The organism is Paenibacillus sp. FSL L8-0638 (assembly GCF_038593075.1).
Classification (GTDB): Bacteria; Bacillota; Bacilli; order Paenibacillales; family Paenibacillaceae; genus Paenibacillus; species Paenibacillus polymyxa_D.
Window position 1 is genome coordinate 4269050 of the sequence record NZ_CP151960.1, and the last position, 57671, is coordinate 4326720.

Here is a 57671-nt window from a genome sequence, read left to right on the forward strand (position 1 = left end):
TACCTGCCGCATTAAAGGCTCTGGCATTTTCTCCTGTACCATCATCATAGGCAATGCCTCCTTGGAACCCGATAAAAGGTTTCAACATGACATTCGCTGCCACACTACCATTCGGAGGAGCAGTAACGGATACACTGTTGCTATAATAATTTTCGGCTGCAATGGACAAGGTGTATGTTCCTTCCAGCACGTCCAGCGTAAATTCTCCAGCCTCATTCGTTTCTACCGGAGCAATACGTGCATCCTCCACCACCAACACTTTCGCTTTTTGGATCGGTTCACCCGATTGCTTGTCGGTAATGACCCCGTGAATCGTACCGTGAGGTATGGCCTGAAGACTAAAGTTTGCTCTGATGACTTTGTTATTCTCAATCGTGACTGCTTTTGTTTGAGGCACGTAACCGTAGGCTTCAGCCTTCAGCGTATAGTCGCCGGCTACATGGGTGAAGCTGTATTTGCCCGTGGTCGGGTCCGTTTTCACTGAACGTCCGGTTTCCAATACCGTAACCGTAGCGCTGGCTGGAAGACTGTCGAGACCGACACGTCCACGTTCCACCGTTGTTTCTGCCGGCTTCACTTTCTCCTGGAATTCACTCTTTTCAGTACTTGTAATTTTGTACAGCGGGAACTGTTCTTCCGCTTTTTCCAGCTTGATATTCGACTCAGGTACGATGTCCTTAGTCACTGTCGTAGCTGGAATGCCAAGCACACGGAAATCGTCAATATACCAGCCGTTCTTGTTCACACTGTTATCCGATTTCAAACGGAAGCGAATTTGAATTTCATTTCCGGCGTAGCTATCTAGATTGTAATAAACCGGAGCCCACTTTTTCCCGTTCGTATTGTGAGAGAATTTGCCCAGCTCGCTCCACGTGTCACCATTGTTTTTGGACACTTCCACATAACCGTAATCATAGCCAGCCTCAATTTCAAACCAGTGATTGAAGGTCAGTGTTGCGTTGCGTACAGCTTGCAAATTAATTTTTGGAGAAACCAGCGAAAAGTCGGCTCCGTTCTCATAATTGCTATCAAGATCGGTTGCCCACACATTCGGTTTGGACACCGCACTCTCTGGTCCTACTTCCTTAGGAATGCCGCGTTCCCACTCATCTTTGGTACCGGAATGAGTCCAGCCATTATCCGAGCTGCCATCAAAATGATCGCTATACAGCGTATCCGGCACGTCTACTCTCAGAGAAGCCTCATTCGACTTGATTCCTTCATTGCCACTATAATCCTCGGCCGCCACTGCATAATGGTAGGTCGCTCCACCGACCGTGATGGTATCTGTGAATGTCAGTGCTGAGGTTGTACCGACGGAAGCATAATTTTTACCTGACTGGGTAGAACGATACACCTTGTACTGCTTCACATCTTCATCGGAGGAAGCATTCCAGGCCAGCGTGACGTTGCCCACAGTATCTGCTTCAGCAGTCAAATTGCTCGGCGCAGCAGGTGCAACGGTGTCTGGCTCCTGAATCGACAGATCGTCAATATACCAGCCATCTTTCACAACCGTATTGTCACTAGTAAAGTTGAACAGGAGGTATACCTTTTGACCCGCGAATGCCCGCAAATCAAGATATTGTGTTTTCCAGCCGTTGCTGGCGCCGGTAAACGATAATACCTGCTCAAATGCATTCTGATTGTTTGTGGTTGCTACGTACACTTTGCCGAAATCAGAATTGTTTTCAAGATCGTACCAATGCTTGAAGCTGACCAGTGCCCCTTTTGAGCTCTCGGTCAGATCAATCGGAGGAGCCATAAAATAACTGTTGGAGTTGGTCTGATATTGGCCTTCGAGATTGGTCGCGATGACCTTTGTACCCGAATGTGCGCTTTTAGGGCCGCTTGTCGGAGTTCCCCATTTCCAAACACTGCCCTGTCCACCGATATTAATACCGGCAATGTCTTTTTCAAAGTCTTGTGTGTAGCCTGGTTTTACCCCTTTAGAGATTTTCACCTTATATACTTCAGTTTCAAATCCGTTATTACCGTAATCATTTACACGAATATAGTATTCCAGACCAGCGCTATCCACCAAAAAAGTCGGGATGGATGCTTGATATGTACCATCTTTGCTGTCGCCGGAGGTCCGTTCCAACGGAATATATACATAGTTTGACGTACCCGCTGTTTTGGCAAATGCCTCAACGGCTGTCACGCCGACATCATCCGTTACATGAGCAGTCAGAGGTATATCAATACCCTCGAATGCCGCAGCGGGCGGTGTATGCTCGAGAACAGGTGCTTCCAGATCGTCGCCACCCGTTACAACTTTACCAGACACGGAGCCCAGACCCTGCATGACCGAACCGACCGCATCCAGCGCATTAATGACACCATGTCCGTAGCCATTGTTTGGTGAAGTAGGATATGTGCTGTCCGTTCGTGGTGTAGCCGTATTCATCAAAATTTCCTCAAGTTGATCTACGGTAAGCGAATGATTCGCTTGCAGCAACAGCGCTGCAAGGGCCGCAACATGAGGTCCCGCCATAGAAGTACCGTTATATCCGCCTTTATAGGCGCCACCAGCAACAGATGACCGGATATTAACACCCGGCGCGGAAACTTCGGGCTTCACTTCACCATAGGGTGAGGGTCCTAACAATGAGAAGCTGGCCAGATTATCATTGCTATCCGTGGCTCCAGTAGCGAAGGATTCCGGATAGTTCGCCGGATTGGCTACTGAGGCAGGTCCGCCCGGATTGGAAAGAGAGGTGTTGCCTGCAGAGAATTCGGGGAAAATTTGAGCATCCCGCCATGCCTGAACCACAGGCCGGAACCATTCATCAAGACCCGGTCCGCCCCCCCACGAGTTGTTCACTACGTCTGGAGCAAGCTCGGGATGAAGATTCCCTTGGGCATCTTTTGGCGCAAGCAGCCATTGACCGCCATCCAGTATAATTGCATCCGTCGTTTCCGGATTAAAAATCCGAACCGCAATCCACTTCGCGCCAGGGGCAACGCCCACTCGGTTCGTTCCGTTTTCCTCAGAGCCGACCATGGTACCCATTGTATGTGTACCATGGGAATCGTCTTCCTGATCGACCGGAAGCGTTGCGTGACTATGCGGATCGTACCAGCTCAGCTCGGGATTCACGACATTGCCTGCCGCGTCCAGACCCCGCCATTTGCGATGAAGGGCCGGATGTGTATAATCTACACCTGTATCCAGATTGGCAACCACGATTCCGGTTCCGTCGATTCCTTTTTCCCACACTTGTGGTGCGTTAATATGAGATATGTTCCATTCCACCGTAGATGGGTCTACAGCGTTCTTACCTGCATTGCCAGGCTTAGCCGATGTTTTGCCATCGTCCTTCTCCAGCTCTACAGCTTTCTCTACCGATGCAGACTTCGCCGTTGCTGCTGTCGCTGTTGCAGCTGTTTCAGCCGTTTTGGCATTTGCTCCCTCTGCTTGCTTGTCAACTGTCACCTTTTGCAGATAACGCGTTTCATTCGGTAAGACTTTATCGACCTCAGGTAGTTTCGAAATATGATCCAGCACCTCCTTGGTGCTTGTTACAGCCAATGCATTGACAATAAAATAGCTTTTATATTCCTTCACTCCGCCGCTCTCTGATTGCTTGTCCAAGTAATTTTCAAGCCCATATTGGGTTCTTGAAGCGGTTTCACGCAGAGAGCTGATCACATGGCTGCGTGCAGCCATTTTGGCAGCGGAGGGTGTTATTTTCTCAAGTGAGGCCTTTTGGAGAGCATTTTTGGAAACCTTGTTGGTGTCTACCTGTTCTTTTAATTTGACCAGATAGGTAACATAGTTATTCTCCTCAAACTGTTTGGTCAGTTTCGGAGATACCTTCGCGGTCGTGACCTTGTGAGAGGCTGATTTCAGCTCCAGCTTGGAGCCATCCGGTGTGTTATTCGCCAAAGCAGGTTGAACAAAGGAAAAGGCCATTAGTAAAGATAGTCCGATAGACAGTGGTTTCTTGAATCGTTTAGGTTTAATCAATTACTTTTCCACTCCTTTTACTAGGTTTAATGTTTCTGAAATAACCTGTACAGAGTAAGACCTCATGCCTTGCACATCAAACACACGGGTTGCGCAACATGATGTGGTTGGCGACCACCTCCTTCATAGAATATAGAGGCACAAAAATATTTGGCTGTTCATAGATGGCAGTACTTCATAGGTGAGTTTACAATCCCAATAGAAGAGCGATGAAATTCAGTAGAAACCAAGGAGAAAAAGCAGGAGAACTTCGAAGAAAAACATGTTATATCATTACAGTTTATATTAAAAATTGATATATAATCATATATTATGGAATAGTATAAAGTTATCAAAACAGATATACAAGTCATTTTTTTGCATTTTTCTTGAAATTCTATGACTTTTATATTCTTTTATGTACGAAAACCCCTTTTTAGCAGCTACGTAATTAGTGCATTACACGGTTAGCAGGTGTATGCAATCTCTGTACGAGCCGCTCAAAGGGATTTTCGGGGGCTATCTTAATCCTATCTGTTCATTGGAAATCGCTTTTGGGATTTTTGTGAAATCCTCACTTAAGTACGGAGTTCACCGCAGCAAGCGCGTCGATCAGACCATATCCATAACCATTGTTCGGTGAAGTCCGATACTGGCTGTCTGTCAGCGGAGTTGCTGTTTTTGAAATAACATCCTCCAGTTGGTCCACGGTCAAAGATGGTTTGGCCTGAAGCAGTAATGCTGCTAATCCGGCAGTATGCGGGCCTGCCATGGAGGTACCGTTCCATCCCCCCTCATACACTCCGCCCGGTACAGAAGAACGGATGTTTACACCAGGAGCCGAAATTTCAGGCTTCACTTCGCCATAAGGAGAAGGACCGCGCAGCGAGAAGCTAGCCAGCTTGTTGTTAACGTCCGTGGCTCCTGTCGCATAAGCCTCCGGCAGATTTGCCGGATTGGCTACAGACCCAGGTCCGCCTGGATTGGACCGTGTTGTGTTGCCTGCGGAGAACTCAGGGAAAATCTGAGCCGCTCTCCACGCCTTGGTGACTGGACGATACCATTCATCCAGGCCAGGTCCACCGCCCCAAGAGTTATTCACCACATCCGGTGCAAGCTCAGGGTGTTTTTTACCGTTTTTATCTACAGGAGCAAGAATCCATTGTCCACCGTCCAGCAAGATGGAGTCGGTCGTATCTGGATTGAATACTCGAACCGCAATCCATTTGGCGCCAGGGGCAACTCCGATTTCATTCGTACCGTTGCTGTCCGAGCCAACGCTTGTACCCATCGTATGTGTACCATGTCCATTTGAATCAGTTGGCAGCGATGCTCCATCAACCGCATCATACCAGCTCAGCTCTGGATTAACGACCTGACCGGAAGCATTCAGACCACGCCATTTTCTTTTCAGCGCCGGGTGAGTATATTCAACGCCTGTATCCAGATTGGCGACAACAATGCCTTTGCCGTCAATGCCTTTGGCCCAAACCTGTGGTGCTTTGATTTTAGAGATATTCCACTCGACACGGCTTGGCGTTACCGCATCCTTATACACGGATTCTTCCACCGATTTTTGCGCATTCTCTTCCGTCACAGCCGTATCTACAGCGGCCTGATCTGCAACCACTTGGTCAGCTGTAGACTCCTCAACCACGGGCTGGGCATCCTTATCTATTTCTACCTTTTGCAGTTCCCGCTTTTCATCCGGTAAAATTTTGTCGATCTCAGGAAGTGTGGCCAGATTATCCATGACCTCTTTGGTGCTGGTGACCGCAAAAGCGTTCACGATAAAGTAACTCTTGTACTTTTTGACGCTTCCGTTATTAACTTCTTTCTTTAAGTATTCTTCCACGGATTGTTGCGTTTTTTCTGCTGTATCCATGAGAGAGTTCACAACTGTTGTACGTACAGAAAGCTTAGCAGCAGCGGGTGAAATCTGCTCTGCAGAGGCCTTTTGGAAAGCTTGCTTGGCAACTGACTCCGTATCCACCTGATCCTTCAATTTAACCAGATAGGTGACATACTCACTGGCACTGAATTGTTGGTTCAGCTTGGCTGAAACCTTGGCGGAAATGGTTGATCCTCCTGCTGAGGTGGTTGTGCTGGAATCCCCATATACCGGGGAAATTAGAGAAAAAGCAAGAAGAGCGGTAAAACTGACCGACAGCGTCTTTTTGATATTTTTCGACTTAATCAATACTTTCCATCTCCCTTTACTTGGTTTTTTAATTCTCAAGGACAACCTTCCGGACAGCTACGTCAAAAGCTCACAAAATAGCCTCTGGTACTCACCTCCTTTAAAAAATATAGATTCCGCCGGGGTGAAATCCATAGATCATCATTCTGAGGTGAACAACCCTTGGTGCAGACCGTAAAAAACGAGCATCGGGTAGAAACAGGTGGACAAGTTTGAAAATGATAAGTGAAAAAAATGAAGAGAAAGGTAGGATAAGAAATTTAGAAGTAATCGAGGAGGTTAATGTGCAAGTATTAAAATACAATTTAAAACAAAAAAATGAAACATATGGTATCTTTTGAATCTAGTATAGTGTCATAAAATCAGATATTCAAGCATTTTTTTGAATTTTATTCCTTTTTTTCTTGAAGAAAAGAAAAATCTCTTCCATTTTCGAAGCAAATGCAAGTCTTCATTGTGCACTTGGTTTCGGAGATCAGAAGAGATTTTTCGACATTCAGCAACAAACTTAGAAGAGTGTTATCTGCCGCTATTTACAGGTATGGGAACCGAGACGGCTCCATCTGGAAAGGATGATTTGGTTGGCTGCGGTCTGCGGCACAGACTCGTACATTCTCGGAAAGCCATTTGTCTGCATCCACAGCAATGATCCTGATTCACCAGCGCGAGGGCAGCCGTAAGGGCCTCCCCTGTGTGTTCAAAAAAATGCTTTTGTCCAATCATGTCGTAGCATCCAGTTTTCTGTAGTAATGCCAACGGTTGAGGCTGGAGTCCGGAAACAAGCACTGTCCCGCCAGACTTCCGGTATTTCTGAATTAATGCAGTAAAGTTACCTTCTCCCGTCATATCCATAAAAGGGACCTTCCCCATACGTAACAACAAAATCCCTTGTAGGTGATCCGTCCGGCCTCCCACACCTGAGTTTTCCAATACCGAGGCTGCACCGAAAAATAGAGGGCCTTCCACATTGTAAATAGCCACTTGTGGACAATCATGCTGATCTGTGACCATATGCGCGCCTACTTTTTCATGTTTTACAGAAGGATCAGGAAGTACCTTGTCTACTGAAAGTGTACTGCTCATACGTTTAACAAACAATACAACCGCTAGAATCAGGCCTACCTCCACAGCCGTTGTCAGCGTCGTAAAAACCGTCAGCAAAAAGGTGACAACCAGCACAATAGAATCCGCTGTCCTCGTTTTGAGAATGTGCGCAAAATGCTTGCGCTCACTCATATTCCACGCTACTACCATCAGCACCGGAGCCATACTCGCCAACGGAATGTTAGATGCGTAAGGTGCAAAAAGCACCAGAATGAGGAGCACCACGAACCCATGTACGATGCCTGACATAGGAGAAACAGCACCATTACGGATATTTGTGGCGGTGCGGGCAATTGCACCTGTCGCAGGAATACCGCCGAACAGCGGTGTCAGCAAATTAGCAATCCCTTGTCCAACCAGTTCACGATTGCTGCTATGCCGGGCTCCCGTCATACCGTCAGCTACCACCGCTGAAAGCAGAGATTCAATAGCTCCCAGCATTGCAATAACAAGTGCTGGCGGCAAGAGTTTCACGATCAAATCCCACGTCACCGCAGGAATATGTAGCTCAGGCAAAGATGCTGGAATTGCGCCATACGCAGAGCCAATCGTAGCCACCTGCCCTGGAAAAAGTAAAGCTGCCACCAGCGTTGACAAGAGTAGACCAACCAGTGAGCCGGGTATCTTGGGCCATTTTTTAGGCACCAAAATAAGCGCGGCAAGACAGATACAAGCCGTCAGGATACTATACACATTCAGTGAAGGAAGTCGATGGATGAGCTCTGCCATGGAAGGCAGAAAAGTTTCATGCCTCTCTACCCCGCGCAAGCCGAGAAAGTTAGCAATCTGACCACTGAATATCGTCACGGCAATTCCGGCCGTAAAGCCAATCGTTACTGGCTTGGGAATAAACTTGATCAATGCCCCCAGCCTGAGTACACCCATTAAAATGAGCATAATGCCCGCCATAAAACCGGCTATGAGTAAGTTCTCATAACCGTATTGCATGACAATAGCTAGCAAAATCGGAATAAACGCGCCTGTAGGTCCTCCGATCTGGAATTTGGATCCTCCCAGCAGCGAAACCAAAATTCCCGCAACAATGGTCGTATACAGCCCATACTCCGGCTTTACTCCTGATGCAATGGCAAACGCCATACCGAGTGGAATCGCCACAATCGCTACAATACTTCCGGAAATGAGATCCTTTCGCAAAGCCCCTGCGTTATAGCCTTCGAACCTTCCTATCCACTTCATTCCTGTAACCCTTCTTTTCTGTAATAGCATTACTTCTCGTTACGTATACCTTCCAGCAACGAGATAGCTTCGACCAAATGATTGTCAAAAATCCGCCGCGCCACTGCAAGCAGCTCCGTCAAAAGCGGATCACGTAGTGAATACACAACCGATGTACCTTCCTTGAAGCTGTTCACCAAATTTTTGGCTCGTAAAACGGCCAATTGCTGCGATACGGCAGAACCTTCAGAACCGAGCGCAGTCTGCAGCTCGTTCACATTCCGTTCCCCTTCACTCAGCACCTCCAAAATGCGGATGCGCAGAGGGTGAGCCAATGCTTTGAAAAAGTCGGCCTTAAATTTCTGGAGATCTCCTTCCATGCCTGCTCCGTCCCCCTCACAGAATTGTCCTATAAACGATCAACAATATCTGAATATTTGAATATTTAGTACAATAACAGCTTCGGGCCAATTGAACTATGATGTTACTCACACTTCACCATGAGTAAAGTCACATTTTTCCACACTTCTACCTTTCAGGGGTTGACAGCTTCCACAGGTTTCCATTAACATAGCAATTAACTTTAAGAAAAGGGGGCCGACAGACATGACCGAGCTTTACATGATAACGACAGACAGGCAGCATGATACAACCACATATTTGAGTTTTCGTCTCATCGGCCCCGTTCGGGCAACATGATGGGTGATATCACGCTGTCTGACGGCGTGATTAGCCGGGCTTTTTTATTTTTTTATGCTATTGGAAGAACAGGTTATTTTACGTATTTATGATGTGTTGATCATAAAATGTAATAACACTTTCGGTGCAAGAAGCCGTAGACGACAAGTCTGCGGCTTTTTTTGTTTTTTAAATCTTTTTATGCAAGTATTTATGAATTTACTTGAAGAAGGGAACTACCCATTTATATGAATATACAACATACAACCGACTCGTCTTTGCATGAAGGACCATACAGCCATCTGATGAAGCTTCCGGCAGGTGATCTAACCGTCTATGCTTCTCAGCAACTTTTCTCCTCACTGGATTACAAAGTGTTCGAGATGGCTAATAACAATTTACAAATTCCAGGTATCCGCTATATGGGATACACACCAGATGTACATGTAGGCGTCGGAACCTGCATCGGTACGACTGCTGTATGGGGAATGGAGGACGGCTATGTATCTCCCTCCATCGTCGGCAGTGATATTGGCTGCGGCATGCGCGCACACCTGACCAATCTGCACAAGGATGCTTTAAAGGAAACCAAGCTGCGCCGTAAGCTGGTCAAAACCATCGACAAATATTTGCCCATGGAAGCCCACCAGCGCGGGCATTATTCGGATATCCGACTGGAGCATATTGTACGCAAGGGTCTACACGGCTTACCCAACAAATATATTCCGGACAGCTACACTCCTAAGAAATCCACCTCACTCACCCATGTAGAGCACAGTAAGTTCTCCTTTGACGAGGAGGTGCTGAATCTTGTCGAAGACCGTACATGGCACCGGGCTCACCGACAGCTCGGCACACTGGGTGGAGGCAATCATTTCGTCGAAATTCAGGCGATTGAAATCGCGGAGGAAAACCGTGAAACAGCTGAAGCTTGGGGGATGTTCGACGGTCAGGTGGCTGTGATGATTCATTCTGGATCGCGGGCTTGGGGTGGAGCAGTCAGCCAGGCTAGTTCATCTGCCATTTCCAAGACGATGAGCCGTCTCGGACTCGGTACCTCTGACCCGAGACTGGTATTCGCACCGCTGGACCATCCCGAAGCTGCACATTATGTCGATATGATGTATTCGGCGCTGAATTATGCCGTGGTGAACCGACATCTCATCGCATACTCTGTGCGTGAAGCCTTTCGCGATGTCTTTGGTACAAAGTGCGAGTTGCGTACTTTGTACGATCTAATGCACAATTATGCTTGGGAGGAATCCCATCCGGATCACGGTAGTGTGTTTGTGCATCGTAAAGGTGCTACGCGTGCTCTTCCAGCAGGACACCCCGACAATCCGCGGCCTTATCAGGCGACAGGGCATCCGGCCCTGATTCCCGGCTCTATGGGAACAGCCTCTTATATTATGGTAGGCTTACCGGGCGGTCAGGATAACTTCCACTCCATTTGCCATGGAGCAGGCCGTATTCGTTCGCGTTCTGCGACCAAACGACTCGTCAGTGTGGACGATTTTGCAGGGGCCCTGGGTGTAGGGACAGACGACGAAATTGTGGTCAATCAGGCATCACTGGAAAGCATTATCGACGAATCTCCGCAAGCCTACAAAAATGTAGATGATATTATCGAAAGTGTCACCGGGGCAGGACTCGCAGCAGTTGTAGCCAAATGCAAGCCGCTAGCTGCCCTGAAAGGAGCCAAATAATTTGAGTATAGACATCCCAGCTATTTACGAATTTGATGAACGTACAGATGGACGCATTACCGGTTATGCCGCTTATGCCCGTCTGATCGACGGTATCAGTGAAGCACTCTATAACCGCTATGGCGTAAAATACGTGCTGTATGCCAGCGATGATCCGAATATTGAGTATTGGGATCTGCTGGAGGAGGATATTCGTTCAGGCAGTCCCGACCTAGAGCATGTGGCACGGGTCTTCGATCGTTTGGAGGAACGCACCATCCAGTATGACGATGACGGGCCGACTCCTGAATACGGCGTGCATCTATCGATGCGTAATAATGTATTCGCCTATCCCAAGTGGGGCATCGCGCTGGCGCGAGTTCCCTTTTTCCGTGATAATGGCGTGTACAATGAAGATTACGTATTTGCAATAGGCGACCAGGAGCTGCAAGGCTTCCTCGCAGGAGTACGCGGTCGTGAACGTAAGCAGAATATGAAGCGTGTCACCGTGTTTACCGACACAAGCCGTGGACTTTCTCGGCAGGCAGAGCCGATAACCCGTGCAATTACGCGGGATGACGTGATTTTGAAAGCGGAAATCAAACGGGATATTTTCCGATCCCTCGACCAGTTTTTTGAAGCGGATCGTACCTTCTATCAGACTTATAACATTCCTTACAAGCGCGGCATTCTACTATACGGCCATCCGGGTAACGGTAAAACAACACTTGTAAAATCAATTGCCAGCAGTGTACCGGGTCCGGCAGCCTACTGGCAAATAACGGAGTATACAACCAGTGAATCGGTCAAAGAGGTGTTCGAGGCGGCTACTCGCCTGGCTCCGATGGTGCTGGTTATTGAGGACATTGATTCCATGCCTCAGGAGGTTCGTTCCTTTTTCCTGAATACCCTCGACGGCGCTACCTCCAAGGAGGGCATCTTCCTGATCGGAACGACCAATTATCCCGAAAAAATTGACCCAGGTCTGATGAACCGGGCAGGTCGTTTCGACCGTGCCTATGAAATTAGTTTGCCTGACGAAGCGCTGCGACTGGCATACCTTAAGCTGCGCAACTTCCTTGTTTTTGCAGGGGAAACAGGTACGCAGAAGGCAGCAGCCATGACTGACGGGTTTTCGCTGGCACAGCTCGGAGAACTGTATGTCAGCGCTGCTCTGGAGTGGCATGAGCAAGGAAAAGCCGATATTGAGCTGATTATTAAAGGTATGCGAGGCGAGCTCGATAAGAGCCGCAAGCAGGACTGGTTGAAAAATGTGGCCGAAGGACGAGTTGGATTCTTTTGAGTTATCCACTCATTGCCTTATCAAGAAATTTATGTTACATTGATATACAATAAAGTATCGAAAGGGTGACCTTAAGCCAATGATCTACTAATCCTATTCCACCATAGAAAAAATCGTAATCTTACGAATTTTCTGGATAGGATTAGTGTAGGCTTGGGGCATTAACGGTAAGAGCATTGCTTCTATGACGGGAGCAGTGTATCTTCTTGTTCGTATGTCTACCTCCTATCCAGAAACCAATGGATAAGGAGGTTTTTTGCATGAAAAGAATACTTGGAATTCTAATGATTAATATCTTCATCGTTATGGTGGGCGTTGGTTTGATTACCCCTATTCTGCCGGAACTGATCATTGAATTTGGTGCCAGTGGGCGGGCGATCGGTTTATTGGTAGCAGCCTATGGCATAACGCAATTCCTGCTCTCTCCCCTGACCGGACAGCTGTCTGATCGATATGGGAGAAAAGTTTTTATCGTCGTAGGTGTTATTGTTTTTGCTATAGCTAAATTTATCTTTGCTATTGGAGATGAGCTGTGGATGCTGTATACCTCAAGACTTCTGGAAGGAATGGCAGCAGCCCTGATTGTTCCACCCATGATGGCCTATGTAGCGGATATTACAACAACCGAAGAACGCGCCAAAGGGAACAGCCTGCTCGCCGCAGCCATGTCATTCGGATTTGTTATTGGACCTGGACTGGGGGGGCTTCTTGCAGGATATGGAACGAGAGTGCCGCTTTACGCAGCGACAGGTGCTGCTATGGCTGCTGTTATTTTTTCAGTGTTTTGTTTGCCTGAAAGTTTATCGAAAGAGCAAATGAAAGCAGCACGGGCAAGAATGATTCAGAAGGAATCTATTTATAAACAATACGCGAGATCATTGAAGTCAAAATATACAATGCTCTTTGTACTTGTCCTGGTGATGACCTTTGGACTCGCTAATTTTGAATCTGTTCTTGGTTTATATGTAACGAACCGCTTCCAATTCTCGCCGCAAAATATTGCTGTCATTCTGACCGCAGGTGCTGTGATCGGAGTCGGTATGCAAGCATTAGTTGTTGCTAAAATAATCAATAAGTTTGGTGAACAAAGAGTGATCAAAGGATCGCTTCTTTTCACCTCGGTTGCTTATATTTTATTTCTCTTAGCCAAAGATTTCTGGAGTATCTTCCTTGTCACTTCCCTTATTTTCTTTGCCACAGCTATGCTTCGTCCAGCTCTGAATACACAATTATCGAAGATGGCCGGGAATGAGCAAGGATATGTAGCTGGTATGAATAATGCCTATATGAGTGTTGGGAATATTTTAGGCCCTACTCTAGCGGGTTTTTTATTGGATGCAAATCTGTTTGCTCCATTCATAGCAGGCTGCTGTATTCTATTGATTACTTTTTCACTTACACTAAAATTGAAATAAAAGAGGACAACTGATGAGCAAAAGGCAGCTACGGGTGCGAGGCTTTATTTTTGAAATGCCCGGCTGTAGCTGCCTTTTTATTCAGTCTAAACGACTATTTTAATAAATACTGTAATTCCCTTTATTCCGCTTCCCCGCTTAGACGATTCAAAAACTGAATAGCCCGTGGACTGGTGGGCTGCTCCAGAACCTCATGCGGCGTACCCTGCTCAACGATTATGCCCTGATCCATCAAAATCACATGGTCCGCCACCTCGGCTGCAAATTTCATTTCATGGGTGACAATGACCATCGTCATCCCTTCGGCAGCCAGCTGCTTTATAACCTTGAGCACTTCGCCTACCAACTCGGGGTCAAGCGCGGAGGTCGGCTCGTCGAACAATAGTACCTCAGGTTCGACCGCCATTGCCCGGGCAATACCGACACGTTGCTGCTGTCCTCCCGACAACTGATGCGGATAGGATTCCGCTTTATCAGCCAACCCCACTTTTTTAAGCAATTCCAATGCACGTTTGCGCGCCTCGTCCTTGCTCTTTTTCTGAACCGTGACTTGTCCCTCCATCACATTTTGTGCTGCTGTCATATGTGGGAAAAGGTTGTAGGATTGAAACACCATCCCTGTCCGCTTGCGCAGCGCCAAAATATTTTCTTGCCGGAGCTTCGTTCCTCTCGCAAAATTCAGTGCAATATCCCCTACTTGGATCTCTCCTTGGTCAGGAATCTCCAGCAAATTTAAGCAGCGTAAAAACGTTGTTTTACCAGAACCGGAAGGACCGATGATAACAAGCACCTTCCCCTTACCCAACATTACGTCAACACCCTTAAGCACTTCCAGCGAGCCGAACGATTTGTGTATATTCCGAATTTGGATCACCGGTACAATCTCCTTTATCTGACGGAAAAACGGCCTAGTCGCTTCTCCAGGTAATTTTGCAGCACAGTCAATATGGTGCTAAATAGCAGGTAAATAACCCCCGCCTCGGTATACACCAATAGCGGTTCGTATGTGGTAGCTACAATCTGGTTAGCCGTTCTGAACATTTCCACATAGGTGATGGTCGCAGCCAGTGAGGTGTCCTTCACCAAGCTGATGAATGAATTAGCCAACGGAGGTACGGACACACGGGATGCTTGCGGGAGCACGATACGACGCAATACTTGCCAGCGCGTCATCCCCAGTGAGTACCCCGCCTCCCATTGGCCTTCCTGAATGGATATGATAGCCGCACGCATAATTTCAGAGCTATAAGCCCCTACGCTGAGGGTAAAGCCGATCACTGAAGCAATAAACGGGTCCAATGTAATACCCACGGAAGGTAAACCATAGAAAATAATATACAATTGCACCAGCAACGGAGTTCCTCGAATCACCCATACATAGAAGCCGAAAATCAGCTTGAGTATTCTCCATTTGGACAGACGGGCTAACGCTGTAATCAGCGCCAGCACGAGTCCCAGAGCAAAGGAGATAAGCGTGAGCGGAATCGTAAAAGAAACCCCTGCTTTTAGCAGAGGCAATAATGAATCCATAATGATTTGTATTTGGCGATCATCCATTGTACAGACATCCTTTGAAAAGATAGGTTTGAGAAGATTCGGTTCGCCTTGGCGAACGTTTGGTCTTCATTTATTATTTGGATACGTCGGCTCCAAAATATTTCTCGGAAATTTTCAGGTACGTACCGTCAGCCTTCATATCAGCCAACGCTTTGTTTACTTCCTTGATCAAATCTTCGCTGCCTTTATTGAATACAGCTGCGCTGTGTGAAGCATCTGGAGATTCGTCCACCTTTTTGATGGGTGCGTCTGGCTTTTGCTTTTTCAGATCGAGATAGGATAATCCATCATTGACGGTCGCATCCACCCGTTTGGAAGTGAGGAGGTCAATGGCTTGGTTGAATCCCTCTGTTGCCACAATTTCCGCACCGTTGCTTTTCGCGATTTGAGTCAGGTTGCTGGTCAGGGATTGCCCGGACTTTTTCCCTTTTAGATCAGCAAATTTATGGATGTCTGTATTGTCTTCGCTTACGATCAGAACTGCCTTGGAGACAATATACGGATCGGAGAAATCATATTTTTGCTTGCGCTCGTCTGTAATGGATACTTCATTGAACACTGTGTCAAACCGCTTGGAGTTCAACCCTGCGAATATGCCGTCCCATTGCGTCTCGATAAACTCCGGTTGTACACCCAGGCGTTTGCTCACTTCAGTCGCAATATCGACATCGAAGCCCGTCAGTTTACCAGCAGCATCATGGTAGGTAAACGGAGCATAGGTGCCTTCCGTGCCAATTCTTAGCTTGCCGCTTGCTTTTACAGATTCAAGAGTAGCTGTAGCAGTGGTATCTGCTTTTCCATTATTAGATCCGTTTTCTCCGGTAGATGCATTATTGGTACTGGCGCCTTTATCATTGTTACCGCAGGCCGAAACCAGCAATGCCATCACGATGAGTACAATCGGCAAAAAACTAAATTTTTTCATGGTATCCACACTCTTTCCCTTTTTCTTGATAACCTAGCACACGGCTGGTCATTGAATAGTACATCATTCATTTTCACGCGTCAATGCTTTTATCCAATAATCCCTATGAAAAAGGTAAGTTATATATTTTTGTGGCCTAAAGTTATTCTAGGTTGACTCTTTCATTGGCAGGTTATTCATTATAACTCCCCTTACAGCAACTTTTTCTGTACCCTCACGTTTGAGATTTCGTATAATAGGTTTTAATATGCAATTTAGAAATATGTACCGGAGTGTGATCATGGATACCCAGAATTCAACCTTATCCTCTACTTCACCTGAAGGCAGTCCCTCGGCCTGGGCTACCTTCACTTCACCTTTAAAACAATCCAAAGCGTTCACCTTGTTGTGGCTTGGACATTGGATCGCAATGTTGGGGAGCTCAGTCACCACAGTCATTTTGCCACTGGTTATCTATTCCCTAACAGGCTCGACTACTATCATGGGACTGGCGATGACGGTTTATATGCTGCCTAATGTACTTATTCTGCCTTTCGCAGGAATGATTGTGGACAGAATTGACCGAATCCGTCTCCTTCTGTTTACGAATATCGCCCGGTTTGGGCTGATGTTCATTGCGGCCGTGCTGATGTTTACGGGCGGGATGAAATTGCCGTTTCTATTCGTTGGCCTAGCGTTATACGGATTGATGGACGGTATCTTTAATCCCGCTTATTCTGCCTTACGTGCACAGGTGTTCACACCGGACATACGCAATGCAGCCAACGCGCTTAGTCAGATTAGTATACAAGCCGTCCGTCTACTTGGTCCTCCGTTAGGAGGCTTCATTGTATCTTTTTCCTCACCGGGTGTCGGCTTTGGGCTGGATTCTATCGCTTATCTGATATCTTTTGCCTGTTTTTGGATGCTGAGCGCTCATTTGGCCTCCATCATCGGCAAAGGTCAGGTAGATCCAGAACAGCAAGATCAGGGGGGACAGCATTTTCTCAAGGATTTTATCGCAGGTTTTACCATTCTCAAAAGCCATCCTTGGCTATGGATTACGATTCTTGCCTTTTCATTCATTAATATTTGTTATTCAGGCATTATCGCTGTACTCATTCCATGGCTGTTCAAGGTTCATCATGGCTACAATCCAGTCGTATATGGCATTGCGATGGCAAGTAGCGGTATTGGCGCCATGTTGGGGGCCTTTGTGTATGGATCACGCAAGCATTGGAAGCATCGTGGCCTGCTCGCTTACTTAGGAGCTTTTGTCAGCGGTCTTGCTTTACTACTGTTGTCTGTAGTCACTTGGATGCCAGGACTGATTATGAGCATGATGCTCGAAGGGTTTGGCATTATGATATTTGCGATTATCTGGGAGACGAGCCTTCAGGAATTAGTCCCAGCCGAGTCTTTTGGACGTGTAGCTAGTCTGGATCTAATGTTTTCCTTTGCCCTGCTCCCTGTCGGCTATCTGGCAGTAGGTGCTGTGGCGGATAAGCTTGGTGGTATGTTCACCATGGGTATGTTTGCAACCATCGGCATGTGTATTGTGCTGGGCGTTCTGAGTGTTCCTCATATCAGGCGTTTTCAATAGGACAAATTCGTCACTTTTCCTCAAAAAAAAGCTGCTCCCACAGGTTCATTTGCGAACCTTGCGGAAGCAGCTTCTTTCCATTTTAGCCTTGTGCCCCAAAGGGCCAGTCTATTCAATGATTCGTAAAGTTAGCCTCTGCTCCGTCCAACGGAACGGAAGATCAAGCTTACAATCACGACCAGCACAATCGCACCAATTAATGCAGGAACGATGTAGAATGATCCGATTTCAGGACCCCAGTCTCCCAGAATCAAGCTACCCAACCATGCACCGATAAAACCAGCGATGATATTACCTATCACGCCACCCGGAACATCACGACCTGCAATAATTCCTGCCAACCAACCAATAATACCACCAACAATCAATGCCCATAACCAACTCATTTTGCGTCACCTCGTTTAAGTTTTTATCGTTGTGTTCTATTATTAACCACTCGAACTCCTTTTGAACACACAGAATTCAATTGGTTAATATTACCACATAATGAAACACTGATTTAGGGGCTTGATATCATCCTACGTGCCTCTACAACTATTTATACCCCTTGTGTGAAAAGTGTGTCTAATATGCGTTATCCTTGTATTCCTGCTTTTTTTGTGCCATCCTCACATTATGGCTTCATCAATGTCACTTCATGCATAAGTTACAAAAATAACAGATTATTAAGGAGTGACCCCAACTGGAGTGTCGAGTAGGATGTGCCGCGTGCTGTATTGCCATTACGATTTCTTCCCCTATTCCCGGCATGCCAGATGGAAAACCAGCTGGTGTTCCTTGCCCTCAGCTAACTTCCGATTACCGTTGCCGATTGTTTGGCAAACCTGAGCGCCCGGTTGTATGTAGTGGGTTCCATGCTGATGAGGATACGTGCGGAAGCACTAATGAAAGAGCATTTGAGCTGCTGAGAGATCTGGAGGAGTCAACTTTACCAGGTAAAGCTTAAGGAGAAGTTCATTCTATATGAAGGAGAATTTTAATTATGAATGTTATTGAAAAAAGAATTGCCGAATTGAAGCAATATCGGCCCGATCTTACCGCCCCGAAGGATATCGATTTATTCTGGGCCATAACATTGGAAGAAGTCCACACCAAACCTGTACGTGCGTTCAAAGCTCCCGTAGAAACACCATATCCTCATATCCTTGCCTACCGGATTACTTTTGAGGGTGTCGATGATACACCTCTGCATGCCTGGTATGTACGTCCCCGATTTGCCGGAGATCAAAAGCTGCCATGTATCGTTCTGTTTCATGGCTATACAGGCGGAAAAGGCTATCCTGAAGATTATTCCTCCTGGCTTATGCTTGGCTTTGCTGTATTGGCAGTAGATGTACGTGGTCAAGGTGGAGAAACGGGAGACCGTCTGGGTGATGCTCATGGTACGGTTAAAGGCTGGGTAACGAAAGGAATATTGGACAAAGATACCTGCTACTACAAAACGATTACAACTGATGCCCTTAGAGCCGTAGATTGGGTAGCGGAGCAGTCGGATGTCGATTCGGCTAAAATCGCAATCAGTGGCGCCAGTCAGGGCGGCGGACTTTCATTAATGGTGGCTGCGCTCAGCGATAAAGCTGCTATTACAGTAGCGGATATCCCCAATATGTGTCATATGGATTTTGGTATGATGAATTCTACCAGTTCGCTGACGGAAGCAGCTGAATTTGCTAACCGATTTCCGGAGCATTTGGAGCAGGTACTACATACATTAAGTTATTTTGACGTGATGAATCTTGCTCATCGTATTCGTATCCCGATCATGGTATCGGTAGGGTTCAAGGATACTGTGTGTATGCCAGAGACGATTTTCGCCGCTTATAACCGTATTGAATCACCGAAAACGATTGAAATTTATCCGTTTACCGGACATTGGGTTGAAGGCTTTCAAAGACGTAAGACGGTTGAATTTTTAGTGCAGCATTTTTCATAATTCCTCCGGTGCACAAAAAAAGAACACCACGCATCAACCTGCGTAATGTTCTTTTCTGCTGCATCGGGGCCAGTCCCGCTTACGCCAGACAAACTCCTCGACAACTCACACAAAACAAAACTTCTAAGATTACGATGCAGCTCGCTGTTCTGCTGCCGAATCCCCTGTCCATTTTCGCACCCAAACAAAATCCATAATCATCAGACCAAACGGAATGAAGGAGGCAAACATAATAAAAAGAGGCCGCCGTATAGACCAATGCAGTGCTGTTTTCCCATAGATCAAAGCAACGAGGAGCAACAAAAAGCTCACCCGGTATATGTTACCAATTACCATAACCGCCTGGGTCATGCCCGCAGCTTGCAGGGGCTGGTGGGTGAATAGTATCGCCAAATAAGCTATAGCTTGAATCCAGAGCATGAGTCGGACACGCCCTAAAGGTGTTCTTAACACAATTTCAATCCCCTCTCCATTAGCAAGGATGTACTCTCATCCTTTACACATCCTTTATTATAACGAAAAGGTCCCCAAACTCCAACCTATCCATTTTGAATTTTGACCTAATGAGTTGTGTCTGATAGAGTTGTGTAAGAGGTGATTATAAATGCTTAAACTGGGTATACTGGACCAGTCTCATATTCCTGAAGGCGGTACTGCTCAGGATGCATTATCCAATACAACAGATTTAGCCCGCGAAGCTGACCAACTGGGGTACAGCCGTTATTGGGTATCCGAACATCATGCTTCCAAAACACTAGCGCATTCCAGCCCTGAGGTACTGATTGCGCATTTGGCTGCTCACACATCACGCATTCGTGTGGGTTCAGGCGGTATTATGCTGCCACACTATAGCGCGTATAAAGTCGCCGAAAACTTCCGTTTGCTGGAGGCACTCCATCCAGGACGTATCGACCTGGGAATAGGGCGGGCTCCCGGTGGTTTACCGCTTGCTACTCGCGCCCTGCAGGAAGGCAAGTACCAATCTGTCGAACAATATCCACAGCAGATTCTCGATTTAATCGACTACTTCCATGATTCGGTGCCTGACAATCATCGGTTTGCCGGTCTTCATGCCTCCCCGATGATATCGACCGTTCCTGAATTATGGTTGCTCGGCTCCAGCGGAGAGAGCGCCCGATTGGCCGCGATGATGGGGGCCTCCTATGCCTTTGCCCAATTTTTCGGGACTCCAGGCGGTGTAGAAGCTACTGCACGTTACCACGAGCAATTTCAGCCTTCGATCCTGGGTGATAAGCCCCATTCCATGGCGGCAGTTACGGTGGCCTGCGCTAAAACCGAAGAAGAAGCTGAGCAGCTGGCGTCCAGTGCTAGTTTGTATTTCCTTTTGCTCATGCAAGGTAAAGAAATGAGTTCTCTTCCGTCGGTGAAAACAGCAATGTCCTATCCATACACAGAGTTGGATCGTGAGCGGCTGCGTCAGTCCGCAGCATGGCGTGTTGTTGGTACCCCTGAACAGTGTAAGGAACAGCTACTAAGACTGGCTGAGCAGTATCGTACCGATGAGTTACTGGTCGTTTCATCCATTCATGACTTTGATAAACGTGTTCAGTCCTACCGTCTGCTGGCCAAAGCTTTTGATTTGGTATAGACAGCAGTTGAACGGAGGCTGAGCTTCAGAAACATAAAAAACCCCCGCCTGCCTATGATGGCAACAGCGGGGGTTTGTCGTAGAGAAGGGTTCTTTGGAACCAACCCATCTACACTATGGAAGTAATTCAAGCACTACAAAAGTCTAACACCATATGGTACTTTGGTAGTATACACATCGAAACTAAAGTTCCAGTTGTTACCTCCTAAAGTTCCAGTTCGTATATACCAAAGGCGCATATTCTATACTCCAAACCTTGGAAAAATTGCACCCAAAAGTCCCATTCTTTACTCATTCCGATAAAGTTAATAACGGTTATATTCTAAGGTTCCTAAGGTTCTATACCCCAAACCAGCTTACCCTGCTGATATACAGTGCCATGGTCCCAGTCTGCAAATGCTTTTTGGGTAGCACCATAGGAGTAATCGTTGGTCTCATCAAAATTGCTCCAATTTGTAGCATGAATACGGGGTTGAATCTCTCCGCTTTCCCCACCGGGCTGAATCGTTCCGGCTCCATCTGTAAAAGAAATCTCCACATATTTATCAGCCTTGGCCTTTGGATTCGGCAATGTTACAAAAGTTGCTTTTACCTTCTCATTGCCAATCCTGGCCCAGTCTACAAAAAACTGCTGAGCTTGTTTGCTTTCATCTGTGTAATAGTAGCGAATTTTTAGATCACTCAACTTCACAGCTGTTTTCCCTGTATTTTTGATATTAAATTCAGGACGGATTGCGTTATCCTTGGCATTTGTGTCACCGGTGCGATACTGTAGCACAATTCCTTGATCGTTACTGCCTGGTGTACTTCCTCCGTTGTCGTTATCGCCGCCGTTATTACCGCCAGTGTTGCCATCTCCGCCGTTATCCCCACCGTTGTTTCCGCCTCCACCAATGTTGCTGGAGCCTTCCAGAATCGCCTGTTTTACGAATTTGCCAGAAGCGGACAATTGTGAATCAGGCCATCCGCCCTTACGGTCAGCACCAGACATCAGCGCAGCAGAGGTCTCATTTTTATCTGACAGCGACCAGTTAGTCCAACTGATTCCACGGCTAGCCAGAAAATCAGTCCATACTTTGGATTCATTCAGGAACGGACCACCGTTACCCGAAGCATCGCTTGTACCCCACTCGGTAGCAAATATGCCCACGCCTTTGTTCAGCGCATAATCGACCCGATCGCGCAAGTATTGTCCATGCGTGCCCGCATAGAAATGTACGGTATACATTGTATTCTTGTCTGGAAGTGGATGGTCTGCTGCATCATGTACATCCTGACTCCATGTGCCTGTTCCTACAATAATAATATTGTCCGGGTCCTTAGCGCGAATAACCTGAGATACCTCAGACGCATAAGGTCGGATTTGATTGTTCCAGTTCACATTCCCATTCGGCTCATTGGCAAGTTCATAGATTACGTTAGGTAAATGGCCGTACTGAGTTGAAAATTCATTAAAGAAAGCTTTGGCTTCATTTTTATGAATGTTCGGATCGCCATCTGAAAGAATGTGCCAGTCGATAATGACGTACAAGCCCAGTTTCTGTGCTGCCTCAATCGCTTCTTTCACTTTATTTTTCAAAGAAGGATTGGCGATATAACCACCTTCTTCAGTGTACAGTGCAACCCGAAATACGGAAATGCCCCAATCGTCCCGTAACCATTTCATAGAGTCCTGATTTACCAGATCCCCAAACCATTGGACGCCGTGAGAGCTAATACCTTTGAGTTGTACAGGTTTACCGTTTTTATCCACCAATTTACCATTCTTTACTGAAAGTTGTCCGTAACGTTCCACAGGTGTCGTCCCAGCAGCCTCTGCTGTTTGCGTATTCCAGTTGAATCCGTTCGTTAACGTTAATAGTAATACTGCTGTTAGCATCACCGCTACTCTTTTTGCGATCCTTGGCAGGATCCATTGCCCATTCATCATTTACACATTCCTTCCTTTTTATAAAGTAGATAAGACTTATCAGTACGTTGTTCTCCGCTCTTTTGCCCCCTCCTTTATACAACAAGAGGATCAGGTCCAAACATCGATGTCACTTACCTGTATATGGATGATACTACTATTATAGTTAGTTCCATGCTACATTTCGACTTTATAATAGAAAATGAACAGGAAGTCACGGTTTTGGGATGTGTTCTACTTGGTTGGCTACTATGGAGTACTAAAGGGACAAAAGACTCATTTACCAATTGCAAAATTCGGGGAATTTTAGTTATTTTAATAAAAAAAGACCGCTTCCCGTGCCTTGGCTCGGTAGCAGTCTTATAGATGATCTTATATGTGATCGAATAATGTTACAAATATCGTCTTAACGTATGATCTCCCTATTACCCCTTAGCAGTTGCTTGAGGTTCTTTGGTCGTCTGATCTTTCTTCATATCGCCGCCATCCGTCGCTTGCTCTGTCAGTACAGTCTCAGATGAGTTACCTATTACCTTGTCAATAAGTTGCAGCCAAGGTTCTTCACTACCTCCACAGCTCTCAATATCACCGAGCAGGGACTCTAGCGTGGTTCCTTCTTCTGGCAAATCAATAACTAAACTGTCTTCGTCAACTTGGATGGTGCAGCAGGTTTTCATTGTAAATCCCTCGCTTAATTCATATTTGAGCATGCAGTAAGCTAGCTCAGATGGGATGAACTCCCATGGATTCCGGGATAAGCCCTTTGAATCCGTCTGAAATTATAAACCTAATGCACATCAATTGCAATGAACAAACCATGAATTTTCAAGAATTAGCGAGTGCTACAGGCAGGAATGGATATCTAAACGAATTGTTCGCGCCAGTAATTTTGGATTTATAGAGAATCAGTTCAAACATTCAGCAAGCTCCGTGAAAATCACGCCAAGCGCATAAGCCCCCGCGTCTGGATAACCAAGGCTTCTCTCTCCTACCGTTCCGGCACGGCCCATGCGCGCCACGATGTCTTCCGTCTTTTTGGCCCCTAATACAGCGGCTTGAGCACCTCTTACAAAGGCTGTCTTCACGTCAAAATCTAATTTTGCGCTCTCCAACCAGCTATCTGCACATGGCACTAATGCATCAATAAGCGTTTTATCGCCAACAACGGCTCCTCTGCCGAAAGAACGTTCGCCTGTTGATTGTATGCCTTGCACCGCAGCCTGCATCATATCTGCGAATTCGGAAACAGTGAGTTCGGTTCGTTCGCCCGCGGATCGTGCCGCTGCGCGAAATGCTGAGCCCCAGATCGGACCCGAAGCGCCACCGCAGTATTCCATGATGACGAATGCGCATGAATGAAGAAAGGCTCCCATCGTCAAAGAATCTTGATTCAGAATGTCTCTCCATTCCCGTTTCAACTGACGAAATCCCTTAGCAACGCTCATGCCAAAGTCGCCGTCGCCTGCATGAGCGTCAAGATCGCAGAAAGGTACCTCATTCTTGATGATAACCTCACTCATCTTATCGACTAGGTAGGTAAGATTGTTCAACGTAATCTTATTGTTTTCAATAACCGCGAAGGCAGGGTCCGTTTCTACCTCATAGGATACTTGCCGCTTTTCGTCTGCTACAGTTGAAATATCCGTGAATACGACATGATCAACAGGCCCAGCCACCTTGAACGCAGGTGCGTTGCTTTCATGGGAGAGGAGCGTTTTCAGTTCGTTGTCCAGCTTCATGATGGAAACCGAGATACCTGCCATATCGATACTCGTCATATAATTGTTGACAAAAGTGCGATCAATCTTGACCCCCTTCGCTGCTAGTTCGCGAGTGACCGAATGGTTGAAGAGGTACAGTTCTTGCAAAGGAGTACCGCCGAAACCATTGATCAACAAGGCGATTTCTCCGCTGAATCCAGTTTCGATCTGCATGTCTCGAAGGAGATCGGTTACCATTCTGCCTGCCAGCGTATCCGCATTCGTCAGCTTCTCGCGGCTGGTCCCAGGCTCGCCGTGAATGCCGACGCCGTACTCGATTTCATCATGCCCGAGCTCTAATGTTGGCGTGCCCTTCGCCGGCACGGTACACGAAGTCAATGCGAATCCGATACTGCGTACATTCGCAGCGGCTTTCTCGGCTACTGCTTTAACTTCCGCCAGACTCCGGCCCTCTTCCGCCGCTGCACCCGCGATCTTGTGGACGAGTACCGTTCCCGCCACCCCGCGCCGTCCGACCGTATATAGGCTATCTTCTACCGCGATGTCATCTTCAACCTTTACATAGTCCACTTCCAGACCGTCTTCAGTGGCCAGATGGGCGCCGTTTCTAAAGTTCATAATATCGCCGCTGTAATTTTTGATAATCAGCAGCGCACCTTTTTTCCCGGTTGTCGCTCGGATGGCCTGATATACTTGAATTTGTGAGGGAGAGGCGAAGACATCACCGCAGACTGCGGCATCGAGCATCCCTTTGCCAACGAAGCCGGCGTGGGCGGGCTCATGCCCGCTGCCACCGCCGCTGATGAGCGTTACTTTCTCCGCGTTCAATTCCTTTTTCTTGAGCACTTTGTATTTTGGCAGAAATTCCAACTCGGGATGTGCGAGCGCAATACCACTGCACATTTCAAGGACCAAATTTTCCGCACGGTTGATGACCTTTTTCATGCTACTTTACCTCCGCTTTGTACTGGCTCCCGATACGGTTGGCCGCAGCGATTGCCGCTGCAACCTGCTCCATTGTGACCGGAAACGGCATGGAATGAATCGATTCCTCCAGAATGCAGGCCTTTGCAGCTACTTCCATAAGTTCTTCCTGGCTGATATGATCGACGCCGATATCAGCCAAGCAGACCGGTAAACCGACGGCTAAACAGAAATCAAGTACCTGATGTAATTCCTCCGTCGGTGCGTTTTCGAGCACCAGCTGTGCGATCGTGCCAAATGCAACTTTCTCTCCATGATAATAATGATGCGTGCCTTCCAAAATCGTGAGTCCATCATGAATCGCATGGGCCGCCGCAAGTCCACCGCTCTCGAAGCCGAGGCCTGAGAGTAAAATATTAGTTTCAATGATATTTTCGAGTGCTTGCGTAACCTGGTTTTCATCACATGCCGCTTTTGCTTTGGCACCGTCTTTCAACAGCATTTCATAGCATAGCGTTGCAAGTGCAATCGCCGCATTTGTACCTACTGCTGGCGCACACTGTCCTTCGCGTACTCCGTTAGGCAGTCCGGCATTGACCCTGGAGTAAGAACGGGAGGTCGCACGGGCTTCAAAGTAAGTCGACAGTGCATCACCCATACCTGACACAAGGAATCGGGTTGGTGCATTGGCAATTACGGTGGTATCGACTAATACGACACTCGGACTTTGCTTAAAATAGGCGTAATCGTCGAAAGCACCTTCCGGAGTGTACAGAACGGCCGAGTGACTTGTCGGTGCATCCGTCGCAGCAATCGTCGGACAGATGATAAGCGCTTCCCCTTGAGCTACGCATTTCGCCGCGTCGATCGCTTTCCCGCCGCCAAGACCTACGATACAATCGCATCCGTTTGCAGTAGCAATTTCCTGAAGTCTGGACACTTCCTGTCTGGAACACTCACCCATAAAACCGCTTTCAATAAAGGTCACGTTATATTTACCCAAAGTGGAATCAAGTTTATCTTTTACCCGCGCCACGTCGGCAGGATGCGCAATCAGTAAAGCGGATTTGCCGAAGGTGCTCACATAGTAACCCAAATTCAACAATTCGTTTTCACCTTGTACATATTTGCTTGGGCTGATAAAAGCTTTTCTCATCTATAATTCCTCCTTATGATTGTGTTGGCTTCGTTCTGATTAAAACTATAACCGAACTATGTAAACTTTACATTGGAGGAATCAAGGAATATATTATAATCTACAATCGTATTTTTTTGCACTAACGATCACGAATTGCACTTTTTTGTTATCGCTTACAGGATAATTTACTATTAAGGGATGATATCTTGATACGTGAACATTTGAGCATCCAGAAAATCTTTAATTTAAAAAAGTGGGAACAGTTGCAGGATTCATTAGCATCCGTTACCCAATTAGCTATTCTCACCGTCGATTATAAAGGGAATCCCGTAACTAGCCACAGCCAATGCCAATCGTTCTGCAAGAAGGTTCGTCAGAATGAGAATCTTCTTCCCTACTGCCAAAAATGTGACTCTCGCGGTGGACTTGAAGCGGTACGTTCCAACAAACCTTATATTTATCTCTGTCATTATGACATCGTCGACATCGCGGTACCGATCATTATTGACGATAAGTACATTGGCGCCGTCATGGCAGGTCAGGTCCGCTTAGCCGATCCTTCGAGTGCCCTACAGCTGGAGCAAATCCTCACGTCAAAAAATGAAAAACTGTACAGTTCCAAATGGGAGGAACTTAAGAACGACTACGCCGATCTGCCATCCATGACCTATCACGAAATTCAGACGATCTCCAACATGTTATCCTTACTATGTAATTATATTGTTGAAGAAGCGATGAACAAAAATCTTCTCGCGGAAATGTTCGAGAAGGCGTCGGCCACACAGTCCACTCCGCAGTTGTCCGAGATCCTTCCTGGCTACTCGCTGGAGCATATCGAAAACCTTAAGAAAGAAATGAATAATTTCTTAGCAGATGCCTATCTGAATTCCTCAGGAGATGTGGATATTTCGTGCGGAAATCCCGTACTAAAACCCGCCTTCGAATATATCTTTGAGCACAAGGGTGAAACTTTTTCTCTTAAAGCCATGGCTGACTTGTGCCACATTAGCCCAAGCTATTTTAGTCGGCTGTTTGCCAAGGAAACGGGTGAGAACTTTTCCAGCTATCTTTCCCGCCTGAAGATTAAATGGGCGAAGCAGTTGCTCGAAGCTACAGATATTCCTGTATCTCAGATCAGTAGCGAGCTCGGCTTCAATGAGCCGGGGTATTTCATTAAAATATTCAAAAAGTATGAAGGCACAACGCCCGCGGTGTACCGAAAGTATTACAAGGGATAAAACAAACGAAAAACAGATGATTCACGGGTCTAACGTCACCATGATCATCTGTTCATAATTTTCTGCCCAAGCTATATGTTCGTGTGTACTTATCAGGCTGCCTGAGATTGTGTTTTGCGCTCAATCATCATCCCCTATTTATCAGCATTTTATAGAGTGTTTTTTTATCTTTACTGTAGTGTTTCTGACTGATCCTGGGCGTTCGTTTCATTGTGCATGGATTCCGATTTTTTCTTGCGAAATAATTTGGCGAAAAACTTGCCTATTACACCAAACATACCTGCACAAGCAGCACCAATAAGTAGGATAACCTTAATTCCCGCGCCCTTAAAAAAAGCAATGAGTAATGCCAACAAGCCTACTTTTTTAGCTACTGCCAAGCCTGCTCCTCCCAAAATCAATCCGGTCAGGCCGTATTCGGAAATTTTGTCCGTTGAAGCATTAAAATCCTCGTACCGCTCACCTGATTTGACTGTCAGCTTGGGTAATATGTTCTCATTCAAAAACTTCTTATCTGCGTCCAAATGCGCAGGATCGGACACTAATATTGCAGAGATATAACCCTGACGAGTGAGCAAACGAACATTATAATTGATCAGTTTTTCCTTGTTCCCATCCTCCGCCAGCATAGACCAGGTTAGATTATGGGTCCCTTCATTATAAAAAGGCTCGACATCCCAGCCCGTAACATACAAGCGATCACTTTCCGCTTTTTCCTTGTTACTCTCTTCCGTCCCCTCTTTATAACTATCTAGAATGGCATCCGCATCGATATCTTCTTTTTCATCATCCTTGATGTGTCCAAGTTCATCGTATTCAAAAACAACTTCCCAATTTTGATTTTCATCTTTCGGAAATATACTCCCAATTTCCTTGCCAGATGGCTTATCGTGATTCATCTCGCTTGCCTTTGCTGTGTTAGCTGCATCCAAGAAAAGAAGAGATGAGTCTAGTTCAACCGCAGCCATTTTTCCCAAGTCTACCTTTCGGCCGCCCTCAATCCATTTTAATTGTTCATTAGACGAGGCCCACGCGTTACCCCCACTGAGTAACACCAGACTAAGCGCCAACAGCGCTCCAAAAATCGTTTGGCCCCATTTCATTTTGTTACTACATCTGTTATCTAGTCTCTTGTTCAAAACTCATTACCCCTTTATAAATTCCAATATCTCCCGTGTACCCAACCATATTAGTCACTGCTTCATATTTTGTCAATTCACAGTAGCAAAGGGAGTTTCCGAGACTTAATACTCATTTTTATACATATGTATGCAAATATTCTAATCTAATCGAACTGAATTTATAAAATGTGAATGAGCGATAAGAAAACCTCATAAAGGACAAGCACAATTGCGCAATGGCACTACTTCTCCGTTCCAGTTTCCTACTTATGAATTCCTAAACGGGGCTTATTCGTTGATACGACAACCCCATTGACTTCTAACTTAATTTCGAACAATTCATCTAGCATAAAAAATGTCGAATTTCATCAGATTAAGGAATGCATAATTCATCTAACAAGAGACTTTGGTCTTAGTGACTTTTTTCCTGTTTTTAAACATATGTCAACTTTTTTATTTAAAAGAATGTATAGGCTTTCATAAGGTTGATTGATTAGAAATAAGCTAATTATTGAAAAGCTCCCATACAAGTTACTGCTTGTTTTGGGGGCTAGGAGCTATTGACCAATATTTGAATGAACACACAACTGGTCATTCTCTACAAGTAAAAAACTTATTCCTCTCATTTTTCGAGTGAAATAAGTTTTTTTGTTTTTTAAGTATTTGTTTAAGTTTGGTACAACGTTCTACTTGTTGATTGTATTTACAATCCCTTAGTCAAAAAAAGTAAACAAAAACATTACTTTTTTTAAGCAAAGTAAGCAATAAGTTTTCCTTCGTCTGGGTAATCACCATCCCACCCACAAGGAAAACCACCAGCCTTATAGATTCTAAAAATTTGTTCGTAAAAATTTTCAATCTCACCATTTATTGCACGATTTATTGCGCAGTTTCTCAAATCTACTACAACACTTTCAAAAAAATCACTATAAGAGTCCGTTATTTGACTTCTAAGACCATCAGCTATTAATCCAGTTAATTCATCCAAACCACTAGGTTTTTGGGAAGAATCTAATTTATACAACTTCCCTTTAACTTTTCCCATTTCAAGTTGTCTTATATCAGACCAAGTATATTCATCTTCACCGAAAACTTCAGTAATGGCTAGCCTTTTCGCCTCTTCATATTGATTAATTGTAACAATATTTTGAGGCCTCTCTGTTTTTGGAAAATCCATCATAGAATTTGAGAATTGAATAACCTCTTCAACCAAATTACTGTGTATTCCGTACTTCATAACTTATCAAACCACCTTTCCCACAAATCTATTGTTGCGCCCCCACCTCTGTCCCAAACAGGCTCACGACCTAGAAACAAAGGCGAAATTAATTTCGGATTGCTTTAGAGGGTAAGAGAACTAGCCTAAAACTTATCCTTTTATCTGTATAGGTTGACTGGTCGTCACCAAATGGTTTTCTCACACAATAATCCCTACTACGAATAGTTAAACGGCGATTAAAGTAACTTTCTTTGTCTACCTTCATTACTATAGTTGTTGTACTATCCTTATTAAAAGTTCAATTCATGTCCGCCGTCATCTTGCCTAGGTTCCTTTCAGCGGATAGCTGAACTTTATTATACTACCTCTTCTTGTTTTCTAAATAAACATAGAGTATCTAGTGCTTCGAAGATGTTATCTCCGAACCTGAATAATGAATATCCATTTTTTCCGTATACCTTCCCAGATTTCGAAATAAACATTATTAAATTTCCGCGACATGCTTCTCCAACTACAACAAGCGGCTCTTTTACTCGCGCCTCGAATTCCTTGAAGTCTTCTTTTTTATAATAATCCCCTACAGCTTCTTCAGGGCTAAAAATAAAGGTTTCCAAACTTCCATAGGGATGCTTAAATTTTATTCGATTCCACCAAATACGCTTAGTGCATCAATCACTGAATTGAATACTTGATACCCCATTGCTTCTAAAAACTTTACTGTTGCGGTTAAGTCAACCTCATTATTTGGTTTCCATCCTGCTTGTATTAGTATTTCTCTCGCATCATATGATAAGTTATCCATAAGCCTTATCCTATTTATTCAAAAATACTATTCATGAAAATCATTAATAAAATCAAAAAAGTCTTTTTACAGTTTTACATAGCTGGTAGTACTTCTCTTTACCTTTAAAGGTACTTACTAGTATATTTTCTATTTTTGATGCTGACCATAAAAGCTGATTGACCGTCTGAATTTCAGCACAATTTTCAATATGGCCATAGTTGGAAACTTTCATCGTCCTTGTACGGATTATTGGGGGCGTTTTTCGCTTTCTTCCTTGTTCCTTGTGCTATCTTAATTAAGTCAGGATGCAGTTCCGTTACCACTTGGATTGAATTGTCCCTCCCTAGCACCATTATAGCCAAATGTTATTTTAGTTTTTTTACCACCTATCGTCGTTATATCTATTGTAAATCGTTAATAAAATCTAAAAAAGTCCGCTGACAGTTAACACAAGGAGCTTTGTATTTTCCTTGTCCTGTAATAGTGCTGATTAATATACTTTCAACTTTAGCCTCAAAATGTAGCAGTTGAATTACTACTTGTATTTCCGCACAATTTTCAAAACTCTCTTTATGTCCAAGTTTATTTGAAGGCCAGGTGAACAGCTTTTAACATATGACCTTTCCAGTTAATCTATCAATTTCCTACATAATAACAGTGAACTACCCCACCGGTTTGTTGCGAAAAATGAGGTTAATTGATCTCCTCACTCTCCAAATTAGAACGGATAATTTCTCCTATTCTGATTTTGGGTATGCCAAAAAGCTCATTCCTACTCAAAATTCAAGTTGGAATAAGCTTTGGAGAATTTACCAAGTACTCAGTTAGTATAAATTTGCTTTGTAGTAAGTATTGAATAAATACAAACAAAATATTACAAATAATCCCATGATTCAATTTATAGAACTATATCTTGAAATCCGACTTCAGTTATTTCCTCATCCTCAATCTTTACAGCAAGTCCATGTTCTATTTCCCAAGTACAATTAAAAAGCAAACCGATTCTTCTAATACCATTTTTGCGTACTCTTCTAATGATTAATTGAGTAGGCTCAACTAGTTTTCCTAAGTCTTCTATATCTTTTATAACTGGAGCAATTTTATCTGCTTCCTCCTCTCCCACCATATCTCTATAATCCATATAAACTTCTTGGTAATGGTCAAAGATAGATTTCTCAGCTTCTGTCATTATATTATCCATATCGTTTAAAAAATTTATATATGCTTCTTTCTGAGCATCTTGAAATTCACCATCTTCATTTCCATCTATACTTAATATTACCATTCTCTTTTCCCCGAAGATTTTTATTTCCTGTTGTCCACTCCAGTACAAATCGTAAGAGATTTCTCCAAAGAGTTCATGATTAAGTCTATCCATACTATCATTCTCCTAACTTTTCTTTAATATTATGTTCCCCAACTCCACCCAAATGAGTGTATGTACCATTAATTTTACTTGGTACAAGATGCATGCTCTCAAGATCATTAAGTTCATGCCAAGTATATTTATTATCCTCTCTCCAATCAGCGACATCATCTGCAGTCCATTTTTTCTCTGGAGTCGACCATTTCTTTGCTAATAATTCATCAGCTTTAGCAAAGTTTTTCCTTCTGTCACTAGTCATGTTTTGAATCTTAACTTCACCTTTAGAGAAGGGGACAAAATCAGGCATTGCACTTTTATAGTTTACCCCATCAACGCCTGCTTCATCCAGATACTGTTTAACTTCAGGCTTCTCTGAAATAAACTTTGATTCTCCGCGTTCTCCTTCCCACTTACCTTTATTTACAGGTGTTCGTTTAAGTCTATCTTCATAAGAACTATACTTTGGAGTTACATCATACCCTTTTGTTATTTTAGTATCTTTACCTGTTCCATCAACCTTTTTCGCCGCGTTCTCTTCCATTTCCTTCATGACCTTGTTGTAATTCTTCTGCACATCCGTCTGTGGAAGTGGTCCGCTGTCCATCTTATTAACGTGCGGAACTGGCGCTCCGTTGGCTGTGGCCAACTTCCCGGGGCTGAGGCCGTCTGCCATTTTACTCAGCTGCTCATTGAACTTCTGCCCCAGTTTACTGCCGGCCTGCTCCAGCTTGGTTACAGCTTTGCCAAAGCCTGCCCCGACTGCATCTACACCTTTGCTAATCCATTGCGGTGTAACCTTGCTGCCTACCTTTTCCGCGAATCCGCCAATGGCCTTGCCTACTTTGGAATCCAGTACGCCTACGGTGACAAAACCCAATCCCGCGTCCTTTGCTACTGAGCCCCAGTTGATCTTTTCACCACTCAGCACCTGACTCGCTAGATTTTCCGCGGCATTTGTGACACCGCCGATCGCTGCTTTCCTCAGTAAGGTTCCTCCTACACCGAGAGGGCCAAAGATTGCTCCAGATACCGCCCCGATTCCCGCTTCTTTCAAGCCGGTCAGGGCATAGTCGCTGAAGTCGCTCACTTCCCCTCGGGCGATATCTGATGCGGCCAAGCTTGCTACACCCAAGCCACCCGCCAGCAGCGCTCCTCCGGCTACCGCTGCAATGACCACCGTACCCGCTCCAAGCGTCGCTACCGTAATGGCTGCTACCACGGCTACGGCTGCCACAACCGCCAAACCGCCCAAAATATTCATCCCCAGCTTGCCCCAGTTAAACGGTTCAGGGGGTGGCGGCGGTGGAGGTGGCTCGCCTTCCTTCGGTTCATCATCAAACGGCGGGTATGCAGTTCGGTCGCTACCGTCCGCCCAGACGTTTCCTCCCAACACGTGGTATTCGTTTTCTACCGAAAGCCCCGTGCTTCCTCCCGTTTGATACGCCATGACCTGGCTGGTTCCGTCAATAATGATTTTCTTCGGCGTATTCAGAATGATTTCTTGCTCTGCTTCTAACGATAACTTCTTGGGACTAGTTAATTCAATCCCAGTAGCATCGTCCAGACTCATCTGCAATGTCCCACCCGGATCACCCATGATATGGATGCGACCCGGTGCCATTTTCAGCTCACTTCCATGCTCCGTTCCAAAATATCGATCATTAGGATTACTCGTTTTCGCGCAACCGTCTCCATTTGTACGAACCGCACCCAAAATCATTGCTCTGGAACCAGACGCATCTGGAAAGTACAGGCTTGCCTGTGTTCCCACCTTCGGCATACTGTACATCGCACTTCCCGTTGGGGGAGCGAACGGATACCAATGCGGCTCGGATACCCCATCATCCTTATCAATCGCCAGCCGCAGCTTCACTTCCTCTCCCCGTACCGCAATGACCTCTCCTTCCAGTGAAATTCCGATTGTTTTGGGATTGGGGATGAAATCACTGCGAATGCCCTCTGCGCGGGCCAACACATAACTGAATAGCAAATGCCCCTTTTCCATGCGGCTTCGCAATTCAGTTACAATCATTATTTTCTGGCGAAATTGCACCTCGTCTCCAAGAGCATACCGTTCTCCGCTTTCAATCTCGTATTTGAAAAAGTCGGTATCATGTAGCCCGGCTGACGTTCCGCCTGCCCGCTGATAGCCCTTTAAATCCTTACTTGCCGTATATGGCGTATCCTTCCGAATTGTTCGCTGGGTGCCAGCAGGCATGCCGAAATACAGCTTCGGCGATGCGGACTCCCATATGTCGCTGACCACCACTGTATGTAAACGGCTCGCCATCCGTTTCATAAACTCCCAATCGGTTTCATCATACTGTAAAATGGCTTCGCCTACCGACTGCTCTCCGGTCTGGTACAAGACATCACTTCGCTCATAGCCTTGAGCAAGCTTATTCACTAACTGTTTATATGTTTGTTTTTCCTCAGGAAAAGACCGCTTTCTTTTGACAATATCCAGCTCAAATGAGCCACTGATTCCTTCCAGTGTAAGTGTATACACTCCATTATGGTTCTCAACTTCTACCGTATGGACGACACCCTTAAACAAGCTGACTTCCTCTTGTCCATTCTGCGCATACACATGTAGCTGATCCTCTGAGGTCGCATCCAGCGCAGCCGTGGCATGACTCGACTCCTTACAAATGCCTGTGAGTGTAATACGCCCATGCTCACCCGGCTTCCACTCGATCTGAACATCCTTTAAGACCTGAATGGGGTAGGGGGAATCTATTCGAATCTGATCATATCCTATCATGTTTTCAAACCTCCCTTCCAGCTACTCCTCCTGCTGGCCATTCGTATGAAATTCGATAAATCCATGATATAAACAAGTCTGAAATGAAGAGGTCGTCAAGGCTGGCTGGCCTTCCACCTTCGTCTGTTCTTTTGTGTTTTTCCACTTATCCGTCAGCATCGGCAGGCATGGCTTCCCTGAGATTGTAGAGCCATCTTCGGCGATCAGATATATAGTCTCGGCACTCGGCTGTTCCGGACTGTTACAAATACCAAAATGAGGGACATTCTCAGGAAAATAATCTCCTTCATTCATCATGGGTTTACCGTTAACATAAGCCCCGTGGCTGTTCGGCAAATTGATCTTTCGAGGATGGGTCCCGCAAGTGCAACGCATACAAGCCCCCCGTACGACATAATACTCATTGTCTGACATGTGCCCTTTCCCTCCCTATTTCACCTGAATTTGCTCCAAAGCGATCCCGGTATAATCACGCCGCAGTATACTTTCCGCAATGTCCAAACGGACGATGATCATCGGGATAGCACTCTCCTGGATTCTAAATATCTTGTGGCCCCGAATAGCATCTGCACGTAATACCAGCTTTCTAAGCACACTTTGATCTAAATTCCATTCGCTTTCTGGATGTACTGCTGCAAGCCGCTCCACAAAAGGAATATAGTAATTCTTCTGTATCCTCTGTTCGATCTGAGTAAGTATCGTTAATTTCATAGGCATCTCCGGCACATAGGCCTGGACAAGGCGTTTTAAAGCATCTGAAATGAGTGGGATGGGACCTTCTAGATAATCAATAAAAATACTTTCTGCATCTGCCTTCACGTGAAACATCAATGGCTTGACAATATCCTCCGGCTGCAAATCATACAGCTTCCACGGATCAATCGTTTCCATCACCTTTTGTAGCACAGGAACATGGGTATACCGCACATCCTGTTTTAAGAGGAAATAATCCATGAAGATTCCCCCTTTCGTGTCTCAGCTCCCTCACTACGCGTAAAACGGCACAATATTTCGCTATCATCTCGATACTCTCCAGCAAATATCGTGCATACATTTGCTTTTGGCATCCTTTCTAACGAAGGGGAAGCGATAAAAACTGGCATCTGGCTTTTCAAGAACTCTACAGTGAGCAGATGGTATTTGACCGCCTCAATTTGTTGAATTTGTTCAATATCCATCGTCGAGATCTTACGGGCATAATCTGATTTAAGCTTTTCCAGCTTAGTCATACGATTGAACAGAGGCTCGAAAACAAAGTCTGCCGACCATTCCACAGCGCATTCAGTCTCATCCAGAAACCAATTTTCATCATAGGCATCTAGACGATAAACCGCTTTATTTTTCACAACACGAGTTCTGAGCAAGGAGATATAAATATATCGAATATCCCCCTTACGACCTTGCTCGTGCTGAAGGGTAGCGAGCTGGCATAGCGACTCTAGAGCTGTTATAAGCTCGTCTTCAATGGCTTGCTGGCGCGTCAGAAAGTTGTTTTCAATAAGAGCCAAATCATGTATCCATTCCGTAAATACGTGCTTTTCCAGCAAATCCTGCAACGCAGCATCCCGATCCATGAGCTTCATTCAATGTTCACCTTACCCCCGGTTAATCTCACATCGTCCATGATGTCGAGTTTGGCTCCGGATTGAATAAAACTTACGCCTTCTTTCCCCTCCATAATAATTTTCGCTCCCCCTGTAATTTGGATATCTTCCTGAGCAGACAGGGTTATTTTTTTGTTACTATTAATTTCGATCCCGCCTTCATCCGTGAGACGCATGAGCATTTGCCCACTGTTGATAATTTCTACTGCACCAGGCTTGAAAACGACTTGTTTGCCGTATTTGGTGCTGATACTTTTAACCGCAGGATCACTTCTTTTAACAGGATCAGAGGAGGCAAGATCGACAGAACTGGCGGCAAAAGCATGCTGCTCCCGTTCATCCGGAAAGTACAGACGGATTTGATCCCCTGCTTCCGGCATAACATACCAGCCGCTGCCATCAGGAGAAGAATAAACCGTAGAATAGGGAAACCACATAGCCCCGGATGCACTCGAGCCTTGATCAATTTCCAGCTTGATTTTCACTTTTTCTTTGGAAATATCAATTACCTTGCCAAACAGAGAGGCTCCTGAAAGATCATAGGCATAGACGGTTGGGCATTTTAACCCATGTGCATCCCGTAAAATGTAACGATTAACGATCAGATTTCCTTCTGTGGTCGTCTCCGCCCTAGCTATGTAAAGCGTTCTTTTATGAAAAATGACGGAACTACCGAGTTCTAGCACTTTGTTGCTGGTCACTTCATAGCTCAAGCTGTTAGACTCGCCATATTCCGGCAATCCGTTACGGGACATGAGCTTGTGCTCCTTCAAGTCTTTTTTTATGGAATAGTTATGTTCGTTCAGCGATTGAGGGGCACTAGAATGGGGGACACCAATCACATATTTCAGTCCTTGTTGCATCGTAATTGGAATTAAAGCAGCATGTAGCCGAGAAGCAATTCTTTTGACAAAGGCCCAGTCCGTTTCATTATATTGCACTAATAATTCACCGATAGCTGCGCCATGAGAAGCCTCATCAATCACTTCTGCATCAGTATATGAACTTGTAACATGCGAAAACAGTTTGTTATACGACTCTCCTGTTTTTTGGAATGAACGACGTTTAGGGCGAATGTCCATCATTAAGGTTTCACTGCTAGCCTCAATCGTAAGCTCGCGTACTCCGTTTACAGCTTTTACAGCAATATTCGTGACGATTCCCTGAAAAAACCGGATCTCCTTGCCTTCACTTTTTAAGAAGACTTCGATGTGCTCATCTTCATCTGCTTTTTCTACGTATTGATCCAGCTTGTCCTCCGAAACAATTCCACGTATGCAGAAGCTCACATGTTCGTTTAACTGTTTAATGAGATGGATACTTAATACACGCTGAAACTGATAAGGGGCCACCTGTACATCTGCCGTGGTGTAAATGGGGTTACTCATTCATATCCCTCCTTTTCTGCCTCGTCAACCGTTTGAATGGTGCGTATCATCTGTAGGGCGACATCCCGCCATTCAGCATACTGCTTATACGGACAACAAAATGTTCCCATGACCGTCTTTCCTTCCAGCTCAAAGTAGAACATATTGTGGTAGATGGGCTGGTCCAGCGCAGGACTTTTAAAGTCAAAATAGCCAATCTGCTTACCATGTACCTCTTCTATTTTTTCTTCATAAAATACATGGGCAGGATTCATATTTTTCATCATTGCCTTCATGCCAGAAGTGAGCTGTTCCACCCATTCATCTTGTAGCGTCTGGTCCACCCGATTCAGGGTAACATCCACACTGCCCAAATCATTCGTCAAAATCATTTCTGGACGTTGCTCATGAGGATATTTAATCTTTTGCAAATGCTTGGGCATTGGACTAAAGATAGAGGGGACATGCATTTTCAGCCGATCCTTAAAGAAAGACCGCTCTTCAAACACATAGGATTGACCGTCAATGATTATGGGTCCTGCTAAAATATTGTTAGGCCTCTTCAGCTTCTCCATCTCACGGAGCTGATCCAAAATCTTTTCATCCTCATATTTCATAATCCACACTCCTCTACCTGATTTTCTAATCCACAATCATCCGTCCGGCTCCGCCGCCCTGCCAACGGCCTGCTGTTCGTTTTCCACGTCCGGCGCCTTCTAGAATAAGAACTAGCTGTCTATGCAACTGAGCATGAGAATAATCTCTGTATTCCGCACCATTTCGGTTTGCGATGTAATGCTGAATGGACTCCCTGTCTACGGCTTCTGAGTTCAGGCATATGAGGGCAAACATACAATCCATCGGATCGGATGCACCACTTTTAAGCAGCTCGGATGCGAAGTAGCGCATCGTCTCCGGGCGCAATGTACTCTGCTTCAAACCCGCGAAAGGAGCATGGATATCACTCCATGTATTGAATTCCGTTGCCATGTCGGCAAAATCCTGATAATCCGAGCGAAGCACGGCTCCCTCTTTGAGTTTGAATCGGCCTAACTCCATCTTATCCAGACCGATCTCTGCCTCATCCTCCAGCACGATATCTGCATGATGGGCTGTGAAGTCCGGGCGGTCTGTTTGTTCCAAAAAGAGCAGCTTCAACACCGACAGCCGCCCTGTGGCCGCATACGGCACTTCCTGCTCCTGCTCCAGCAGATACAATCTACCCTTGTGCTTCACGATGCCTCTATCAATGGTCAGCGTGTACTCCCCGACAGTTACGTTCATCCCTGTAATGATGCCATCCGAAAAATCCTGATACCGGATATCGAGAAAGCTGCGGGGGTAGTCCCGCAGGTTCTCTAGCATCTCGGTTTTGAGAATACGGCCTTTCTCGAACTTCGGAACGATATGGGTTAACATGTGGTTTCCTCCTCTCTGTGCCGATTTCGGCACAAGTGTCGCCCGGCACCTCAGTAATGACATTGCGTTCGCAACGTTATGCGCCAGCCGGATCGCTCTGCGACGTCATTACTGCTCTTCTTTATTCAAGGGAACGGACAACCGATTCACACCGGGTGCAGGAGCCGGGACAGGCATCTCTGTCAGCGATGGATTTTGCTTAATATACTCAGAGTAGTCCAGCCAATTTTTGTTCACCACATAGGTACGAGCGATTTTGTCATGCAGCGCCTGCTTTTTTTCAGTGAAAGCTGCCATGATATACCCTACAAATATAGTGACTAAGCTAATGATTTTACCCCAGTAGCGGGCGTTGGCCCGTCCGAAAGATATTTTTTCATTATTTTCATCCACAACGACAATCCCCGCAGCCAGCTTGCCGACCGTTCCTCTGCATTTTGATGATTCCATGATGGTGTGGTAAAGCCAATCCAATAAAAGAGGGCCAAAAATAATAATAGCTCCCAAAATTCTCACCGACACATCGTCTAAGTGTGAAACAAACTCCAAAAAATTCGGCATTTTTACGAACGCAGAGACAAACCCTATCGTCACAAACGGCAACGTATCAATCAAACGAATAGTCACAAATAAAATAGTATAATCTAGCAAATGGGCTAAAAATCTTTTCCAAAAACCAGCGTACATCCTGCTGCTCCTCCTGTTTAAAGCCTGCTGTTCATCAGAATCTTTGAATCTGTGTGCCAACCTAAATGTTACATTCCAGCTCCGCGCCCAGCCTGCTCACGAAGGATATAATTCAGCTCGCGTTTGTCCACAACATAGGTACGAGCAATCAGATCGTGGAGAGCCTGTTTTCTCGCCGTAAAGGCTGCCATAATAAAGCCAGCGAACAAAATGATAACTGATAGAAGCTTACTCCAGTAGCGGGCACTAGCACGTCCAAAGCTGAGCTTGTGATTAAACTCATCTACTACAACGATGCCGAGAGCCAGCTTGCCCACCGTGGCTTTGCATTTGGATGATTCCATAAGCGCATAATATAGCCATATAGCTCCCCAATTCAGCAAGGTCTGTCCTATTATTTTCATGGTAACAATAGAAGACGATCCGTCTGAGAGCAAAGAGCTTTCTGCCGGAGACGGTACCCAATCCCCTAAGGTTCGAATTACCAACCAGATCAATCCAAATATTAAAAATACAAACCATAGAATAAGGCCATCGATGATATAAGCCAAAGTTCGTTTCCAAAAACCTGCATACAGCACGTTATCCCCTCCAAGTGTTGTGTACTTTTCTGTTTTCAGCATTTTGCAAAACCCTTAATTTACTATTTCGTGCCGTCAAAGAAATCCAGCTCGGAGAGATCATTCTCGAAGGCAAAAAAGTGTTTGGGACCCAGATGCAGCAATTCATCTCGGCGAGTAATCGGGACTACATAAAAGCCCCAGCGGCTATCCCCGACAAAAACAAAATATTTCGTTTCCCCATTACGGATGGAGTCCGTATCATCCTGCGGGATATCTCGCCCATACAGCACGGCAATTTCCTCATACGGCATGGGTTCAAAAGCTTCTGGCCGACTACGGTACACATGGCGCTGACGCAGCTTACCGCCGTCGGCCGTCAGGAAGAACTCCACCTCAGCCGCATGAGACGGCCGGGAAATAGAACCGCGTACCCGGTTGCTTTCCAAACTCGCAATCAGCTCCTTTTCGCGCCCCGTATGCGTCCATGCGCTGACTGTGTACGGAATAGCCGGAATGTGATTGGTAATGACAGGCTCAATCGTGCCCATTTTTTTAGCGTTCAGATAGCGGATAGCCCCGCGCAGACAGGCCATTTTCAACTCAGGTACCCGGCTGAGGTCCTCTGCCTTTTGACGAAACTCGATACTACGCCCCGGTACAAATTCCTTGAGTGCTTCGCGAAATACGTCAATCCGGCAGGATTGCCCGGTTAGCTTGATAATCGAATAATCCTGCAAGCGTCCCTCCAGATAAAACTCATCCAGGAACTTGCGCACAATATTGTAGATGTCCGCCTTCAGAAGCTGCTGTATCTCCCGAATGTTAAACACCACATCAGGCAAACCATATTCATCACGAAACCGTCCGTTCTCGATGACTGAAACCAGCCAACGGTCCATCACTGCAATGTTCAGGTCGCTTTCAGCAGATAATACCTGCTCGGATTCGAAGCGGCTGCGCAAGATCCCCGTACGTAGAAAAAATTCCTTTTTCATATTTTCTGCCGCGCTCCACAATAGATGAAAATTACTCAGTACCCGCTGATATTCATCCCGTGTAGCATGCTCATACTGTTTGAACGCGGTAGGCAAGATGGCCTCTGCCTCTCGGTAGCGCTCCTCCAGTCCCGCATATACAGCATCTACACCAAACTCATCCACATGACGGTACAAATCTCCCGAAGGAATGCCGATCAGGGCATCAATATCGGTGTCAGGCAAACGCGTCTCGGCAGCATAATAACCTGCAAATACAATTTTCATAAACTGCATAATCCGATACGTCAGATTATTGCCACCAAAATTGGTATCCCCGTTTTCATATGTTGTGTGAATATCCAGCTTGTAAGCAATACGTCCGTCCTCAATTCGGAATCGGCAGGAAGACAAATCTGTCGTGCCTCCACCACAATCAATGACAAGTGCCTGATATTCTTCACCATCCGCAAAAGTCCCTCGTTCCATCTGGTCTGCCAGCGTGTTGTACAGCACAGCCAACCCTTCGTCCAGGGCATCCTCCGCTTCAATCCGGTAATCAGGCAAAATATCACTAAACATCTCTATAAACTGGGGCTGTAGCTTGACCGGAGCAGAAAAGTGCAGGTTGCGGAACCGACACTTAAATTGCTGCTCGGCTGTAGCAATCACATAACGGATAAAAGCAGCTAAAATATCATTGCGGGAAGCAGTTGCTGTATTCCCCTCGGAATCCATTAATTCCTCGATTCGCTTATAATCGTTGACCCACCGCTTGATCCCCCGCAATACTGTTGCACGGCTGCCTGCCACGTCAGATCCACGTAGTGCATCCTCCCCAAATACATAAAGGATATGTTCTGGATTGGAGCAATCTGCGACGCGAATAGCAGTCGGCAATACTTCGATCCAGTCGCCTTCTGCTCCTTCTGGGCCGGGGAATGACACATAATTGATGGCGTTCAGCCTTACTGTGCTGCTCATACCTGTATCAGGAGCCGTAACGTAGGAGCTATCCAAATAAGCACCTGCTGTGGTGTTCGAGGTGCCAAAATCAATCGCAAGTACCGCATCTGTTGTTTCCGTGCCCCGAATGATCAGCTCTGCCACCGGAACCCGGTGACCTTGAAGCTTCAGCGGCAGCATCGGCTTATCTCCATAGTAGAGGTTATAAAAATATTCTGATTCCTGTCTTCGCAGAAACAGCAGGCTATAACTATGATTGGACGTCTCTCGCAGTTCAGCATCACGATGACGAGAAAGATAATATACGCCTGTTCGTGTCTCATCCTTCACCAAGTTCAAAACACCGCACAGTTCTCCTGTTGCATTCACCAGCAGCACATTAGATGAGCTCAGCCAAGGCAAATCGGATTCAATCCGGTAGTTGTCCATACGACCTGTGCGTACACCCTGATACAGCGTGATTTTGGCGGGAACCCGGATGCCGCTGCTCTCCTGCCGACGGTCGTTCCAGTTTCGCTGTAGTGCCGATTCCATGCGTTCAAAGCCGCCAGGATTCGGCCTTGTGATGAGTAAATGCTCTTCCGCGCTCCGAAATCGCAAAATCACGCGAATCAACTCTTCACGTGCCAGGCGATTGGCAAAGCCCTCGACCAGTCGTTCCTTATCGCATATTCCGCGTAACTGAAAGGTCGTCATTTGCTCCAATTCCGCCCGCGTGTATTTCGCCGTGAAGCGTATGCTTTTTCGATCGGTGAGCGGGTCTAGCAACCTGTATGTATAGGGTCCGTTCATCGTTCACATGTCCTTTCTTAGCCATTTAGCCTTAATAGAGGGCGATAGCGTCTATTTTCATCGTAGGATCTTCCTCTAAAATGCCGAAATGACTTGTCCAATACAATTCCGTCGTAAAACGTGCCGGAAGAAACAAATCCAGAATCAAATCCACTTTAATCCGTGACAATGGTGTCTCCTCTTGGCCGATATAGATGAGTAATTCGTCTTTTTCCTCACAATTGGTGTAAATGATTGAGCGATGAAAGACGCGCCGCATCGTTTCTTTTAGCAGATGTACGGCTTCTCCCGTTTCATACAGGCGCAGCAATCCTTCAGCAATCGCGTCCTGATCCTCACGGTTTAATTGTCCAAAGCCTTCCTTTACCTTCGGGCCAAAAATGCCCTCTGCAATATCACGCTGAACAAACCGGATATGGTACTCCCGCCGATTCATCCCTTGATACAAGTCCATTTCCGCCAGGAAATGCATCATAATATCAAATAGCGATTCTCTCAGCTCTAGATACTCTTCAGCATCCGGTGGAAACAGATCCCGAAAAATAGAATAAAAGCGGTAGTACGGATTGATTTCCACTACCTGCTCCAAATGGGAAGTATTCAACTCTGCCAGACTAAGCTCCATATACGGAGAGTAGCTGACAGCGGGTACGAAGCGGAATTTATCTACATCCAGCCCCTGTTCCCTCGCGCGCATGAGCAAATCCCAGACGTAATTCACACCCATTCTCCTTCACACTTGTACTCCGGAAAATACATCTGCACTTCTGATACTAGAAAGCTCATTAAATCGGATAAAATATACGCAGGCGCGGTGGGCAAAACATCGTCAGAACCACGTCTGAACCCCAAACGCATGATCTGCTTGCCTTCCTCTGTCCGTACGTTATCGCTGACAAACGGATTTAACGGATACGTCTGGGTTTTGGTTAAAAGGTTGCTTACATCATTTCTCCCTGCACCTCCCCAGATGTCTACACGTTCCAGCTCAAGCCCCTGCGCTGCTTCAAACGAGTTTACGATGCGCATGATTTCCGCTTTGGCACGGACAATCACGGCCTGTTTTCCTGCATAGCGGCCCAAAAAGCTGTCCTGTCGCCGATTGGACAATAACGGATAAGTCTGACGACTAAGTCTCGTTGTAACAGGCTTCGTAACCTTCAACACATTCCATTCGCCAGACTTATCACGTGGTGTGACAATCGTCAGTTCCTCTTCTGTACGCTTGATATACCGGATATCGCCTTCAGTCCCGTCAATCAAGTAACCATGCTCAGGACCTGTTTTTCGCAAAGGTAGCACATGCTCATAATTCACACGATCCATAGCGGGTATAGGAAAGCCGCTGTTCTTTAGAGATAGCCTTTCAATGTTCCAAAGCGGAAAAACGTCGCCCTTCTTAAAAACGTCGAATTCCTCCAATGAAATTGTAATTTCATGAATTTCTTCATGGGCGGCCGGCTCGCCGTCTCCACCAATCAATACACAGTCCACAAACTTATAAGCGTACGGGTGATTAATTGTTTTCCACGGCATGCCATTTTGCATAAACGTGTGATATAACTGCTCAATCTCTAAAATATAAGAACGGTTATGCTCCAGACGAAAACGAATCGGATAATTGCCGGTTTCCGTGACCAACATTCCTGAGAAAATTCGCTTGCTGCGCACCAGTGCTGAGATTCGTTCGGTCTCCATCTCAAGGAAAAGCGTAAACAGCGGCATCGATCCGCCTTCGCGTACCACCTCTGCCACATGGCTGATGTCAATCTGCTTTTCCTCCGTATCAGACGGTAACACAGGGTATAAAAATTCATGAATCGGGTCATAGTCCTCACGTGATGTCAATGACACGTACACATCAATCTTTTCTTCCGTATTCTCAATTTCCTCAAATACCCGCCGTTCTAGCTGGCGGGTCATTTCTTCCTGATATTCGACGAGGTTCATAAATACCCCCGCCATCATATTTTTCAATAAACGTCTCTGCTCCAAATCGTCCATCTTGCTCAAACGGTCCTGTACCAGCTCTTTCACGACGTCTCACTCCTTTCGGCTCCAGCTTCATTGAACATGAAAACTTAACTTCCGTTCGCAGCAGCCCGATCTTGGTTCTCTGAATCAGACGCCCCTTCTGCTTTAGAAGCGGAATCAGCAGTTCCTTGTTCTTTGCTGGTGCCCGCCTTGGCCGAAGAGGCATTTCCATCGCCCGTACCGCTATTTTTTGCCGCTGAAGAGACTTCCTTCTTCGCGGGTGTAGTTCCCGCTGAAGCCGTTGGCGTAGCCTTCGTTTGCGATTCTGCAGCAGGGGTTGCAGCAGCGGAAGCTGTAGCATTACTCGCTGCGTCCCCTGCGTCCGTGTCGTTCAACGCTCCGTCAGACAATCCCAATCCAGCAGGAAGCTGACCGTTTTTCTGCTGCTCAGCGCTCTGCTTTTCCTCCGCCTTGGCTATGCTCCGCTCCAATGCCAGAACACTTTCGAGCTTATCGATCTCCTGATAAATTTCCTGTGCCCCGCTATAGGCATCAATGGCTCCTTCATAATCGAGATCCTTCATCATCCGATCTCCTTTAGCCTGAAGCTTGCCAGCTTGAATCTCCTTGAGCTGCTGCTGAATAGCTGTCAATTTATCGTTGGCCTCGGTAATTTTCTTCTCCAGTTCTTTTTGCGCAGACGTATAACCGGATTCCATCGCAGCCTTATTTGCTTTTTTATACAGCTTGAGTGCATTCGTGTAATCGCCGCCCTGAAATTTCAAATCTCCGTCCTTCATCCAGCTCGCCGTCTCAGCATAGCTGTCCAGTTGGTCGATTTTATGCTCAATATCCTTCACATTGAAAGGCGGGTACAGACCAGCGCTTTTCCGTGCTTTCTCGTAGCTGGCTTCAGCTTTGGTAAAGTCCGCCTTTTCCACGTAGCCGTCTCCGTCAACCAGCAATTGAGACAGTTTCTGCTCGGCTGTATACATTCGTTTGTGAATTTTATCGTTAATTTTAACTGCCGCGTTTTTCGCTTCACTGTAGGACTTGAGTGCCTTCGCATAATCTCCTGCCCTGGCATAATCATCCGCGGCCTGAGCCGATTCGACCATCGTTTCCAGCGCAGCCGCCTTGTTCGCTGCCATACGCGCCAGTGTAATCCATGCTCCCCCGCCCACGATTACAAAGGCGAGCAACGCAATCAAAATCCGTTTGATCAGCTTACGGCGGTTTTTAGGCTTTTCCTGAAAAACTTTATTTACATAAATGGCCGCAGCCGTGTAATTATTCACCGTCCGGTGCTGTTTGCTTAGCAGAACCTCTTCCAATGTGTCCGTCAGCATGACCGGGTCCTTCGCTTCCTCCAGCGCCCCCAGCATTTCCGCCAGCTCGACGTCCTCCCACATCCCTGATGTGGCAAGCAGGATTACATCTCCATCTGCAAGCTGGGTCTTTTTGGCGTAATGGGCATGAACTCCATTCGGATTTCCCAAGTATTCCAGCAGATTACCTCGTTCCTCATGTGTGCTGGTCGCTTCGTCTGGAATGCGTCCATCATCTGCCAATGACTGAGCCAGACTATGATCCTTGCTGCGAAAATTAAGCCTTCCATTGCGAAAATGATATAGCCGCACATTACCGCACGAAACGTACACCATTTTGTTGTAGTTGGTCACTACCATCAGCAGACTGGCTTTGAGCCGAACACGACGGCTTTCAAATTGCAGCCATTCCTGCGCTTCACGCAGATCTCTCATCAAGCGCCGCTTGGACATGGAAGGCTTCTCCATGAAATTTTCCAGCACCGTTTTGACAACCATTTCTGCGCTGCGCAGCTCCTGATCCGAATCCAGACCGTCTGCGAGGACATAACAGGCCATGTCGTCCGTCTCCATGAATGCAAAATAGTCCCGGTTGTCTATGTAAGAGCCCGCTTCCGACACAAAGGCGGTACTAAAATCGCTGTTGTCCTTGCGCATCGCTACCCCCGTCTTTCTTGTTTCATCCTATCGCCAAAATAAGTACTGTTGCATTATCCTGACTTTTAAAGCCTTTATCATTAATGGCGTCGATCATGGCATCCGCTGTTTCCTGCGGTGTTCCATCCTTGCGCATAATCTCTTCCAATTCAATCTCCGTCAGCGCCTCCTGAATGCCATCGCTGCACAGCAGCACATGATCGCCCGAATACAGACGAATCGGTGCACTCCCCAGTTCCATGCTCTCAAAGCCCTCATAGCCCAAGTAGTTGACCAGTTGATTGCGCACTGGACTCGTTTTGGCTTCCTCCGAGGTCATTTGTCCAGCAAGCACTCGTTCCTCCAGCAGTGTTTCTGCTGTATGCTTGGAATTGACTGTTTGGAAATGACCATTACGGTAAATCGTAATCAGGCTGTCACCCACCGCTCCGTAATGCAGCTGATATCCGCACACAATGACCGCAGCCAGCGTCGTTCCTCCACCCTGTCCATTCAAATTTTGCAAAATGCCGCGATTGCTTTGAGTTGCCGCTTCTGCAAAATATCCGTTCAAATTCGTTGCATCTTCCAGCTTGGCAAATGCCTTTGTAAAAGTCGTCACAGCCAAGGTACTGGACATACGTCCATTGGCCAGTCCACTAATACCGTCTGCGACAACAGCCAGCGTACCGACAGGTGTCGTCATACTGGAGAAATAATCATCCTGCTCGCTCCGGCTCCCGATCGTTTGACCATTTCCGATTTCAATTCCACTTACGGTACGGCTGCCGGAACTTCGCGTCAGTCGTATACGGATCATGAGAAGAACAGCGAATAGTACCGCAGCTCCACTTACAACAAAATAAGGCTGCATATCGTTACCTCCCTGCACCATTGCCCAATTCCATCCTAGTTTTCGTTATCCCACTCAAAATGGGCGCCACACAGCGGGATAAAGATAAATTTGCTGTGTCCCAGCTGAATCACGTCATAGGCAGCCAGCTCTGCTGGTGAATATACCGCCTCGTTATTGTGGTACGCCAAACCTGATGAATCGCCTGGCAGCAAGTAAAAGTTGCGTTTCTTCGGATCATACACAATGACCGCATGATTTCTGCGAGAAATCGTGTTGTCCCCGATAATGCGGACATGCATTTCTTCTGCGCGTCCAATAAAGTTCTTCTCCGCCATAATGCGATAGTCCTGACCCACTTGTGCTCCTTCGATGCATACCAGCCATCCAGTTACCGGATGAATCCCCACCGTCTCACCCAAATACGGCATTGTTTTGTCATTATCTCCCGCGACGTTTGTTTTCGCTGCTGGCTCCGCGCTCTTGGGTGCAGCTATATTTACTACCGTGTTGCAATAAGGACACGTATTTCCGTGCTTTCGTGTACTGAACATGTGTCCGTTCGGGCATCTTGTCAAACTCATAGTCGGTTCCTTCCCCCATTGTCATGATTGTCTTTTCAGCGATCTGAGAATTTTGCAGCATCCTCATCTATTTAACGAGCACCCTCGTATTGGCAATATATAATAAGTCACCTGAGTAAATCCGGTATGGCTCACCGCTTTCCAACTTCTTGGTTACACTTTCGTTGGCAGACCGCAAGCCTGTACCATTACCGGAATCCACATCCTCTACAAACCAGTCGCTATTCACCCGGTTGAGTACCGCATGTTCCACACTTATCAGGGAGGCATAATCTGTACCTGCCAAATCAATATCCGCCTCCGAACGTGACGTCGTTTTGCCGATTAAGAGCGACGTTTCGCCTTCGATATACCATTCTTTAATGGACTCGCCCTCTTCATCAATCAACACCAGCTTGGCAATCCGCTGACGTTGTGCCCTTGACTTGGCCACAGGTACAACGGACACCAGATTGCGCAGTATGTATACAAGCACGCCGATTCCAATACCTGTCGCGACCACGGTTTTCAAACCGCTGTAGCCTGTACGATTAAACACATAAAAGGCGATCGCCAGCATCAGCCCGAACATGGCAACATCTATGATGAAAACCCATCTGTTCTGCGCCGTTTTCACTGCTTGCTTCCCCCATTTCTATCCTGAAATCATCATTTTTTACGAATACCAAAAAATTGGTTAAACATCGCTGAGGTATCCGTCGGATCACCGGATTTTTTCGTTTTTTTCCCTGGTGAGCCTTCCTTCGTTTTCGGATGAAAACCAAAAAATTGCTCAAAATCAGTTCCTATGTCAGCTGGATTGAATCCTTTGGCTGTCGTACGCGCACCACCGGAAGATGTAGCCCCTCTCCCTCTCTCTTGCTGTTCCCCGCCAGCTCCCTCAGTTTTTCGGATGAGCTCGGCATCGTATGCCTGCCGCAATGCTTCGTCACGCAAGGTATTGTAAGCCTCGTGAATCAGCTTGAACTTGCGCGTTGCTTCCTCGCTTCCCTGGTTGGTATCAGGATGATACTTTTTGGCCAGTTTACGGTAAGCCTGCTTAATCTCTGCCTCCGAAGCATCCCGGCTGACACCGAGCAGCTCATAGTAGTTGGTCATTGTGTGATGTTCCCCTCTCCGAAAAAAATAAATATTAAGAGACCCGTAGGCCTCTTAATATTTATCCACCCTGCACTTGTGTGCCGGGTGAGTGTGTGTTTAAGCTGCACTTAACGTGAAGACGTTAAGCTTAAACCGGATATCCGCCGTCGATTGTAGCCAGCTCGGTTTTGTCTTTCTTTTGTTTGATGTAGAGTGTAAATGCACCTACACCTTCTGTGTCGCCGAAGTGCTCGTTGTAGTCTACAACGAAAGCATTCGGGAAGTGGATTTTACGCACAACTTGATCAGCTGCGATAACTTCCAATGTTACTTTACGGTAGCTGTCTGCTTTTTCAGCAGGAACCAGAGACCACAAAGCCAGTTTCAGCGTGTCATCCGCGCTGTCACCGTCTACTGCTGTGATGATTTTGCCGCTGATGCGCAGCGTGGAGCCTACGTCAGTGGAGCGTGCATTGGAATCGTCCGGTGTATCGGTGTCATAAATAACCGTTTGGATGTTATCCAAGCCCAGCTCAATTGTTTCTTGTCCTTCTACTTTCAATCTGAATCCCATGTGTGTTGCCTCCTTGAAATTAGGTAATATGATGGCGGAAGAAGCAGAGCTTCTTCGCGATTTATGTATAAAGGCGGTTCTGGAAAGAAACGCCTCTAACATCTTTCGTAGGGCTCGGATCATGATTTGACCGAGCTGGTTCCTTTAGTGATCATGACTTCCAGGTTCTTCACATTACCGTTGAAGACCAGGTCGATATGGCACATATTGCTTTTCTCATCAATAATGAAGCTCATATCGTCTCCGTCCTGAATGATCGAGTTAACAGATCCTCTGCTGCTCAGCCACTTGCTCTTCTGGCTGCTCGGATTGTTACTGAAGAAGCGGACGATATTTTCGTGTTTGAAGTCCCCTGTCTGGTAGCGCAGAATACGTTCAATATACGTGCTGACCAGCGTCTTGTAGATGGAGTCAAAACCGTCCTCGGACATCGCCATGCTTCTCGCCTTGTAGACGGTAATCCGGCGGATATCCTTATCCTGGATCTGTGCATTCTCCGACGAGAATACAAAGCCGAAGTTTTTACGGTTGATGGCATCCTTGATCGTGTTAGTGAAACCGGTGATCTCCTTGGCCATCGTCGTTACCGTGCGCAGACTGTTGTCTCCTGCTTCGATGTCGAAGCGTACGCCAGGGAAGTTCTTATTGACCGTTTTGAACGTCTCACGCAGGTATTCAGGACACTGATAGGAAGCGACCAACCCGGCGGCAACGTAGGCTGCACCTACATAAACGCCCTCGATCCACAGCTTGAGAATATCCTCTTTCTCCTTAGAGAGCTGTACACCATCTTCGGTCTGTAGCATTTTGCTGTCGATAATGACACCCGATTTGTCCTTCGGAATAATCGTAAAGTTCGGTACACAAGGAATTGCAAATTCGCTATATTCTCTGCGAACGAGACTGGCGCATTTATCGACATATTTATCGATGCCTGCTGTTGCCATACTGTTGAAAGTCGTTTCTTCACCGGATTCAAAATTAAAGAACATTTGAATTTTGTAATCCTTCACGACTTGCAGCAGCATCGAGAGCGATTCCATAGAATTTCCGCCCTGCTTAACGACCTTCTCGTTGCCCTTGAAGCGTTCACGTGAAACCTTTACCTTACCGGCTGCTTCCAGCTCGACGGATGGAACGATACCGAACCAGATCGTGTCGCTGAATTCATTCTTAGCATTCACAGTGTTCAGGTACGTTTCCAGGCGCGGGATATTGCTGCTTTTTACCAGCATGTCCAGCTTGTTGTTCGCCACCAGCATTGTCGGCAGCATGCCTTTGCTCTTCGTTGCATATTGATCGAAGAACATTTTGACACCGAGAATTTTTTCCACAAGCGGCTTAACCGCCTTTACGAAATCGTCCTTGGCATTTTTATAGAACTCCAGATACGTGTTGTAGTTCTGAACCTCAACTGCTGTATCCACCTTGGTCTGAACAGCTGGCAGTGGCACAAACGTGCGAACTACCAAATCCTTCACATAATCAGAAGGCGTATCTGTGATAGAGTTATAATCTTCTTCGAATACTTGAGAGAGATCGCCAGTGCTGTTCTCATCCAACAACATCAGCTCAGTGCTGTCACTCTTCGGCGCTTCAATAATTTTCAGTTCGCCGCTTTCCCCAATGGAGAGCATGCCCACCTGAATCAGTTCACCGGAGTTTTCCTCTTGCGCGCCACCGAGCAGAAGGCGGGTTTTGATGTCCTCAATTGCCAGTGGGAGCATAGCCATAACGTTGTTGTAGTTTTGACTCGCTTCCTCGAACATGCCATTCAGCTTGTCACCCATGTCAAGTTTCTTCGGGTCACCATCATCCAGCTTGTCGTATTCACCGTACATATAGTGAATTTCTTTGCGGACTTGGCGAATATCATCCATGACCTTTTTCGGTGAAATCATATCCAGCAGATTTTCAAATTTGAAATCTACATTAGTGATTCCTTGACTCCGCTTGGTATCGATGAGCGTAAACAACATTTTCAGAAAGTCATTACTTTGATTTACACGAATTTCAGAAATGCTATCCTCATCAATTCCTTCTGGCTTTTTAAGGGTGTAGACGACTTTTTGATTGGCCGCGTTAAAAAACGAATACACGGTCGGCGAAAACTTATCCAAAAATTCGTCAAAGCTGCGCACCAGAAGGTGCTGATTAATTTCCTTGATCTTCTCATCGCTCAAGCTGTCAATACCCTTCACATCACCTACTATGGTGATCAGGTCCAGCTTTTCCGGGTTAATCTCTTCAAAAAGCATTGTCCGGTTGGTTTGATAAATGATTTCCATCGCTGTCGGCAAATGAATAAAGTATGAGTTATAGGTCCATTGCTCCATATACGGACACGGGATGTCCAATTTGAAACGGACGAATACTCATTTTTAGTTCTTTTGCCTCCTCCCCCCTACTTAACATTTAAATTCGTCAAAGGATTGAGCTTATACCACATTTACGGTACAGGCATGTAACCTCGAAAATCGGTCCGAAGCGTTATTCGGCTTTTAACGGCAAAGCATGCAAATGAGATGTATTTCTAAAATCACAAAGTCAGATAACACAGAAATTTTAAATTTATGATTTCGTATTCCTAACTTCAATCCCAATTTTTGCCGTTGATACGAGAGCTATCATACAAAGCATCCTTCAGTTTTGTCAATTTCTGTAGTCTCAGATTGAAACAGGGCATTTTGACTCATTTTATGCGTGAATACGTAATTTTTATGATATGTTAGACCTGTTTCTTCAGGGAAATATTCACAAATGGAACTCAATTACCGATAGAAGTCCATTGGATATTTCTGATAAGCGTAAAAGAATCAAATTCATGGCTAATGTGAGGTTTATCAGCTGTTTTGATCCTTTATCCCTTATATCCCAAGGATTAGGAGAGTTGATCCCCCATGTTGGCCTCGGCGATGGAGGAGCTTATGTTCAGAATAAGGAAACTAGGAATTATCGTTTTCATGACTTTTGTACTATTTTTACAAATGGGCTTAAATGGGGGCATTTGCACTGTAAATCAGGCTAATGCAGCATCTTTAGGTGCTGTCCCGATCGAGGGTTATGATGCCGTTTTTGTATTGGATACCAGTTATTCCATGAGGGATACCGATCCAGAGGGCATTGCCGCGGAAGTCATCAATATGTTTATGGATTTGAGTGATGCAGACCGCACACGCGTCGGATTCGTTGCCTACAATCACCACGTGGTCGCCTCGAAACCACTAACTTCGATTGCCGTGGCAGCGCAAAAATCCCAGATCCAGCAGGAAATCAGAACACTTAACCGTTCCGGTTATACGGATTTGGGACTTGGGTTGCGCAAAGGCTCGGAGCTACTAGCGGCAGGAGCATCCCAAGGGCGTCAGCCTTTTATGATTCTATTGTCAGATGGAGAGACTGATTTTGGTGCCTCCTCTGGTTCCCGATCCAAAGGTGACTCCAATAACGATGTATCCTCTGTCATCAAATCTGCACAGACCAAAGGATATCCGGTGTACACGATTGGTCTGAACCATGATGGCACAGTGAACCGACAAGAACTCGAACGGATCGCTTCTCAAACGGGTGGAGCTTCTTTTATTACGAGTAGTGCCGAGGATCTGCCGGAAATTCTGAACCGTATTTTCGCCAGTCAAATTCGCTCCAAGCTCGTTCCAATTGCTGCAATTACGACCACTGGCGAGATGCAGGAATTAACTGTAACTCTACCTGATTCCAGTATGGAGGAAGCCAATCTGGTGCTTTTGTCGGAGCATCCCCTTCTGGAAACACAGCTATATTCCAATTCAGAAAATGTCCGCAGGTACAAGTCGAGCCGATATGCGATTTTAAAAATCGAGCATCCACAGGCAGGCAAAGTGAAGTTGAAACTACGGGGCATACGCGGGGATTTGGTGAAAATCAATTTACTTGGCAGCTACCGACTGGAAGCCGAAGCAACCATGGGAGGAAAGCAAGCATCGGCAACTCATGGCGACAAGCCTGTGCAGTTGCTGAAAGGTCAAGCCACACCGTTTCAAGCTCAGCTCCTGTTACCCGACAGTCAAAAGCTTACGGATGAATCCGTATATACGTCTCTCCAAGCCCATATTATTGTTACTCCAAAGGGGGGCACAGCCAAAAAGGTGCCTATGACCTATAAGTCAGGAGCCTTCCATACCGAATATGCGTTCCCTCAAACCGGGGATTATACATGGCAGCTATCTCTGGATAGTCCGCAATGGTACCGTAAGGGAACTGTACATAAAGTTCACGCGGCCAATGCAGCGCCACAGGTCTTAAAAGACCTGACGATTCACCTGGTGAAAGAAGACGGTGATTCCCGTCGAAGTGTATCGGATTTTATTGTTGACCCGAATCATGACAGGCTGAACTATAAGTTGGATTCAGAAGCCTCTGGGGATGCGATCCATGCTGAGATTAACGGTAATGATCTGCTGCTATCCGAGCTCCGCACAGGTGACTCTCAGCTAAAGATTACTGCCACCGATCCGGAAGGAGCATCCAGCAGCGCTACACTAACCGTTACCGTACAATCTCGGTATACAGCCATTAAATGGACAGTAGCCATCAGTATCGTGGTAGCCGCTCTTCTGTATTGGTTCTTGCGGCCGAAGCCGCAGTTTGCCGGAAGAATCGAAGGATATTTTCTCGCTACAGCAAGTGGGCAGGAGATTCCGGTAAAATCTTGGCCGCTCACCTCCTTTCCGGGTCGTAAGGTCAGCTTGCAGGAGTTGTTCCGTACGCTTGACGTTCACGAACCGTTGCCAGAAGCGGAACGGATCCTATTTTCCGCAGGTAAAAAAGGGAGCCTGATCGTGAAACATGATACACGCTGTGCCTTACAGCATGGAAAGATCAGATTAGCTCGCAACAAAAAAGCGGTCATGGAGTACAGTGACAAACTGTACATTACATTCGAGGATGGTGTCACTGAAATCGAGCTGCGATACAAAGCGATTAAACCAAATACTTCAGTGTACACCGACCATATCCAAGCTCCGACAGGATAATGTCCGTCACAACGTAAAAAAAGAGAAGCACCGTCTCTTACGATTAACGAACCGTAAGAGTAGGGCGCTTCCCTTTTTTTATCCAATATTCCGCACGTAGTGCGGCTTTAAACCATCGAAGTGAGCGGCAGCGCTTGTTAGCCTGTACCTCCAGACCACGCCGAATGACATACGGCAGCAGAGAAAGTCCCGCATTTTCAATCTGAATCCGCTCAGCATGATCTGCAAATAATCGGCCTGGCACATCTGGCGGAGGTGTTCCTTTTCGGCAATAATACAGCGTAGCGGCCAAACTATAGATATCCGACACAGGTCCCTGCTGCGAACGATTAGAATAAAATTCCAGCGGAGAATAGCCCGCTGTGGTGAAAATCGGATGCTCTTTGCCTTCAAAATGCACAGCCGAACCAAAATCAATCAGCTTGACGTTGCCATTTTCCCCAATCATAATGTTGCCCGGCTTAATATCCCGATGAATAATTCCTTTGTCATGAATGTACTCCATGGCATCAATTAAAGGTAGCAGCGTATGGTACAAAAAAGTGGGGTCATACGTTGGCGCAGCCTCTTCTTTCATCATTCGATCCAAGGTCTTGCCTGCACAGTATTCCATGACCAGATAGGCAGTTCCATTTTCCTCAAAGTGATCTATATAACCGACAATTCCCGGGTGACTTAACTCCTTCAACATTTGCCCTTCACGCAAAAAATAATGCATAAACTCCACGTATTTGGATTGCATAGAAGCACCGCAAGTGACCGTTTTTCGATCCATCCCCCGCAAAGCCAGTGCGTTCGGAAAAAATTCCTTCACAATGACCTTTTCTCGGTTATCCAACAGCCTTGCCGTATACACGATGGCCAGCTCACTGCGGGACAAGGCGCTTCGAATTTGATATGTATTTCGCAGCTTCGTATTGCGGGCAAGCAGATTCCCGCTTGTATCCACGATCATGACTCGTCCTCCTGTCAGGTTCTTAGCTTATGTCTTTTGTATATATCGGCTTATTACACATCTTTTCATTATACCGTAAAATAGATTATTGGAAAAACAAATAACCTGCCATAATCTCCCACAGAGAAATGATGACAGGTCTTTTGGCATTCATCTGGTTCTTTTTTCTCAAATCGCTTATCCCAGTTTCGTTCCGGGCTTCATGCTGCGCACACTGTTCGTATTTTTCTTCCGTTCACTGCGCAGTTTGCCTTTACCTTGTTCCGGAGTGCGAATGGTGAGGGCAATTAGGAACGATACGACACACAGCACAGCAATCGTAGTAAAGGTAGGGATGAATCCGCCGAGCAAGGCTGCGATAAATGATCCCGCCAGCGCACCGAGGCCAAAGCCTTGATACACAATACCATAGTTTTTGCTTTGATTTTTCAGACCGAAGAAATCAGCTACGATGGCAGGAAAGACTGTAATGTTGCCGCCGAAGCAAAAAGCAATTCCTGCTACACAGGCAAAGAACAAACCATAATTCAGCGGTAATAGACTCAGCACTGTAACTGCAACCGCCGTTGTTAATAGAGCACCCGCTACTACTTTCAGACGACCTACTTTATCCGATAGCGCACCTAAAATGATCCGACCTGCCGTGTTGAAAATAGCGACCATAGCGACCGCATTCGCGGCTGTTGCTACATCTAGGCCGGCCATCCGTACGCCGATATCTTTGACGACTCCAATCAGGTAGAGACCACTCATACAAGCGGTAAAGAACATGACGAACAGCAGGTATGCCTGCTTGGTGCGCAGCATTTCTTTAACGGTGTAGTCCCGCTGTACAACCCCATTTTGTACCGAAGGCTTGTTCACGACTACAGCTTCTTTTACCAGGAAAGAACCACCCACAATCATGATCAGCACGATCATTCCCCAATATAAAAATGCTTGCGATACGCCAACGGACTGAATCAACGAACCATTAATATACTTGAATAAAAGACTG

At 46.1% G+C, this 57671-nt stretch carries 48 protein-coding genes (2 of these 48 running past the window's edge); 9 read left to right on the top strand and 39 right to left on the bottom strand.

Annotated features, from left to right (window positions below):
- From MKY35_RS19065 to MKY35_RS19080, 4 genes are all read right to left on the bottom strand, one after another.
- On the bottom strand, window positions 1-3973 hold the 5' portion of the coding sequence (locus tag MKY35_RS19065; protein WP_342444550.1) for a S8 family serine peptidase. It extends 1541 nt beyond the left edge of the window; 3973 of the gene's 5514 nt are visible here — the first part of the coding sequence; it begins with the start codon at window positions 3971-3973; its stop codon lies beyond the left edge, outside the window.
- 553 nt (window positions 3974-4526) lie between these two features.
- Complete coding sequence (locus MKY35_RS19070) at window positions 4527-6152, bottom strand: S8 family serine peptidase (RefSeq protein WP_342444551.1); 1626 nt, start codon at window positions 6150-6152, stop codon at window positions 4527-4529.
- A 519-nt stretch (window positions 6153-6671) separates the two neighbouring features.
- Window positions 6672-8453: a SulP family inorganic anion transporter gene (locus tag MKY35_RS19075; protein WP_029515646.1), complete on the bottom strand. Its 1782-nt coding sequence runs from the start codon at window positions 8451-8453 to the stop codon at window positions 6672-6674.
- A 29-nt stretch (window positions 8454-8482) separates the two neighbouring features.
- On the bottom strand, window positions 8483-8812 hold the full coding sequence (locus MKY35_RS19080) for a metalloregulator ArsR/SmtB family transcription factor (protein ID WP_013311437.1): 330 nt from the start codon (window positions 8810-8812) through the stop codon (window positions 8483-8485).
- Between the two features lie 546 nt (window positions 8813-9358).
- Here MKY35_RS19080 and MKY35_RS19085 point away from each other — a divergent pair.
- The 3 genes from MKY35_RS19085 to MKY35_RS19095 all read left to right on the top strand — a co-directional run bounded on the left by MKY35_RS19085 (window position 9359) and on the right by MKY35_RS19095 (window position 13513).
- Window positions 9359-10816, top strand: coding sequence for an RtcB family protein (locus tag MKY35_RS19085; protein WP_342444552.1), 1458 nt, complete (start codon window positions 9359-9361; stop codon window positions 10814-10816).
- 1 nt (window position 10817) lies between these two features.
- Complete coding sequence (locus MKY35_RS19090; RefSeq protein WP_307347649.1) at window positions 10818-12098, top strand: AAA family ATPase; 1281 nt, start codon at window positions 10818-10820, stop codon at window positions 12096-12098.
- Window positions 12099-12358: 260 nt separating this feature from the next.
- Complete coding sequence (locus MKY35_RS19095) at window positions 12359-13513, top strand: MFS transporter (protein ID WP_342444553.1); 1155 nt, start codon at window positions 12359-12361, stop codon at window positions 13511-13513.
- Window positions 13514-13634: 121 nt separating this feature from the next.
- On the opposite strand, the gene MKY35_RS19100 is transcribed toward MKY35_RS19095, so the two are convergent.
- The 3 genes from MKY35_RS19100 to MKY35_RS19110 all read right to left on the bottom strand — a co-directional run bounded on the left by MKY35_RS19100 (window position 13635) and on the right by MKY35_RS19110 (window position 15995).
- The gene (locus MKY35_RS19100) at window positions 13635-14387 is read right to left on the bottom strand and encodes an amino acid ABC transporter ATP-binding protein (protein WP_342444554.1); all 753 of its coding nucleotides are present in this window, start codon (window positions 14385-14387) and stop codon (window positions 13635-13637) included.
- Window positions 14388-14401: 14 nt separating this feature from the next.
- The gene (locus tag MKY35_RS19105; protein WP_165178660.1) at window positions 14402-15070 is read right to left on the bottom strand and encodes an amino acid ABC transporter permease; all 669 of its coding nucleotides are present in this window, start codon (window positions 15068-15070) and stop codon (window positions 14402-14404) included.
- Between the two features lie 73 nt (window positions 15071-15143).
- Window positions 15144-15995 carry an amino acid ABC transporter substrate-binding protein gene (locus MKY35_RS19110; protein WP_165149613.1) on the bottom strand — a complete coding sequence of 284 codons (852 nt, stop codon included), beginning with the start codon at window positions 15993-15995 and terminating at the stop codon, window positions 15144-15146.
- Between the two features lie 280 nt (window positions 15996-16275).
- Here MKY35_RS19110 and MKY35_RS19115 point away from each other — a divergent pair, with 280 nt between their 5' ends.
- Entirely contained in the window at window positions 16276-17577 is a 1302-nt protein-coding gene (locus tag MKY35_RS19115; protein WP_069012509.1) for an MFS transporter, read from the top strand.
- Window positions 17578-17705: 128 nt separating this feature from the next.
- Here MKY35_RS19115 and MKY35_RS19120 read toward each other — a convergent pair whose 3' ends face one another.
- Complete coding sequence (locus MKY35_RS19120; RefSeq protein ID WP_025686368.1) at window positions 17706-17963, bottom strand: GlsB/YeaQ/YmgE family stress response membrane protein; 258 nt, start codon at window positions 17961-17963, stop codon at window positions 17706-17708.
- A gap of 296 nt (window positions 17964-18259) precedes the next feature.
- On the opposite strand from MKY35_RS19120, the gene MKY35_RS19125 reads away from it, so the two are divergent.
- Both MKY35_RS19125 and MKY35_RS19130 read left to right on the top strand, forming a co-directional pair.
- Window positions 18260-18523, top strand: a complete 264-nt coding sequence (locus MKY35_RS19125; RefSeq protein WP_342446671.1) for a YkgJ family cysteine cluster protein — start codon at window positions 18260-18262, stop codon at window positions 18521-18523.
- A 36-nt stretch (window positions 18524-18559) separates the two neighbouring features.
- The gene (locus MKY35_RS19130; protein ID WP_342444555.1) at window positions 18560-19510 is read left to right on the top strand and encodes an alpha/beta fold hydrolase; all 951 of its coding nucleotides are present in this window, start codon (window positions 18560-18562) and stop codon (window positions 19508-19510) included.
- A gap of 129 nt (window positions 19511-19639) precedes the next feature.
- Here MKY35_RS19130 and MKY35_RS19135 read toward each other — a convergent pair whose 3' ends face one another.
- A complete protein-coding gene (locus MKY35_RS19135; protein ID WP_025723814.1) occupies window positions 19640-19963 on the bottom strand; it encodes a DUF3817 domain-containing protein in 324 nt (107 codons plus the stop codon).
- Window positions 19964-20114: 151 nt separating this feature from the next.
- Here MKY35_RS19135 and MKY35_RS19140 point away from each other — a divergent pair, with 151 nt between their 5' ends.
- Entirely contained in the window at window positions 20115-21119 is a 1005-nt protein-coding gene (locus tag MKY35_RS19140; protein WP_342444556.1) for an LLM class flavin-dependent oxidoreductase, read from the top strand.
- Between the two features lie 331 nt (window positions 21120-21450).
- Here MKY35_RS19140 and MKY35_RS19145 read toward each other — a convergent pair whose 3' ends face one another.
- The 4 genes from MKY35_RS19145 to MKY35_RS19160 form a co-directional block, all read right to left on the bottom strand.
- On the bottom strand, window positions 21451-23049 hold the full coding sequence (locus MKY35_RS19145; RefSeq protein WP_342444557.1) for a cellulase family glycosylhydrolase: 1599 nt from the start codon (window positions 23047-23049) through the stop codon (window positions 21451-21453).
- Window positions 23050-23453: 404 nt separating this feature from the next.
- Window positions 23454-23705 carry a hypothetical protein gene (locus MKY35_RS19150; protein WP_342444558.1) on the bottom strand — a complete coding sequence of 84 codons (252 nt, stop codon included), beginning with the start codon at window positions 23703-23705 and terminating at the stop codon, window positions 23454-23456.
- A gap of 228 nt (window positions 23706-23933) precedes the next feature.
- Window positions 23934-25694, bottom strand: coding sequence for a dihydroxyacetone kinase subunit DhaK (gene dhaK, locus MKY35_RS19155; protein WP_342444559.1), 1761 nt, complete (start codon window positions 25692-25694; stop codon window positions 23934-23936).
- A 1-nt stretch (window position 25695) separates the two neighbouring features.
- Window positions 25696-26829, bottom strand: a complete 1134-nt coding sequence (locus MKY35_RS19160) for a glycerol dehydrogenase (protein WP_342444560.1) — start codon at window positions 26827-26829, stop codon at window positions 25696-25698.
- Window positions 26830-27017: 188 nt separating this feature from the next.
- Here MKY35_RS19160 and MKY35_RS19165 point away from each other — a divergent pair, with 188 nt between their 5' ends.
- The gene (locus MKY35_RS19165; RefSeq protein WP_342444561.1) at window positions 27018-28049 is read left to right on the top strand and encodes a PocR ligand-binding domain-containing protein; all 1032 of its coding nucleotides are present in this window, start codon (window positions 27018-27020) and stop codon (window positions 28047-28049) included.
- Window positions 28050-28219: 170 nt separating this feature from the next.
- Here the strand turns inward: MKY35_RS19165 and MKY35_RS19170 are convergent, their stop codons facing one another.
- The 24 genes from MKY35_RS19170 to MKY35_RS19285 all read right to left on the bottom strand — a co-directional run bounded on the left by MKY35_RS19170 (window position 28220) and on the right by MKY35_RS19285 (window position 52992).
- Entirely contained in the window at window positions 28220-29152 is a 933-nt protein-coding gene (locus MKY35_RS19170; RefSeq protein ID WP_342446672.1) for a DUF2167 domain-containing protein, read from the bottom strand.
- Window positions 29153-29918: 766 nt separating this feature from the next.
- On the bottom strand, window positions 29919-30407 hold the full coding sequence (locus MKY35_RS19175) for a hypothetical protein (RefSeq protein WP_342444562.1): 489 nt from the start codon (window positions 30405-30407) through the stop codon (window positions 29919-29921).
- A gap of 338 nt (window positions 30408-30745) precedes the next feature.
- Entirely contained in the window at window positions 30746-31003 is a 258-nt protein-coding gene (locus MKY35_RS19180) for an SUKH-3 domain-containing protein (RefSeq protein WP_342444563.1), read from the bottom strand.
- Window positions 31004-31026: 23 nt separating this feature from the next.
- Complete coding sequence (locus tag MKY35_RS19185) at window positions 31027-31191, bottom strand: SUKH-3 domain-containing protein (protein WP_342444564.1); 165 nt, start codon at window positions 31189-31191, stop codon at window positions 31027-31029.
- An 880-nt stretch (window positions 31192-32071) separates the two neighbouring features.
- A complete protein-coding gene (locus tag MKY35_RS19190) occupies window positions 32072-32551 on the bottom strand; it encodes a hypothetical protein (protein ID WP_341163429.1) in 480 nt (159 codons plus the stop codon).
- Window positions 32552-32555: 4 nt separating this feature from the next.
- A complete protein-coding gene (locus MKY35_RS19195) occupies window positions 32556-35303 on the bottom strand; it encodes an HNH endonuclease (RefSeq protein WP_342444565.1) in 2748 nt (915 codons plus the stop codon).
- Between the two features lie 21 nt (window positions 35304-35324).
- Window positions 35325-35717 (bottom strand): DUF4280 domain-containing protein, encoded by a 393-nt coding sequence (locus tag MKY35_RS19200; RefSeq protein WP_342444566.1) that lies wholly within the window; start codon window positions 35715-35717, stop codon window positions 35325-35327.
- 15 nt (window positions 35718-35732) lie between these two features.
- On the bottom strand, window positions 35733-36257 hold the full coding sequence (locus MKY35_RS19205) for a hypothetical protein (RefSeq protein WP_342444567.1): 525 nt from the start codon (window positions 36255-36257) through the stop codon (window positions 35733-35735).
- The gene (locus MKY35_RS19210) at window positions 36239-36886 is read right to left on the bottom strand and encodes a hypothetical protein (RefSeq protein ID WP_342444568.1); all 648 of its coding nucleotides are present in this window, start codon (window positions 36884-36886) and stop codon (window positions 36239-36241) included. The genes MKY35_RS19205 and MKY35_RS19210 overlap by 19 nt, the downstream gene beginning before the upstream one ends.
- Window positions 36883-38295 carry a phage tail protein gene (locus tag MKY35_RS19215; RefSeq protein WP_342444569.1) on the bottom strand — a complete coding sequence of 471 codons (1413 nt, stop codon included), beginning with the start codon at window positions 38293-38295 and terminating at the stop codon, window positions 36883-36885. Before MKY35_RS19215 ends, MKY35_RS19210 begins: the two co-directional genes overlap by 4 nt.
- On the bottom strand, window positions 38292-38891 hold the full coding sequence (locus MKY35_RS19220) for a hypothetical protein (protein WP_039272935.1): 600 nt from the start codon (window positions 38889-38891) through the stop codon (window positions 38292-38294). Before MKY35_RS19220 ends, MKY35_RS19215 begins: the two co-directional genes overlap by 4 nt.
- A gap of 25 nt (window positions 38892-38916) precedes the next feature.
- A complete protein-coding gene (locus tag MKY35_RS19225) occupies window positions 38917-39693 on the bottom strand; it encodes a DNA and RNA helicase (RefSeq protein ID WP_342444570.1) in 777 nt (258 codons plus the stop codon).
- A 108-nt stretch (window positions 39694-39801) separates the two neighbouring features.
- Entirely contained in the window at window positions 39802-40380 is a 579-nt protein-coding gene (locus MKY35_RS19230; protein ID WP_342444571.1) for an RDD family protein, read from the bottom strand.
- 68 nt (window positions 40381-40448) lie between these two features.
- Complete coding sequence (locus MKY35_RS19235; protein WP_342446673.1) at window positions 40449-40961, bottom strand: RDD family protein; 513 nt, start codon at window positions 40959-40961, stop codon at window positions 40449-40451.
- Window positions 40962-41023: 62 nt separating this feature from the next.
- Window positions 41024-43675: a molecular chaperone gene (locus tag MKY35_RS19240; RefSeq protein ID WP_342444572.1), complete on the bottom strand. Its 2652-nt coding sequence runs from the start codon at window positions 43673-43675 to the stop codon at window positions 41024-41026.
- Between the two features lie 31 nt (window positions 43676-43706).
- The gene (locus MKY35_RS19245) at window positions 43707-44396 is read right to left on the bottom strand and encodes an iron-dependent peroxidase (RefSeq protein ID WP_134902813.1); all 690 of its coding nucleotides are present in this window, start codon (window positions 44394-44396) and stop codon (window positions 43707-43709) included.
- On the bottom strand, window positions 44393-45712 hold the full coding sequence (locus MKY35_RS19250; protein WP_029515678.1) for a hypothetical protein: 1320 nt from the start codon (window positions 45710-45712) through the stop codon (window positions 44393-44395). Before MKY35_RS19250 ends, MKY35_RS19245 begins: the two co-directional genes overlap by 4 nt.
- A gap of 44 nt (window positions 45713-45756) precedes the next feature.
- Complete coding sequence (locus MKY35_RS19255) at window positions 45757-47634, bottom strand: serine/threonine protein phosphatase (RefSeq protein ID WP_342444573.1); 1878 nt, start codon at window positions 47632-47634, stop codon at window positions 45757-45759.
- Window positions 47635-47656: 22 nt separating this feature from the next.
- Window positions 47657-48487 carry a protein phosphatase 2C domain-containing protein gene (locus MKY35_RS19260; RefSeq protein WP_342444574.1) on the bottom strand — a complete coding sequence of 277 codons (831 nt, stop codon included), beginning with the start codon at window positions 48485-48487 and terminating at the stop codon, window positions 47657-47659.
- A gap of 35 nt (window positions 48488-48522) precedes the next feature.
- Window positions 48523-49050, bottom strand: a complete 528-nt coding sequence (locus MKY35_RS19265; RefSeq protein ID WP_028542470.1) for an FHA domain-containing protein — start codon at window positions 49048-49050, stop codon at window positions 48523-48525.
- Between the two features lie 67 nt (window positions 49051-49117).
- A complete protein-coding gene (locus MKY35_RS19270; RefSeq protein ID WP_069012493.1) occupies window positions 49118-49666 on the bottom strand; it encodes an FHA domain-containing protein in 549 nt (182 codons plus the stop codon).
- A gap of 32 nt (window positions 49667-49698) precedes the next feature.
- Window positions 49699-50148, bottom strand: coding sequence for a DnaJ domain-containing protein (locus MKY35_RS19275; protein ID WP_340956512.1), 450 nt, complete (start codon window positions 50146-50148; stop codon window positions 49699-49701).
- Between the two features lie 130 nt (window positions 50149-50278).
- Window positions 50279-50704, bottom strand: coding sequence for a hypothetical protein (locus tag MKY35_RS19280; RefSeq protein WP_013311475.1), 426 nt, complete (start codon window positions 50702-50704; stop codon window positions 50279-50281).
- A gap of 119 nt (window positions 50705-50823) precedes the next feature.
- Window positions 50824-52992, bottom strand: a complete 2169-nt coding sequence (locus tag MKY35_RS19285) for a hypothetical protein (protein WP_023989860.1) — start codon at window positions 52990-52992, stop codon at window positions 50824-50826.
- A gap of 639 nt (window positions 52993-53631) precedes the next feature.
- On the opposite strand from MKY35_RS19285, the gene MKY35_RS19290 reads away from it, so the two are divergent.
- Window positions 53632-55719 (top strand): vWA domain-containing protein, encoded by a 2088-nt coding sequence (locus MKY35_RS19290; RefSeq protein WP_342444575.1) that lies wholly within the window; start codon window positions 53632-53634, stop codon window positions 55717-55719.
- Window positions 55720-55762: 43 nt separating this feature from the next.
- Here the strand turns inward: MKY35_RS19290 and MKY35_RS19295 are convergent, their stop codons facing one another.
- Together MKY35_RS19295 and MKY35_RS19300 are read right to left on the bottom strand one after the other, a co-directional pair.
- On the bottom strand, window positions 55763-56674 hold the full coding sequence (locus MKY35_RS19295) for a serine/threonine-protein kinase (protein WP_029515684.1): 912 nt from the start codon (window positions 56672-56674) through the stop codon (window positions 55763-55765).
- A gap of 177 nt (window positions 56675-56851) precedes the next feature.
- On the bottom strand, window positions 56852-57671 hold the 3' portion of the coding sequence (locus MKY35_RS19300; RefSeq protein ID WP_322252130.1) for an OFA family MFS transporter. The gene runs 434 nt beyond the window's last position; the window shows 820 of its 1254 coding nt (coding positions 435-1254); the start codon falls outside the window, past its right edge; its stop codon occupies window positions 56852-56854.

Bases quoted from the DNA above. Each gene is read 5' to 3' on its own strand.
- MKY35_RS19075 (WP_029515646.1), bottom strand. From the start codon at position 8,453: ATGAAGTGGATAGGAAGGTTCGAAGGCTATAACGCAGGGGCTTTGCGA.
- MKY35_RS19080 (WP_013311437.1), bottom strand. From the start codon at position 8,812: ATGGAAGGAGATCTCCAGAAATTTAAGGCCGACTTTTTCAAAGCATTG.
- MKY35_RS19085 (WP_342444552.1), top strand. From the start codon at position 9,359: ATGAATATACAACATACAACCGACTCGTCTTTGCATGAAGGACCATAC.
- MKY35_RS19095 (WP_342444553.1), top strand. From the start codon at position 12,359: ATGAAAAGAATACTTGGAATTCTAATGATTAATATCTTCATCGTTATG.
- MKY35_RS19105 (WP_165178660.1), bottom strand. From the start codon at position 15,070: ATGGATGATCGCCAAATACAAATCATTATGGATTCATTATTGCCTCTG.
- MKY35_RS19110 (WP_165149613.1), bottom strand. From the start codon at position 15,995: ATGAAAAAATTTAGTTTTTTGCCGATTGTACTCATCGTGATGGCATTG.
- MKY35_RS19115 (WP_069012509.1), top strand. From the start codon at position 16,276: ATGGATACCCAGAATTCAACCTTATCCTCTACTTCACCTGAAGGCAGT.
- MKY35_RS19120 (WP_025686368.1), bottom strand. From the start codon at position 17,963: ATGAGTTGGTTATGGGCATTGATTGTTGGTGGTATTATTGGTTGGTTG.
- MKY35_RS19130 (WP_342444555.1), top strand. From the start codon at position 18,560: ATGAATGTTATTGAAAAAAGAATTGCCGAATTGAAGCAATATCGGCCC.
- MKY35_RS19140 (WP_342444556.1), top strand. From the start codon at position 20,115: ATGCTTAAACTGGGTATACTGGACCAGTCTCATATTCCTGAAGGCGGT.
- MKY35_RS19145 (WP_342444557.1), bottom strand. From the start codon at position 23,049: ATGATGAATGGGCAATGGATCCTGCCAAGGATCGCAAAAAGAGTAGCG.
- MKY35_RS19150 (WP_342444558.1), bottom strand. From the start codon at position 23,705: ATGAAAACCTGCTGCACCATCCAAGTTGACGAAGACAGTTTAGTTATT.
- dhaK (WP_342444559.1), bottom strand. From the start codon at position 25,694: ATGAAAAAGGTCATCAACCGTGCGGAAAATTTGGTCCTTGAAATGTGC.
- MKY35_RS19160 (WP_342444560.1), bottom strand. From the start codon at position 26,829: ATGAGAAAAGCTTTTATCAGCCCAAGCAAATATGTACAAGGTGAAAAC.
- MKY35_RS19170 (WP_342446672.1), bottom strand. From the start codon at position 29,152: ATGAAATGGGGCCAAACGATTTTTGGAGCGCTGTTGGCGCTTAGTCTG.
- MKY35_RS19175 (WP_342444562.1), bottom strand. From the start codon at position 30,407: ATGAAGTACGGAATACACAGTAATTTGGTTGAAGAGGTTATTCAATTC.
- MKY35_RS19185 (WP_342444564.1), bottom strand. From the start codon at position 31,191: ATGGATAACTTATCATATGATGCGAGAGAAATACTAATACAAGCAGGA.
- MKY35_RS19190 (WP_341163429.1), bottom strand. From the start codon at position 32,551: ATGGATAGACTTAATCATGAACTCTTTGGAGAAATCTCTTACGATTTG.
- MKY35_RS19195 (WP_342444565.1), bottom strand. From the start codon at position 35,303: ATGATAGGATATGATCAGATTCGAATAGATTCCCCCTACCCCATTCAG.
- MKY35_RS19200 (WP_342444566.1), bottom strand. From the start codon at position 35,717: ATGTCAGACAATGAGTATTATGTCGTACGGGGGGCTTGTATGCGTTGC.
- MKY35_RS19205 (WP_342444567.1), bottom strand. From the start codon at position 36,257: ATGGATTATTTCCTCTTAAAACAGGATGTGCGGTATACCCATGTTCCT.
- MKY35_RS19210 (WP_342444568.1), bottom strand. From the start codon at position 36,886: ATGAAGCTCATGGATCGGGATGCTGCGTTGCAGGATTTGCTGGAAAAG.
- MKY35_RS19215 (WP_342444569.1), bottom strand. From the start codon at position 38,295: ATGAGTAACCCCATTTACACCACGGCAGATGTACAGGTGGCCCCTTAT.
- MKY35_RS19220 (WP_039272935.1), bottom strand. From the start codon at position 38,891: ATGAAATATGAGGATGAAAAGATTTTGGATCAGCTCCGTGAGATGGAG.
- MKY35_RS19225 (WP_342444570.1), bottom strand. From the start codon at position 39,693: ATGTTAACCCATATCGTTCCGAAGTTCGAGAAAGGCCGTATTCTCAAA.
- MKY35_RS19230 (WP_342444571.1), bottom strand. From the start codon at position 40,380: ATGTACGCTGGTTTTTGGAAAAGATTTTTAGCCCATTTGCTAGATTAT.
- MKY35_RS19240 (WP_342444572.1), bottom strand. From the start codon at position 43,675: ATGAACGGACCCTATACATACAGGTTGCTAGACCCGCTCACCGATCGA.
- MKY35_RS19255 (WP_342444573.1), bottom strand. From the start codon at position 47,634: ATGCGCAAGGACAACAGCGATTTTAGTACCGCCTTTGTGTCGGAAGCG.
- MKY35_RS19260 (WP_342444574.1), bottom strand. From the start codon at position 48,487: ATGCAGCCTTATTTTGTTGTAAGTGGAGCTGCGGTACTATTCGCTGTT.
- MKY35_RS19265 (WP_028542470.1), bottom strand. From the start codon at position 49,050: ATGAGTTTGACAAGATGCCCGAACGGACACATGTTCAGTACACGAAAG.
- MKY35_RS19275 (WP_340956512.1), bottom strand. From the start codon at position 50,148: ATGACCAACTACTATGAGCTGCTCGGTGTCAGCCGGGATGCTTCGGAG.
- MKY35_RS19280 (WP_013311475.1), bottom strand. From the start codon at position 50,704: ATGGGATTCAGATTGAAAGTAGAAGGACAAGAAACAATTGAGCTGGGC.
- MKY35_RS19285 (WP_023989860.1), bottom strand. From the start codon at position 52,992: ATGGAAATCATTTATCAAACCAACCGGACAATGCTTTTTGAAGAGATT.
- MKY35_RS19290 (WP_342444575.1), top strand. From the start codon at position 53,632: ATGTTCAGAATAAGGAAACTAGGAATTATCGTTTTCATGACTTTTGTA.
- MKY35_RS19295 (WP_029515684.1), bottom strand. From the start codon at position 56,674: ATGATCGTGGATACAAGCGGGAATCTGCTTGCCCGCAATACGAAGCTG.